Here is a 56,105-nt window from a genome sequence, read left to right as displayed (position 1 = left end):
GATCAGCTTGTGATAGACGATGCGCGAGGAGCGGTTCTCGAGCTTGCCCATGCGCTCGTCGATCAGCGAGATCAGGTCAACCAGGCGGTAGGGCACCGGCGTATCAACGGTGTAGCCGACCTGCTTGGGATCGATGCGCTTCAACCCGATGCGGTCGGCGTTCTGGTACTGGGTGTAGACGCCCTTGGCGATCGGAATGACCTCGGCGAGGATGTCGAGCTCCTCGGGCACGCCGGGGCGGCCCGCAAACAGCACGTCGACGATTTCCTCGAAGTTGAACAGCCAGAACGGCAGCTTCAGGTTTCGCGGGTTGAGCACCAGCGCGCGGTCGCCGAAGCAGCGGCCATATTCGTTGTGCACGTCGAGCAGGAAGATGCGCAGGTTCGGGCGGGACTTCAGGATCTCGTTGAGCAGGAGCGACACGCCGGTCGATTTGCCGACGCCGGTCGATCCCAGCACCGCGAAGTGCTTGGACAGCATCTCCTCGACGTCGACATAGGCGACGACGGAGCGGTCCTGCTGCAGGAAGCCGACATTGATCTGGTCCGAGCCGGTCGGCGCGTAGATCGTGCGCAGCTCCTGGCTGGTGATCAGGTCGACGGCATCGCCGATGGTCGGATAGTTGGTGACGCCGCGCTGGAATTTCGCCTTGTCGTTGGCGTTGAGGATTTCGCCGAGGAGGTCGACCGAGGCGATCGCGATATAATTGTCGGTGCTCGACAGATTTTCGCAGGAGACCTCGGTGATCATGGCGACGATGACCGAGCTGGCGCAGCGGATGCTGACGAAACGGCCGACGGTCGCCCGAACCTCCGAGATCGGCAGCCGGCTTTCCGCCAACAGCCCGACCCGGGCGAGCGATCCGCGAACCGAAATCACGCGTCCAAAGGATGTCACGATAGATGAACCTGGCAAGCACGAGGGATTTCTCCCGACTATGCGGGCCGTCACTGGACAAACGGTTAAACGGCAGGCGCGGGCGCTTCGTTAAATCCACGACAATTCGGCCGAGACGTTTGTTCCCAATGCAGATTTGTGCGCGGAATCAGCGGGAAAATGCTGCATTTCCAGGCTGGGGCGACCCGACGGCGATTAAGGAAGATTTTACCATCCGGGCACTCGGCCCGTGGCCCAACGGAACAAAGCCGGCTACCCCGGCCGGTTCCCTGGGGGCGTTCTATTTGTTGACGGGACCTAATCATTTGTACATTAGTACAAATGAGCCGGCGGCCCTCAGGGCTGCCTCGCGCTTTGCCGCTGCGCCCGATTGCGCGATCCGATCAAGCGGATTGCACGTCTTGCCTTGGAGGAAACCATGCAGCCCGAACCGATTTTCGATCTCGCTCATCTCGGTCACATGGAACTCTTGACGCCCAAGCCCGACGAGAGCCTGAAGTTCTTCGTCGACGTCATGGGCATGACGGTCAGCGGACGACAAGGCGAGTCGGTCTACCTGCGCGGCTGGGACGATTATGAGCGCTATTCGCTGAAGCTCACGGCGTCGAAGACGTCGGGCATGGGCCACATGGCGCTGCGCGCGCGCAGCCAGCAGGCGCTCGAGCGCCGCGTTGCTGCGCTCAAGGGTTCAGGTTTCGACATCGGCTGGATCGACGGCGACATGGGGCAGGGGCCGACGTTCCGCTGCCGCGATCCCGACGGCCACATCGTCGAGCTCTACTACGAGACCGAATGGTACCAGGCTCCGCCCGAACTCAAGCCGGCGCTGAAGAACCAGGCACAGCGTTTTCCGGCGCGCGGCGTCAACGTCCGCCGTCTCGATCATCTCAACTGCCTCGCCGTCGACATCAAGGCGAACCGCGAGTTCTTCGAGAACTATCTCGGCTGCCGGCTCACCGAGCAGATCGTGCTCAATGACGGGCGCGAGGCTGCGATGTGGCTGACGATGTCGAACAAGAGCTACGATTTCGCCTATTCACTCGACCATTCCGGCGTGCCCGGCCGCTTCCACCACGTCACCTACGCGCTCGACAGCCGCGAGGAGATATTGCGCGCCGCGGACATCTTCCTCGACAACGGCATCTACATCGAGACCGGCCCGCACAAGCACGCGATCCAGCAGACCTTCTTCCTCTATGTCTATGAGCCCGGCGGCAATCGCGTCGAAGTCGCCAATGCGGGCGCGCGCCTGATCCTCGCGCCCGACTGGAAGCCGATCGTGTGGACGGAGGAGGAGCGCAAGAAGGGCCAGGCGTGGGGCCTGAAGACGATCGAGTCCTTCCATACCCACGGCACGCCGCCGGTGGAGGTCAAGAAGCACGCTTAGTTCAGTGGATGGACGATCGCACGCGCGCGATCGTCTCCTTCACGCCGGTCCACGCCGGCTTGTCCGGCGCGAACTGCTGGCGCAGAAATGTGACGAGTTCCTCGACCTGCGCGTCGCTCATGCTGTTCTTGAAGGCGGGCATGTAGCCGAGATCGCCTGATGCGGGCTCGGCGATGCCGTGCAGGATGACCTGCACGAGATTGTCCGATGTCGTGCTGTGCAGATTGCTGTTGAGCGCGAGCGAGGGCCGGCTGCCGAACAGCGGCAGGCCGCCGACCTCGTGGCAGACGGCGCAGGCGCCCTGATAAAGCCGCGCGCCGGTGGACGCGGCGACGGTGACCTGTGTCGCGCTCTCGAGCTTGGCGGCGAGCGCATCCGGCGTCTGACCATTGGTTGGGGTGTCGTTGAACGAGTCGAGATAGACGGCCATCGCCCGGATGTCCTGGTCGGGCAGGGCGGCAAGATCCCTCACGATCGGCGCCATCGGGCCGGCGGCCACGCCGTGATAGCGCGACTGGCCGGTGCGCAAATAAGTGTAGAGCTCGGCTTTGCTCCACGGGATCGGGGCATGCGAGAGCGATGTCAGCGACGGCGCTTCCCAACCCTCGGCAAAGCCGCCGGCGAGATAGGCCTCGCGCTGCTCGGCGCCGAGGGCATTGCGCGGCGAATGGCAGGCGCTGCAATGGCCGAGGCCTTCGACGAGATAGGCGCCGCGATTCCACAGCTCGGATTTTGCCGGATCGGGCTTGAACTCGCGCGTCTGATGGAACAGTGCGTTCCATCCCGCCAGCAGCGCCCGGAGGTTGAACGGGAAGGCGAGCGTGTTCGCAGGCTGCGTCGCGCGGACCGCGGGCTGCGCCATCAGGTACGCATAGAGCGCCTGAAGGTCGGCGTCGCTCGTCTTCGAAAAGTGCGTGTAGGGGAAGGCGGGGTAGAGCTGGCGCCCGTCGCGATGAAGCCCGTCGCGCATCGCGCGCTCGAAGGCGGGATAGGACCAGGCGCCGATGCCGGTCTCGACATCGGGCGTGATGTTGGTGCTGTAGATCGTGCCGAACGGCGTTTCCAGCGCGCGGCCGCCGGCATTCAGCACACCGCCGATCGTGGTGTGGCACTCCGCGCAATTGCCGAGCGCCGCCAGCTGCTGGCCGCGGGCGATCGTTGCCGCCGAATAGACCGAGGCATCGGGCCGGGCGATCGGCCCGATCGCGCGCCCGGGCAGCAGAGCCGCGCCGATGCCGATCGCAGCGGTGCAGACTGCCGCAATCGTTGCGAAGATGCCTGAGCGCTTGGCGAACGGATTTTGCCAGATGCGCGATGGAGGCGCGGCAGCAGGGGCCGCCAAGGCTTGCGGCGCGGCCGCCGCATCGCCGTGCAATCCCCTCAGGATGCGCTCCGGCGTGAACGGCGGCTCGCGAAAGCGCACGCCGGTGGCATCGAAGATCGCATTCGCAATCGCCGCGGCGCTCGGCACGGACGCGGACTCGCCGACGCCGAGCGGCGGCTGGTCCGGCCGCGGCAGCATCAAGACGTCGATCTTCGGCACGTCGGGAAAGGGGATGATCGGATAGGCGCCCCATTCGCGCGCCGCCACCGCGCCGCGCTCGAACGAGACCTCTTCCATCAGCGCGCGGCTGGTGGACTGGATGACGTTGCCCTGGATCTGGTGGCGCACGCCGTCCGGATTGATCATCAATCCGGAGTCCTGGCCGGCGACCACGCGGGTGACGCTGACATCGCCGGTGGTCTTGTTCACCGCGACGTCGGCGATCCAGGCGGACCACGCCGCGCCATAGCCGGGAAACTTGCTGTGGACATAGAGTGCGTAGGCAAAGCCGCGCCCGTGCACGACCTCGCCATCCTTGTCCTGCCGCACCGGCCGTGGCGTCCAGCCGGCGCGCTCGGCGACCGCATGGACGAGATCGACGGCGCGCTGGTCCTTCAAATAGCGCAGGCGATATTCGATCGGGTCGACGCCGGCCTCGGTCGCGAGCTCGTCGATATAGGATTCATGCGCAAAGGTGTTCGGCAGCGCCGAGACGCCGCGAAACCAGGAGGCGCGCACGATCGGCGGCATGTCGTGGGCGACGACGCGCATGTGGTCGTAGTCGTAGGGCGGGATCGCGGTGCGGTCGCCCATTTGCAGCACGGCCGGCTCGGGCGAGATCCGCCCCGTGAGCAGCAGCGCCAAAGTCGGCGCGGCATTCGAAGGATAGCGCGTGGCGAGGTCGTAACCGGCGACGCCGCCATCGGCGTTCAGCCCGCCATTGACGTCGATGAGCTGTGCGGTGCCCTTGGGTTCCCAGGCGTGCTCCTGCTCGCGCGAGAGCTGCACGCGCACGGGCCGGCCGACGGCGCGCGACAGCAGCAGCGCGTCCGCCGTGACATCGTCGGCGCAGTTGCGGCCGTAGCAGCCGGCCGCTTCAAGCCGGATCACCTCGATCTCGCTCTCGGGCCGCTCGATCAGCAGCGCGAGGTCGCTGCGCAGCAGATGCGGATTTTGCGTGCCCGACCAGACCCGGATATTGCCATGCTGGAAGTCGGCGACCGCGCAGGACGGACCGATCGAGGCATGCATCTGGTAGGGCCAGACATAAGTGCGCTGGATCGGCTTCGCTGCGCCCGCAATCGCCGCGTTGACGTCGCCCTTGTCGATCAGCGTGCGCGGCGTCGACGGATTGGCGCGTAGCGCCGTTTCGACATCTGCGAGATCTGGCAGGGTGGGCGTCGGCTTCCAGCTCACCTCGAGCTGCGCGGCAGCTCGAATCGCATTCTCCTCGCGCTCGGCGACCAGGCCGACGAAGTCACCAATATGCACGACGGCGACGAGACCGGGGATGTCTCGGACCGAGGATTCGTCGACCGCGATCAGGCTGGTGCCGACGAACGGGCCGGCGTCGACGCCGGCATAGGGCGGACGCACCACGCGCCCGTGCAGCATGCCGGGCACGCGGATGTCGTGCACGAAGGTCAGCTCGCCCGTGGCCTTGGCCGGCAGATCGACGCGGGGAACGGATTGACCGACGATGGCATAGTCGCCGACCGGTTTGACGTCTACGTCGTCCGCGAGCTCGAGACTGATCGTCTCGCCGCCGATCAGCTCGCCATAGCTGACGCTGCGGTTGTGCCCGCGCACGAGGCCGTCTTCGACGCTCAGCTCGGCGGCCGGCAGCTCCAGCCGCTCGGCTGCACGCGCAATCAGAAAATGCCGCGCCTGTGCCGCGGCCTTGCGCAAAGGCACCGCGGTGATCTGGATGGTTTCGCTCGCGATCGTCGCGCCCTGGTTCGGCACCACCGCGGTATCGCCGAGCACGACGACGACGCGCGCAAAGGACACGTCGAGCTCCTCGGCGACGATCTGGCCGAGTGCGGTGCGGATGCCGGTGCCGAGATCGACATGACCATTATAGGCCGAGACCGAACCGTCCGCGGTGATGCGGACGAAGGTCTCAGATGTGCACTCGTCCACCGTGCGGACGACGATGAGCGAGCCGGAATGTCGCTCAGCTCCGTTCGAGACAGGGGAGGCCATCAATCAGCGGCCTCAGTGAGCTGGCCCGATGCGCGCATCACCGCCCGCAGGATTTCGACATGCGTGCCGCAGCGGCAGAGATTGTAGCGCAGCGCCGCCAGCGCTTCCTGCTCGGTGGGCCGCGGATTGATCGCGAGCAGCGCCTTGGTGGTCATGATCATGCCGTTGAGGCAATAGCCGCACTGCGACGCCTGCTCGTCGATGAAGGCCTGCTGCACGGGATCGGGTCGATCGCGCGTACCGAGCCCTTCGAGCGTCACGATGTCGCGCCCTACACAGCCGCTGATCGGGATGACGCAGGAGCGCGCGGCGCTGCCGTCGATCAGGACAGTACAGGTGCCGCATTCGCCGAGCCCGCAACCATATTTCGGACCGTTGAGCGCGAGATCGTTGCGCAGCACGTAGAGCAACGGCGTCTCTCGCGCCGCAGCGATGTCGTGGATCCTGCCGTTGACGGTGAGGCGGATCGGTGTCTGCGTCATCCTCGTTCCCAAGCCTTGCGACCACGCGACGGCAAAAATTCTACGTCGCGACGATACCGTTTGTACACAAACGTGCAAGCGGCGCATGCCGCAGTGCAGCGTGACTGCCCGCTTTGTGGACAGGGGCAGGAGGCAAATGAGCTTTTATTCGGCAGCGTCGCCTTTTCGCTCACCCCGCCGCTTGACAGCTCTCGAAGGCGCGCGCAACATCGTTCGTATACGAATGATAACCCGTCGTGATCCGCTGGCTTTGACATGGTGACTGAAACGACGAGCGCCGTCTCCGACAAGATCCGCTGCGATGCCTGTCCGGTGATGTGCTACATCAAGCCGGGCGCGGCGGGAGCCTGCGACCGCTATGCCAATCAGGACGGCAAGCTGGTCCGCGTCGATCCGCACATCATCCTCGAACGCACGGTCTCGCAGGGCGGCAAGCTGGTGCCGTTCAGCCGCACGGAAGATTGGGACGGCAAGATCGTCCACGAGCCCTCGACCTTCGTGACTGCGATCGGCGCCGGCACCACGTATCCCGACTACAAGCCGGCGCCGTTCATCGTCTCCGCCGAGGTCGACGGCGTCGACATGGTGACCGTGGTCACCGAGGGCATCTTCTCCTACTGCGGCATCAAGGTGAAGATCGACACCGATCGCTATCTCGGGCCCGAGACTGCGACCGTCCGCGCGCAGGGCGAAGCGGTCGGTCATGTCACCACCAGCGAATACGGCTCACAGATGCTTTCGCTCGGCGGTGTGCATCATCTGACCGGCGGCTCCAAGAAAGAGGGCCGCGTCACCTGCGACACGCTGATGGACCTCGCCAATTGCAAGGCGGTCGAACTTACCATCGACGGCGGCGCGAGCGTGGTGGTGCAGGCCGGCCAGCCGCCGATCGTCAACGGCGTCAGGGAAGAACGGATGCGCGTCGGCTGCGGCTCGGCGACGATCGGCATGTTCGCAAAGCAGTGGCACGGCAAGGTCGATGAAGTCGTGGTCGTCGACGATCACATCACCGGCGTGCTGAGCGAGCACCAGGCCGGCAAGCTGCTCGACATCGCCGATACCGGCATCAAGATGAAAGGTCGCCGCTCGACGCCCGGCCGGTATTTCCAGGTCGCCGATCCCGGCACGGGCTGGGGCGGCACCAACATCTCCGATCCCTTGGCGATTCTTGGTGCCTTCGATGCGAAGGAAGCCAAGCCCGGTCTGAGCATGCTGATGGTCTCCACGACGGGCGAGCACTCATCTTATTATGTGCTCGACGAGACCTTGAAGCCGGTCGAAACGGAAATGCCGGCCGATCTGAAGTTTTCGGTCGAGCGCATCCAGGAAAATTGCGAGCCGGCGCTGTGCACGGTGCTGTTCATGGCCGGTGCCGGCGGCTCGCTGCGTGCGGGCGTGACCGATAATCCGGTGCGGCTGACGCGCTCGGTGAAGGACGCGCTGACGCGCGTCACCAGCGGCGGTGCGCCGGTCTATGTCTGGCCGGGCGGCGGCATCACCTACATGGTCGATGTGACCCAGATGCCCGCCGGCGCGTTCGGCTACGTGCCGACGCCGGCGCTGGTCGCGCCGATCGAGTTCACCATGAGACTATCTGACTATGCTGCGCTCGGCGGACACATGGATTACGTGAAGCCGCTGTCCGAGGTGCAGAATGGTGACGATGTCCGCCAATTGCCGTGGCAGAATCCCATCCCGGGAAGGCGCGCATGAGGCTCCCGCAAATTGCATTGCTGTCTGATGGCCGGCGGCTGCATTTGCAGGATGGACCGATTGATCTGATCGTGGAGGCGAGGGGAGGGGCGAGTGCGGTGCGCGCGGCCTATGAAGCGGCGGCGCGGCGGTTCACTGGCCTGCTCGACGAGCTCTGCGCCGAACTGACGGAATTGCGCATGGCGGCCGATCCGGCGCGAACCTCGCTGAAAGGCGTCGTCGCACGTCGCATGCATGCCGCCGTCGCGCCCCATGCGGCCGATTGCTTCATCACGCCGATGGCTGCGGTCGCAGGCAGCGTAGCGGAAGAAATCCTGGGCGCGATGCTGAGCGCTGCGTCGCTCGATCGTGCCTACGTCAATAACGGCGGCGATATCGCGTTGCATCTGGGCGAGGGAGAGCATTTTTCGATCGGCCTGATGGACCGGCCCGACGGCGATGGCGCGATGCGGACGATGACGATTGATGCGGACGATCCCGCGCGAGGGATCGCGACCAGCGGTCGCCATGGCCGCAGCTTTTCGCTTGGCGTCGCCGATGCCGTGACGGTGCTGGCTGCCACGGCGTCGAAGGCCGATGCGGCCGCGACTGTCATCGCCAATGCGGTGGATTTGCCGGGTCATCCCGCCATCACCCGGCAACCCGCCAATGAGCTTCAGCCAGACAGCGATCTCGGCGCACGCCTCGTCACCCGCGATGTCGGTCGATTGTCGCAGGCCGAGATTGCGACGGCGCTCGAATCTGGCGCGGAATGTGCACGGCAATTGTTCGATCGCGGATTGATCGAGGGGGCTGTGCTGCGGCTTTGTGGTGATATGCTTGTCATCGGAACCAGGGATGTAGAACAGCAACGATCGCGCCCGCTGGTGCTGGAGAACGCGGTCCATGCCTCAACAGGGACGTGAAACATGAGCGCGATCATCCGCAAGATCGTCACCGTGGTCGAAGAGACCCAGATGGAGATGGGCCGGCAGGTGTCGCCGCCGACCCGCCGCGCCGCGGCGATTGCCGTGATCGAAAATCCATTCGCCGGAAAATATGTCGAGGATCTCTCGCCGCTGATCGCGATCGGCGAGGAACTCGGCGACCTCCTGTCCAAGCGCGCGGTCGCGGCGCTCGGCATCGATGGTTCCAAGGCGCAGAGCTATGGCAAGGCGGCCGCCGTCGGCGAGAACGGCGAGCTGGAACACGCAGCCGCAATCCTTCACCCGAAGATGGGCGCTCCAGTGCGGAAAGTGCTGAGCAAGGGCGCTGCTCTGATTCCGTCCTCGAAGAAGCGCAGCGGTCCGGGCACGACGCTCGACATTCCCCTCGGCCACAAGGATGCGGCCTTCGTACGCAGCCATTTCGATGGGATGGAAGTGCAGATCAACGACGCGCCGCGGGCCAACGAGATCATGGTCGCAGTGGCCGTCACCGACAGCGGCCGTCCGCTGCCTCGCGTCGGCGGGCTGACGGTTGCGGAGATCAAGGGCGAAGACGGCCTGCGTTAGAGCGTGATCCGAGAGAGTGGGAGCCGGTTTTTCGATCGGGTCATGCTCAATAAATAGAGTTTAACAGTGGAGGTTGGGATGCGAGCTAAGAATTTCTTTGTTGGCGCGGCGTTCGGGCTGCTGGCAAGTGGCATGGCCAGCTCGGCGATGGCGCAGGCCGAGATCAAGATCGGCGAGATCAACAGCTATTCGCTGCTGCCGGCCTTCACCGAACCCTACCGCAAGGGCTGGCAGCTCGCGGTGGAAGAGATCAACGCGGGCGGCGGCATCAACGGCAAGAAGCTCGTCGTCATCTCCAAGGACGACGGCGGCAAGCCGGCGGACGCGCAGACCGCGGCCAACGAACTCGTCTCGAGCGAGGGCGTTGCAATGCTCACCGGCACGTTCCTGTCCAACATCGGCCTTGCGGTCAGCGACTTCGCCAATCAGAAGAAGGTGTTCTTCCTCGCGGCCGAGCCGCTGACGGACGCCGTCACCTGGTCGAAGGGCAACAAGTACACCTTCCGCCTGCGCCCCTCCAACTACATGCAGGCGGCGATGCTGGTGGAAGCAGCCAGCAAACTGCCGGCCAAGCGCTGGGCGACGATCGCGCCGAACTATGAATACGGCCAGTCGGCGGTTGCGGTGTTCAAGAAGCTGATGTCGGAGAAGCGTCCCGACATCCAGTGGGTCGACGAGCAGTGGCCGCCGCAGGGCAAGATCGACGCGGGCCCGGTGGTGCAGGCGGTGGCGCAAGCCAATCCGGAAGCAATCCTCAACGTCACCTTCGGCGCCGATCTCGTGAAGCTCGTGCGTGAAGGCAACACGCGTGGCCTGTTCAAGGGCCGCGAGGTCGTCTCCTTCCTGACAGGCGAGCCCGAATATCTCGATCCGCTCAAGGACGAGACGCCGGAGGGTTGGATCGTCACCGGCTATCCCTGGTACTCGATCAAGACACCGGAGCATGATGCGTTCCTGAAGGCCTACCAGGCCAAGTACAACGACTATCCGCGGCTCGGCTCGATCGTCGGCTACCAGACCATGAAGTCGGCGGCGGCTATCCTTGCCAAGGCGGGCTCGACCGATCCGGAGAAGCTGATCACGGCAGCAGAAGGCCTGTCGGTCGGCTCGCCCTTCGGCGAGATCACCTTCCGCAAGATCGACCACCAGTCGACCCTTGGTGCCTATGTCGGCAAGACCTCGGTCAAGGACGGCAAGGGCATCATGGTGGACTCGTCCTACAAGAAGGGCTCGGACTATCTGCCGAGCGACGCCGAAGTCGAGAAGCTGCGGCCGAAGGATTGATTCTGCCGCGCTCGCCGCTGCCGTAGGGCGGGTTAGCCGATTGCATTCGCCGTAGCTTCCACAAGCGAAGGCGGAAGGCGTAACCCACCACCTTCGGTGCCGCGCGAGAAGAGGTGGTTTACGCCTAGCGAACTGCGCGATTCGCGCAGTCGCAAGGCTAACCCACCCTACGAAAGCCTACGAAGCTCTCGCTCCCCGCGCTGGGAGCGCACCGAAACCTAACCCGGACCGCCGATGGCCTTTTATGTCGTACAGTTTCTGACCGGTCTCGCCAGCGCAGCGTCGCTGTTCCTGGTGGCCTCGGGCCTGTCGATCATCTTCGGCGTGACGCGGATCGTGAATTTCGCGCACGGCGCCTTCTACATGATCGGCGCCTACATCGCCTTCACGCTGACGGACCGCTTCGCCGGCGCGTTCGGCTTCTGGGGCGGAATCGTCGCTGCTGCGCTCACGGTGGCGCTGATCGGCGTCCTGGTCGAGATGGTGCTGCTCCGGCGCATCTATCACGCGCCCGAGTTGTTCCAGCTGCTGGCGACCTTCGGCCTGACGCTGATGGTCGAGGACCTCGTCGTCCTGATCTGGGGCCCCGATGATCTCCTCGGCCGCCGCGCGCCGGGCTTCAAGGGTGCGGTCGATTTCTTCGGCCAGAACATCCCGAGCTATGACCTGTTCCTGATCGTGCTGGGGCCGGTCGTGCTCGGTATTCTCTGGCTGCTATTCCAGCGCACGCGCTGGGGCGTGCTGGTGCGTGCGGCGACGCAGGACCGCGACATGGTTTCGGCGCTCGGCGTCAATCAGAAATGGCTGTTCACCAGCGTGTTTGCAGTCGGCGTGTTCCTCGCCGCGCTCGGCGGCGCGCTCCAGATCCCGCGCGATGCCGTGCATCACGCCATGGATTTGCGCATCATCGTCGAGGTTTTCGTCGTGGTCGTGATCGGCGGCCTCGGCAGCATCGTCGGCGCCTTCGTCGCGGCGGTGCTGGTCTCCGAGCTCAACGCCTTCGGCATCCTGATCTTCCCGAAAATCTCGATCATCCTCGTCTTTCTGGTGATGGCGGCGGTGTTGATCGTGCGGCCCTGGGGCCTGTTCGGAAGGCCCGAGGCGCCGGCGCGCAAGACGCCCGGTCTCACCGTCAATCCCTGGCGGCCGCTGACGTCGAATGAGCGGCTGGCCGCGCTCGCAGCGCTCGTCGTCGCGGCAATGCTGCCGCTGTTGGCCGGCAACTACGCGCTGACCGTCGGCTCGGAGATCGCGATCTTCGTGATCTTCGCCGTCAGCCTGCACTTCCTGATGTCGGTCGGCGGGCTCGCGTCCTTCGGTCACGCCGCCTATTTCGGCCTTGGCGCCTACGGCGTCGCCTTCCTCGCCAAGATGGCGGGGCTGCCGATGATCGTCTGCCTCTTGGTCGGGCCGCTGCTCGGCTGCTTAGGCGCCGCCGTGTTCGGATTCTTCGCGGTGCAGCTCTCCGGGGTTTACTTCGCGATGCTGACGCTCGCCTTCGCGCAGATCGTGTGGTCGATCGCGTTCCAGTGGGTGAGCGTGACCGGCGGTGATAACGGCATTCTAGGCATCTGGCCCGAGAAATGGGCGGCGAGCCCGTCGCACTTCTACTGGCTGGCGCTCGGCGTCGCGGCAATCGTCACGGTTGCCCTGCGGATCGCGGTGTTCTCGCCATTCGGCTACGCGCTCCGGGCCACGCGTGACTCTGCCCTGCGCAGCGAGGCGATCGGCATCAACGCCAAGCGCATCCAGTGGACCGCCTTCGTGATCGCGGGGACCACCGCCGGCATCGGCGGCGCATTGTTCGCCTATCTCAAGGGCAGCGTCTTCCCGGACAATCTCGGCATCTCGCTCTCGGTCGATGCGCTGGTCATGGTGCTGCTCGGCGGCGTCGAGACGGTATCGGGCGCGGTGGTCGGCGCAATCGTCTACAAGGCGCTCAACATCTGGCTGGTCAGCCAGACCGATCTGTCGAAGCTGGTGCTCGGCGGTTTCATCGTTCTCATCGTGGTCGTCTTCCCCAAAGGCATCGTCGGGATGCTGGAGATGCTCGCGCAGCGGCGCAGGAACGCGTCACCGCCGGGATCAGCCCTGCTTGCCAAGCCGATCGAGTCCGCCGAATGAGCGTCGCCCCCCCACTTCTCGCGGTCGAAGGCCTGACCAAGTCCTATGGCGGCATCCACGCCGTGCGCGGCGTCTCGTTCTCGCTGCGCGCCGGCGAAATTCTGGCGCTGATTGGACCCAACGGTGCAGGCAAGAGCACCTGCTTCGACATGCTCAACGGCCAGAACAAGCCGGATTCGGGGCACGTTCGTCTCAACGGTGAGGACGTCACCGGCAACAAGCCGCGCGAGATCTGGCGGCTCGGCGTTGGGCGTACCTTCCAGATCACGGCGACCTTCGCGACCATGACCGTGCGTGAGAACGTGCAGGTCGCGCTGATCTCGCATCAGAAGCAGTTGTTCAACCTCTGGGGCTCGGCGCCGCACTTCGATCGCGACGAGGCCGGCCGTTTGCTTGAGCTGGTCGGCATGGGTGGCTATGCGGACCGTCCTTGCGGCGAGCTCGCCTATGGCGACCTCAAGCGGCTCGAGCTTGCCGTGGCGCTCGCCAACCAGCCAAAGCTCCTGCTCATGGACGAGCCGACCGCCGGCATGGCGCCGCGCGAGCGCGTCGACCTGATGCGGCTCACGGCAAACATCGCGCGGGAGAAATCCATCGGCGTGCTCTTCACTGAACACGACATGGACGTGGTGTTCGAGCATGCCGACCGTATCATCGTGCTCAACCGCGGCACGCTGATCGCCGAGGGCTCGCCGGCCGAGGTGCGCGGCAATCCGCAGGTGCAGGCGGTCTATCTCGGCGAGGGCCTCGTCTACGACGCCCGCCACCGCGAGGGAACCGCGACATGAAGCTCACAGTCGAGGGGCTCAACAGCCATTACGGCCCCGCGCACATTTTGTTCGACATCGGCTTCGAGGTCGGCGAGGGCGAGGTGGTGGCGCTGCTCGGGCGCAACGGCGCCGGCAAGTCGACGACGTTCCGCTCGATCGTTGGCCTGGTGGCGCAGCGCTCCGGCCGCATCATGTTCGAGGGCAAGGACGTCACGGCGCGGCCGACGCATGAGATCGTGCGCGGCGGGCTCGGCTATGTGCCGGAAGAGCGGCGCATCTTCACCGATCTGACGGTCGAGGAGAATCTCGCGGTCGGCCGTCAGCCGAAGCGGGCGAATGCGCCATACTGGACGCGCGAAAAGCTGTTCGCGCTGTTCCCGAATTTGAGCGAGATGCGCAACCGTCCGGGCGGGCGCATGAGCGGCGGCGAGCAGCAGATGCTGACGATCGCGCGCACGCTGATGGGCAATCCGACGCTGGTGCTCTTGGACGAGCCGTCCGAAGGCCTGTCACCGAAGATCGTCGAGCAGATGGTCGATGCGATCCTGACCATGAAGAAGGAGGGCGTCAGCATCGTCGTCTCCGAGCAGAATTTGCACTTTGCGCGGCTGATTTCGGACCGCGCCTACATCATCGAGCGCGGCCGCATCTGCTTTGGCGGCACCATGGCCGAGCTCGACGCGCGTCCGGACATCCGCGACGCGCATCTGTCGTTGTGAGGGGCGGGGGCAATGGCGAGAAGCGTCGCGGTCAAGAAGAACGTCAAGCCGGCAAAATCGTCTTACGTGCTCGACGAGCAGGTGGGCTTCATCCTGCGCCAGGTCTGGCAGCGCCACAGCGCGATCTTCGCGCGCGACATCGGCACCAACCTGACGCCGACGCAATGGGCGGCGCTGTCGAAGCTCGCCGAGACCGGTCCGTGCTCGCAGAACCAGCTCGGCCGCCTCACGGCGATGGACGTCGCGACCATCAAGGGCGTGATCGACCGGCTCAGTGCGCGCGGCTTGACGGAGACGAGCCAGGATCCCGAGGACGGACGCCGGCTGGTGGTCAGCCTGACGCGCGCCGGGCAACAGCTCGCGGAGAAGGTTGCGCCGAATGCGCTCGCAATCACCCGCGAGACGCTGGCGCCGCTCGATGCCAAGGAGCGCGAGACGCTGATGGCGCTGTTGAACAAGCTGCGGTGACGCCGGTGTCGTAGGGTGGGCAAAGGCGCGTTAGCGCCGTGCCCACGACTTCCGGAGTATGGTGGCGATGGTGGGCACGCTTCGCTTTGCCCACCCTACGATACTGCGGTGAATTCTGCTCTCTCACCACCCTGAGGTGGCCGCTTCTTTAGCGGCCCTCGAAGGGCGACGGCCCGGCTGCATCTCGGCCGCCCATCCTTCGAGGCCAGCCTTGCTTTGCAAGGCGAGCGCCTCAGGATGACGGGTCTCAAGCTTACGCCGGGTCTACTTCGCCACCACTTCCGGCACTTTCCCCGCTGGCGGCGTGTTGCGGCTGCGCTGGGTCCGCACGATGCCGTCGATGATGGTCATGCCGATGCCGGGGAGGTCGCCGAGCTGCACGCTCTCGAGGATGTTCTTGCCGGGCGAATGCTGCGCCTTGTCCATGATGACGAAGTCGGCGGAGCGGCCGACCTCGATCAGGCCGCAGTCGAGCTCGCGCATCCGCGCGGTGTTGCCGGTGGCAAGGCAGAAGGCGATCTCGGCCGGCAGTTCGCCCAGCGAAGACAGCATCGAGACCATGCGCAAGATGCCGAGCGGCTGCACGCCGGAGCCGGCCGGCGCGTCGGTGCCGAGGATGACGCGGTGCAGATCGCCCATCTCGCGCGCGGTGCGCAGCGTGAACAGGGCCGAGCGCTCGTTGCCGTTGTGCACGAGCTCGAGCCCGCGCTTGCAGCCCTCGCAGATACAGCGGATCTGGTCGTCGGGCAGCGCCGTGTGGCCGCCGTTGATGTGACCGACGACGTCAGTGTCGGCCTCCAGCACCACGTCCTTGTCGATCAGGCCGGAGCCGGGGATCGAGGGGCCGCCGGTGTGAATCGTGCTCTGGATGCCGTATTTGCGTGCCCAGCCGACCATTTTCCGCGCGGTTGGGCCGTCTTTCACGCCGCCAAGGCCGACCTCGCCGAGCAGCTTCACGCCGTTGGCGGCCATCTCCTTGAAGTCCTCCTCGACCATCTCGCATTCGATGACGGGCGCGCCGGCGTGAACCTTCACGCCGCCGGGCCGCAGTGTCCAGAACGCGCGCTGCGCGAACACCGCCATGGCCTTGAGACCAACGACGTCGCGGGGACGGCCGGGCATGTGCACTTCGCCGGCCGAGATCATGGTGGTAACGCCGCCATGGAGGTAGCTGTCGATCCAGTTGATCTGGTTTTGCCGCGGCGTCCAGTCGCCGGCGACGGGGTGGACGTGGCTGTCGATCAGGCCCGGCGCGACCGTGGTGCCGTTGGCGTCGACGATGGTGGTCGCGCCCTCGATGTTGCAGTCTTTGAAGCGGCCGATCGCGGTGATCTTGCCGTTCTCGGCGACGATGGTGTCGCCATCGAGGATCGGCTTTTCCAGCGCGCCGGACAGGATCAGGCCGATATTGCGGATCACCAGCTTCGAAGGGCCGGTGGCCTGGGGTGCGTCATGCGCCATGGAAGGGCTCCTCATTCCTAACTGCAACGCTTTCGATCTTGGGCAGCCTTGACCGCGGGATCAAGCAGGATTATTCATTAGTATACGAATGATCGTGTACAAACGACGCATAGCTGCCCGCCTCGGAACCGCATGGAAGCGACAGGGAAGGTGAGATGAGCAATTTCAACCAGGAAAGCGTTTTGAGCGTCCATCACTGGACCGACACGCTGTTCAGCTTCAAGACCACCCGCAGCCCGACCTTCCGCTTCCGCAACGGCGAATTCACCATGATCGGGCTCAAGGTCGGCGAGAAGCCGCTGCTGCGGGCCTACAGCGTCGCCAGCGCCAATTACGAGGACACGCTCGAATTCTTCTCGATCAAGGTGCCGGATGGTCCACTGACCTCGCGCCTCCAGCACCTGAAGGAGGGCGATGAGATCATCGTCAGCCGCAAGGCCACCGGCACGCTGGTGATCGACAACCTGGAAGAGGGCCGCAACCTCTATTTGATCGGCACCGGCACCGGGCTCGCGCCGTTCCTCAGCGTCATCAAGGATCCCGAGACCTATGAGCGCTTCGAGAGGGTCGTGCTGCTGCACGGCTGCCGCCACGTCAGGGAGCTCGCCTATGGCGAGATGATCACCGAGAAGCTGCCGAACGACGAGCTGCTCGGCGACTACATCCGCGCCCAACTCATCTACTATCCGACCGTGACCCGCGATCCCTTCCGCAACCGCGGCCGCATCACCGACCTCATCACCTCGGGCAAGCTGTTCTCTGATATCGGCCTGCCGCCGCTGGAAGCGACGCATGACCGAGTCATGATTTGCGGCAGCCCGGCGCTGGTCGCCGACACCCGCGTGCTACTGACCGAGCGCGGCTTCGTCGAGGGCAATCACGGCGAGCCGGCCCAGTTCGTGGTCGAAAAGGCCTTCGCCGAACGCTGATTCGCGGGGGTTCTGCGCAATAAGGCCGCATTTTCGCCGCTTGGCGCCCGTTGCGGCGCCGAATCGGGGCACGATACTATGTGGGAACGAATCAGCGGAGTTCCCACATGGTTGCGGACAGCGACAGCAACATCGCCTGGCACCGGGTTCAGTTGAAGAAGAATCGCGCCGAGTTGAAGGCGCTCGAGACTGCGCGCTTCACGATGGGCGAGATCGCGACCTCGAAGCGAAGCGGGCAGACCCAGAACGAGATCACGGAACTCCAGCGCAAGATCGCGCAGTCCGAGCGCTTGATCGCCGATTACGAGAAACGCACGCGCCGCCCCCTCGCCACCGATCTGCAAAGCCTGAGCAATGGCAGCTGGAGCCATTGGGACGCCTACACCAACCAGCAGCAGCGCAAGACCGGCCCGCGCTCGACGGGACGGGGATAGTTCCGGCCCCTTGCGCCGGCAGCGCCGCGCACCATCTGGGTGAGGCGCCACCAACCAGTCCGGTGATCCCATGGCACCGCGCCTCGATTTCACCAGCGAGGCTTTCTTCCGCGATCCGCCCCAGGCGATCGCGGATTTGCGAGCGTCCGGCCCCGTGGTCGCGACGCGATTTCCTCTCGTTGGTGAGGTCTGGATCACCACGACCCACGACGCCACCGCGCAGGTGCTGAAGGACAGCACGACCTTCACGCTGCGGAAGGAGGATGGCGACGTCGCGGGTTTACGCTGGTGGATGCCGAGACTCGTCAGGACCATCGCCAACAACATGCTGACTATGGACGAGCCGGACCACACCCGGCTGCGCAGCATCGTCGACGAAGCTTTCCGCCGCCGCGCGATCGTCGCGATGGAGCCGCGCATTCGCGCCATCGCGGATGGTCTCGCTGACGAGCTGTTCGCGCAAGGAAGCCCGGCCGATCTAGTCCAGCGCTACGCGCGCATCCTGCCGATATCGGTGATCTCCGAGTTGCTCGGCCTGCCGGCGGCCGATCGCCCCCGCTTCATCGCCTGGGCCAATGCAATGACCTCGCTGACGAACATCGTCAGATTCTATCGACTGGTGTTCTCGTTCCGCAAGATGCGAGGCTATCTCGAAGAACAGTTGCAGCTCGCGCGCGTGCAGGGCGGAGAGGGCCTGATTGCCGAACTGGTCCAGGTCGAGCGCGAGCGCGGCCAGATCACGCCGGATGAAATGGTGTCCATGGTATTTCTGCTGCTTGCGGCCGGCTCCGAGACCACCATGCATCTCATCAGTGGCTCGGTTTACGAGCTTCTCAGGAATCCCGGCCTCCGCGACTGGCTGGAACAGGACTGGAGCCGCGTCGGGCTGGCGGTCGAGGAATTCCTGCGCTTCGTCTCGCCCGTGCAATTCTCCAAGCCGCGCTATGTTCGCCGGGATGTCGAGCTCGAAGGCGTGCGTCTGAAGAAGGGCGACCGCGTCATGGTCATGCTCGCGGCGGCGAACATGGATCCGGCGGTGCACGATGATCCCGAGAAACTTGATCTCGAACGCAAGCCGAACCGCCACATCTCGTTCGGTACGGGAATCCATTTCTGCCTCGGCCATCAGCTCGCGCGTATCGAGGCTGCTTGCGCGCTTGAGGCGTTGTTCGTGCGATGGCCGCGGCTTGGCCTCGCGGTCGAGCCCACGCAGGTTCATTGGCGGAAACGGCCGGGTCTCCGCGCGATCGCGAAATTGCCCGTCGTTGCCGATTCTGGCGGAAGCCGCCAGGCAGACGCCACCGCGACCAAAGTCGAGTCATTGCTCGCCGGTTGATAGCGATCCTGCGGATCGCAGGGAACCGCGATCCAGCGTTCCGCCATGCATCCGCGAAACAATCTCCGTTGTGCGGGCGTTGATCCAATGCCGACAACAGACAATGGAGCAATCCATGCCCAACGGAGGCAAGACGCATATCGGAGCGGGGACACACGGCAAGGGTGCGGGGAACGGTGCTTTTACGGACATCCCGAAAGACAAGATAGGCGACAACATGATCCTGTCGAACCGCGACAAGGCGCAGCATTCCGACATTCGCGGCTTGGACGGAAAATTCATCCAGACCGAACAATATCAGGACCATTCGGCCAACCGGCTCACCGACGACGAGGAGGCCGAAGAGTAGGCGATCGTCCTGAAGGGTTTCCTCAGGAGCCTGTCGACTTTTTCGAAGCGACGAGATCGCGCTCCCAGCCGAATACGGACCGGCCGTCGAGGTCGGGTGAGGCTGCGCGCTCCCCGGCGATGTAGGCTTCGACCGACGGCCCGCGGGCGGTCCGCTCGAGCCGTCGCGCCTGATCGTCGAGGCGCTTGATCGCCTGCATCTCCTCCTCGCGCCCGAGCTTGGCGTTCTGGATCGCGCCCTTCAGAACGCGGATGGTCTCGTCATAGACCTTGATCGGGACCGGGTAGGGGTGGCGGTCCTTGCCGCCATGGGCGAGCGAGAAGCGCGCGGGATCCGTGAAGCGGAACGGCGCGCCGTGCACGACCTCGGCGACCATCGCAAGCGAGCGCACGGTGCGCGCGCCGACGCCGGGCGTCAGCAACAGTTCGGGGAAATCGACCGGGCCGCGCTCGGCCGCCGCAGCAAGCGTGCCGTGCAGGCGCCGCGCGAACACGTCCTTCGGCCTGACATCGTGATGCGCCGGCATGATCAGATGCGGCAGCATGCCCTGCGCCGGCGCCGGTTCGGTGCCGTTGATCCGCTCGAACTCCGAGACGAGACGGTCGGGGCCGAGATCCGTCAACAGTTCGAGCTGGGCGGTGCGGGAGAGTTCGGCGCGATGGTCGGTGAGGTTGACGATCTCGCCCTGCTCGGGGCCGTCGATCGCGCTGTGCGGCGTATCGACAAAGCTCTTCAACGCCCCGGAGTGCCAGTGATAGCGCCGGGCCTGGCGCTTGTCGCCGTTCATGCCCTGCTGCACTACGGTCCACTTGCCGTCGGCTGTGACGAAGAAGCCGTGGAGATAGAGGTCGAACCCGTCCTGGACCGCCGCGCTGTCGACCTTTGCCACCAGGCGGCTGGCGCGGGTGAGCTTCGCGCCATCGAATCCGACGCGGTCGCCGAGCAGCAGCAGCTCGTCCGGCGTCTTGCGCGAATGCTGCCCGCGGCCGCCGCAGACATAGATGCCGAGCTCATCCTGGATCGGTCCGAGCCCGCGCTTCAGCGCGCCGATCACGGAAGTGGTGATGCCGGAGGAGTGCCAGTCCATCCCCATCACGGCGCCGAACGACTGGAACCAGAACGGATGCGAGAGCCGCTGCAGGAATGCATCGCGCCCGTAATGGTGCACGATCGCCTGCGTAACGACCGCGCCGAGCGAGGCCATGCGGGTCGCAAGCCACGGCGGAACCCGTCCGCTGTGCAAGGGAAGATCGGCGCTGCCGGTACGTCGAGTCATGATTGCTTCAAAGTAGCGCAGTTCGGCGACGGTTGCACCGAGGGAATACTGCATTGCACAGGGCGGGGGAGCGAAGCCGGCGGGAACGCGTTGAGCGCAAGTGCGAATGGCAATGCGGGGACAGGGATGAATCGGCAGGTTTTGATGGCTGACATCGAGAAGATGCTTGGCTGGGTACCCTCATGGATCATCGGTCTCGGACTGATCGTCGGTGCGACCCTGCTGGCCCTGTCTGCCTATCGGGTCGCGGTGTGGCTCCTCAACCGCACGTTCGGGGTCCGCTTCCCACTCATGCACGTGTTCGTCGAGCGTACGGCCGGGCCAGCCCGCATGGCGCTGTGTCTTGCCGCAGTGGCGCTGGTCCTGCCGCTCGCACCGCTCGACGATTCGATCCGCACGCCGCTGGCGCGCATGTTTGTCGTCGCCTTCATTGCCCTGATCGGATGGATCTCGATCAGGGTCGTCGACATGAGCGCGGCGCGCTATCTCCAGAATTTTCGCGATGTTACCGAGAACTTCATCGCCCGCAAGCACGTCACGCAAGTTCGCGTGTTCAAGCGCGTGACCGATACGATCATCATTATCATCACGGTGTCCACCGCTCTGATGACGTTCGACTCTGTGAAACAGTACGGTGTCAGCCTGTTCGCCTCCGCCGGCGCCGCCGGCATCATCGTTGGTCTTGCCGCACGACCATTGCTCAGCAATTTGATCGCCGGCGTGCAGATCGCGATCACCCAGCCGATCCGGATCGAGGATGCCGTGATCATCGAGAACGAGTGGGGTTGGGTCGAGGACATCGCCTCGACCTATGTCGTGATCCGGCTCTGGGACTGGCGCCGTATGGTGGTGCCGCTGTCCTACTTCATCGAAAAGCCATTCCAGAACTGGACGCGCGACACCGCGTCCCTGATCGGCGTGATCGCGCTGCATGTCGATTACCGCGCCGACGTGACGCGCATCCGGCGCTGGCTCGAGGAGGCGGTGAAGGGCTCCAGGCTATGGGATGGCGCGGTGGTCAATCTTCAGGTGATCGATGCAGATTCGCGCACCATCGAGCTGCGGGCGCTCGTCAGCGCCAGAAACGCGCCGCAATCCTGGGACCTGCGCTGCGAGATGAGGGAGAAGCTCATCGCCTTCATTCGCGACGAGATGCCGGAAGCCCTGCCGCGCGAGCGTGCGATCCTGATCCCGTCGGGCGGTGACGACAATGAATTCCTGCGCCCCGCCGTTGCGCCGGAGGAGGAGATGCGGGCGCACGCGCACAATTGAATGCGGCGGGCCTCGGCCCGACTAGGCGGCTGGCGCGACGGCCGCGCCGGCTTGTCCGCTGCGGCGCGATCGCGGTTTGCGCAGTTTTCGCCGCGCCCAGATCACGAGGCCGGTCGACAGCAGCGTCAGAAGCGCGATCGAGATCACGACGTTCAAGGGCGACGCGATCATGGCCGACCAGTTTCCCTCATGGATCAGGCGAGGCCAGTTGCGGGGAAGCGCCGTGACACCGGCCGGCCCGATCGCATAGGCGCGCAGCTCGCCGTCCTCATAGATGCGCGCCATCATGCGTCCGCCGCGCGCGCCGATGGAAATCACATGCGACAGTTCGTGAGAGGCGGCGACCATGCGAACGGCGTCGGGCAGGGTGACTGTACGTCCGCCGCCCGCGGGAGCAGGCCCGACCTGAAAGGTCAGGCCGAACGCCATGCACAGGCCGGTCAGCGGGCTCAAGAGGATCAGTGGCAGCGTGAACCATGCCGTTCCCTTGTGCCATCCGGAAAGCGTGTTGCGCAGGCGTGGCAGTCCCATGAGGATGCCGAGCAGCATGATTGCGACCATGGCGATCGTCGATGTGGTCACCAGCCAGGCCTGACCCAACAGGCGCTCATGCGTGAAGCGCGCCCACAGGAAGATATCGGAGAGCGATGATCCGGTGGTCGCCGGTTGGCCGGTCGCGAGGTCGATCACCGAGGCGCCGGCGCCTTGCAGCGTCACCCGCTGCGCGCCCGCGTTGATCGAAAGGCCGCGCGCCTTGCCGTCAGGATCGTGCCGCTGCACCAGTTCGACGAGGCGCGCAGCCTCGATTGCCGAACCGCCGACGCTGCTGGCTTGTACCATCGGCTCAAAGGACAGGATCAGGCCGGTGGCGATGATCGTGAGCAGGGGAAGGGCAAAGACCAGCGTGATCCAGCGATGGAGTGTCAACATTGCGGGCTTGCTCATTCGTCGTCTCCGGCATGCTGTTGCTCGCGCAGCACGGTGGAAAAGACAAATGACGCTTTGTCCATGTCGATGCGTTGATCTGCAGCAATCGGCATCAAAGTTCAGCGCGATCGCCGCGCACCAGGTGCATCGCGCGAGTGCAACTCATTCGCGCCTGGCCTTGCTCGCGCCGCGTAACCCGGCCTGTTGCTGGATTGTGTCCAGCGCGCCGGATGACTGCTCCTCTGCGACGAAGCGGTTGAGCACGGGAAGCGCATCCTCGCGTCCCCTGGGGATCGCGATCGCCATGTGCTCCAGGCCCCAATTGCCGTCGAGAATCCGCGCGCCCGGCATCTGGTCGGACATCTCGAACAGCGTCGGCTTGTTGGTGGCGTAGAGATCGATCTCGCCGCGGCCGAACATCGCAATCGCGACCTTGACGCTTTCGGCAGGGACGATGGTTGCGTTGCTGAATTTCGCAGGCAGCGTTCGCTCGGAGGTCGAGCCCTTGGTGACGCCGATCTTCACGCCGGGCCGGTCGATATCCTCGACCTTGCCGATCGGCGAGTTCGCTGGAACGAGATAGCCGAGCTCGATCGCCAGCACGGGCTGGCTGAAGCTGACCTCCTTGGCGCGGGCCGGCGTGGCGTTGGTCACGGTGAAGTCGACCTGGCCGTCATGGATCGCGCTGACGATGTCGGCCACACGCTGAAACCTGACGTAATCGACGGCAACGCCGAGCCGCTTTGCCAGCTCGCCGCCGAGATCGTAGCTCAGGCCGTGCGGCTTTCCGCTGGCATCAGTCACCATCGAGGTCGGGCTGCCCGGATAGATGCCGACGCGCAACGTGCCGCTCGGCGCCAGGATTTTTGCTTCCTCATCGGCCCTGGCGGTCGCGCCGAACAGCCCGACAAATGCGAGTGCGAGGAGGACTGCGCCTGCAAGGCGCCGCGGATGAGATAAGGTCATTGTGTGAAGAGCTCGGCTCATTGCGCGCGGATGTCGGCGGCCTTCAGCACCGGCTCCCACTTGGTCGCTTCAGTGTGCATGTAGGCGTCAAAATCCTTGGCGGAGGAGCCGACCGGGGCGGCGCCGATCTTGCCGAGTGTCGACAGCACGCTTGGATCCTGCAGCGCCGCCTTCAAATCGGCCTCCAGCTTCGCCACGATCTCCGGCGGCATTTTTGCCGGGCCAAGAACACCCCACCAGACCGACACGTCGTAGCCGGGGACACCGGACTCAGCGACGGTCGGTACGTCCGGCAGCGCCTTGGAGCGCTCCGCCGAGGTCACTGCGAGCGCGCGCACCGGACCGCCTTCGAGCTGGCCGATGGCTTCCGCGAGCGGATTGATGCTGAGCGGAATCTCGCCGGCGATCACTGCGGTCAGCGCCGGCGCGCCGCCCTTGTAGGGGATCGCGACGATCTTGGTGCCGGACATGTATTTCAGGAGCTCGCCGGCGAGGTGCGCCGAGGTGCCGTTGCCGGACATGCCGTAGGAGAGCTTGTCCGGCTCTTTCCTGGCGGCGGCGAGGAGATCGCCGAGCGTCTTGTACGGGCTGTCCTTCGCCACCACGATCGCAAGCGGCGAGGACGCCACTTCGGTGATCGCGGTGAAGTCCTTGAACGTGTCGTAGGGCACGCTCGGATAGATGAACTGGTTGAGCGGATGGCCGCTCGCGACCAGGATCAGCGTGTATCCGTCAGGGGCGGCTTGCGTCAGCGCCTGCGAGGCGACGATGCCGCCGGCGCCGGGACGGTTGTCGATCACGGGCTGCTGGCCCCAGGTCTTCGCGAGCGCCTGGCCGAGCGTGCGTGCGAGCACGTCGACCGCGCCGCCGGCCGCGTAGGGCACGAGGATGTGGACCGGCTTGCTCGGATAATTCTCCGCCTGCGCGCTGACGCTTCCCAGCAGCAGCCCGGCACCGAGCAGCAGACCGCCGATCTTCTTGTTCAAACCCAGCATTTTCCCAGCACTCCGTAAGGGCATTCGCTTCCCCGCGGCGGTCTTTCCGAGCCGCCCCGGACGTTGCCCATGGTTTTTGTTGACGAGACCTGATCTTTTGTACGATAGTACAAATCACATGGTACGCAAGCCCACCAGCAAGGAAACGGCCCGCAAGCCGAACATGCGCGAGGCGATCCTCGCGGCGGCCGAGGAGCTGTTCGCCACCAACGGCTTCAACGCCGTGTCGGTGCGCGACATCGCGCAGGCCGCCGGGGCCAATCCCGGCAGCGTGACCTATCATTTCAAGACCAAGGACGGCCTGCTGCTGGAGATCTACCGGCGTCATTGCGGGCCGATGAATCTGCGCCGTTCCGAGCTGCTCGCGGCCGCCAAGCGCGTGCGCGATCTCCAGGACCGGCTGGAAGCGATCGTGCGGGCCTATGTCGTGCCGGCCTTCACCTCGGGTAGCGACCTTGCCGGGGGCGGGGCGCGTTTCACGCGGCTGCGTGCCGTGATGTCGGCAGAAGGCAACGAGGTCGCGCGGCGGATCATCGCGCAGACCTTCGACGACACCAGCCACGCCTTCATCGACGCGATCCACGAAAGCCTGCCGCACATACCGCGCACCGAGATCGTCTGGCGCAGCCACTTCCTGCTCGGCGCACTCTATTACTCGCTGGTGACGCCGGAGCGCGTCTCGCGCCTGTCGCGCGGCGAGGCAGACGGCAGCGATGCCGCCAGTGCCATCGAGCAGCTCGTGCAGGCCACAGTCGCCGCGTTCCAGGCGCCGGCGCTCGATCAGACGGCGCCCGCGCGACGGCGCACGGTCGCAAGCAGCAAGACTTGAAAGAAACCGTCGAGCGGAGGCGCGGGTAGCGTTTCCGCTCGCAAGCGGACGACTTGAGTGGGTGTTGATGACATGAACAGGCGGGAGTGCTTGCAGCTATTGTCCGGCATCGCCAGACAGCAGAAGCTGCTGGTCGACAATCCGGCGCGGCTGTTCAAATTCACCTGATGATGACGATGAAGTACACGCCGACCATTCCGCCGCCCGATCCGAACACGCGCTCGCCGAAGTTCAAGCTGCCAAAGCTGTCCTGCGACGCGCATTGCCACATCTTCGGGCCCGGGGCGAAATACCCCTATGCGCCGGACCGTTCCTACACACCGCCCGATGCGCCGCTCGAGGATTTCCGGGCGCTGCATGCCAAGCTTGGCGTGGAGCGCGCCGTCATCGTCAATGCCAGCGTTCACGGCACCGACAACACGGTCGCGCTCGATGCCATCGCACAGAGCAACGGCGCCTATCGCGCCGTGGCCAATATCGACGACACCATTACCGAGCGGGGCCTGCGCGATCTGCACGAGGGGGGCTTCCGCGGCTGCCGCTTCAATTTCGTCCGCCATCTCGGCGGCGTTCCCGACAAGCGGGTGTTCGACCGCGTCATCGCGATGGTCGCGCCGCTCGGCTGGCACATCGACCTGCATTTCGATGCAATCGATCTGCCCGAATATGCGGACATGCTGGCCAAGCTGCCGCTGAGCTACGCCGTCGACCACATGGGCCGGGTGAAGGCTTCCGACGGGCTCGACCAGCTTCCGTTCAAGATCCTGATCGAGCTGATGCAGCATGACGAGAAATGCTGGGTCAAGATCTGCGGTTCGGAGCGGGTGTCCTCAGCCGGACCGCCCTTTACGGATGCCGTGCCCTTCGCGCGCAAAATCGTCGAGACGGCGGTGGATCGCGTCATCTGGGGCACCGACTGGCCGCATCCGAACGTCAAGGTGATGCCAAATGACGGCGACCTCGTCGACCTGATCCCGCTGTTCGCGCCGGAGGCAGAATTCCAGGAGAAGATCCTGGTCGGTAATCCGGCGCGCCTGTTCGGGTTCGACGCATGACGGCGCTCGCGATCGACAAGCCGCGTGGCCGCGCCTGGTGGAAGGAGCTCTGGATCCAGGTGCTCATCGCCATGGCGGCCGACGGAGAGGAACCCGTGGCCGCCGCGGCTTGCGGACTTGCTCCCTGCATGAAGCCGGCAACCTATGATGCTTACGAATGAAAGAGGGGAGTTCGTCCCATGAAAACAGGTCTCGTGATCACCGCCCATCCGGGCGACTTCGTCTGGCGTGCCGGCGGCGCCATCGCGCTGCATGCGAAGAAGGGTTTTCGTATGAAGATCGTCTGCATGTCCTTTGGCGAGCGCGGCGAAAGCCAGTTCGCCTGGAAGGAGAAGGGCGCGACGCTGGAGTCGGTGAAGGCCGGCCGCAAGGACGAGGCGGAGCGGGCGGCTAAGCTGCTCGGCGCCGAGATCGAGTTCTTCGACTGCGGCGACTATCCGCTGAAGCTGACCGAGGCGCATTTCGACCGCATGGTCGACATCTACCGCGAGCTCAATCCGAGCTTCGTGCTGACGCACGCGCTGGAAGACCCCTACAATTTCGATCATCCGAACGCGGCGCATTTCGCCCAGGAGACCCGCGTCGTGGCGCAGGCGATGGGCCACAAGCCCGGCGCGCAGTACAAATATTCCGCGCCCCCCGTGTTCCTGTTCGAGCCGCACCAGCCGGAGATGTGCAACTTCAAGCCGAACCTGATCCTCAAGATCGATGAGGTCTGGAAGGAGAAGTACGAGGCGTTCCAGGTGCTCGCTGCGCAAAAGCATCTCTGGGGCTATTACGAGCGTGTCGCGCTCAACCGCGGCATCCAGGGCAGCCGCAACACCGGCGTGCCCATGACTTATGGCGAGGCCTATCAGCGTCTGTTCCCGACGGTCGAGGAGGTCCTGGCATGAAGCCGGTCGTCGTTCGCAACATCAAGCGCGCCGATCCCGCCGGGATGGCGGAATACGGCGTCTCGACCGTGCACGAGGCCTATGGCCGCGTCGGCCTCATGAAGCCGTACTTGCGGCCGGTCTGGCCGGGCGCGGCGATTGCCGGTCCCGCCGTCACCGTGCTGGCGCAGCCCGGCGACAACTGGATGATTCATGTCGCGGTCGAGCAGTGCAGGAAGGGCGACATTCTCGTTGTCGGTTGCACCACGGACAATACCGACGGCATGTTCGGTGAGCTGCTCGCGACCTCGCTCCAGGCCCGCGGCGTGCAGGGGCTGATCATCGATGCCGGCTGCCGCGACGTCAAAGCGCTGCACGAGATGAAGTTTCCGGTGTGGTCGCGCGCGGTCTCCGCCAAGGGAACCGTCAAGGCGACGCTCGGCTCGGTCAACGTCCCCGTGGTCTGTGCCGGGGTCAACGTCGATCCTGGAGACATCATCGTGGCCGATGACGACGGCGTGGTGGTGGTGCCGAAGCGCTACGCCGCTGAAGTCGCCGAGAAGGCGAAGAAGCGCAACGCGGACGAGGGCGGCAAACGCACGCGCCTTGCCTCGGGCGAGCTCGGGCTCGACATGTACAACATGCGCGAGGCGCTGGCCAAAGCCGGGCTTGTCTATGTCGACAATCCCGAGGACGTCTGAGCGGCGAAGCAAGAGAAGCGGAGTGATCGGATGGATCGTCTCAAGCTGCGGGTCGTGCTCGGCAGTCACCCCCATGTCCAGGCGGTGAAGAGCGGTGAGCTCCGCTCCGACCGCTTTGATCTCGACTTCATCGAGTACACGCCGACCAACACGGCATTCAAGCCGATGGTGCGGGAGCAGGCGTTCGACGTCTGCGAGATGGCGATCGTGACCTATCTGATGGCGAAAGCGCATGGCAAGCCGCTGGTGCTGCTCCCGGCAACCATGCTCGCGCGCTTCCAGCATTCGTATGCGCTGTACAATCCCGAGCGCGGAACGCTCGGGCCTTCCGATCTCGAAGGCAAGCGCGTCGGCATCCGCTCGTTCACGACGACGACGGGCGCCTGGATCAGGGGCATTCTCGCCAACGACTACGGCGTCAATCTCGACAATATCCGCTGGGTGACGTTCGAGGATCCGCACGTCGCCGAATATGTCGACACGACCGAGCGCGCGCCGAAGGACAAGAAGATCCAGCAGATGCTGCTCGATGGCGAGCTCGACGCCGTTCTCGGCGAGACCTCGAACGATCCGCGGCTGAAGCCGCTATTCCCTGATCCGGCCGCGGAAGCCGCGAAATGGTACGCCCGGCGCGGCGTCGTTCCGGTCAATCATCTCGTGGTCGTGACCGAGCGGCTCGCGAAATCGCACGCGGACGTCGTTGCGGGAGTCTATGATCTTCTCAAGCAGAACAAGACGCAGATGGGCGCGGCCGCGACGCCCGACCTCCTGCCGTTCGGCGTCGAGGCCAATCGCAAGCCGCTGGAGCTGATCATCGACTACGCGTTTCAGCAGGCGCTGATCCCGCGACGTTTCAGCGTCGACGAGCTGTTTGACGAGACCACCAGAAGGTTGAACTGATGTTGGATCCGAGGCGTTGGCAGATAGGGCTCGTGGGCTACGGCGAGGTCGGCAGGATTTTGGCCGAGGATTTGCGCCAGCAGGACATCAGGGTCGCCGCCCATGACATCAAGCTCGGAGGCGAGCAGGGCGCGCCGCTGAAGGAGCATGCGGCGAAATTCGGCGTCGCGCTCGCAGGCTCCCATGCCGAGCTGACCGCCAAATCCGACTTCATCGTCTCCGCGGTCACCGCCAGCCAGGCGGTGCCGGTGGCGAAAGCCTGTGCGGCATCGGTCAACCAGGGCACCTGGTTCCTCGATTTCAACTCGGCTTCGCCCGGTGCCAAGCAGCGTGCCGCCGCGCTGATCGATGCGGCCGGCGGGCGCTATGTCGAAGGCGCTGTGATGACCTCGGTGCCGCCTTATCGTATCAAGGTGCCGCTTCTGCTCGGCGGCCCCGGCGCGAAGGAGCTGGAGCCGCTGCTGAACGCGATCGGCTTTGCGGCCAAGGTCGCCAGCGACAACCTCGGCGTTTCATCGGCTGTCAAGATGTGCCGCAGCATCATGATCAAGGGCCTCGAGGCCATGGTCATCGAGAGTTTTACGACCGCGCGCGCCTATGGCGTCGAGGATTCGGTTCTGGCGTCGCTGACCGAAACCTTTCCCGGCATCAATTGGGAGAAGCAGGGCGCCTATTTCTTCCAGCGCGTGATCGAGCACGGCCGCCGCCGTGCAGAAGAGGTCCGCGAAGTTGCCGAGACCGTGCGCGAGGCGGGGCTGACGCCATGGTCGGCGCAGGGCACCGCCGAGCGGCAGGCATGGGTCGCCGATCTCGCCGATGAGGGTTTGTTCGGCACGAAGGGGACGAAGGAGTTCGCCCGCAGCGCCGATTGGCGCACCGAGGCGGACCGCATCCTGGCGAGGATCAATCGAAAGACGAGCCGTTAGCTCAGCACCTTGCCGCCGCGATGGCCCGTGACTTCGTCGCGCGCGAGACCGTCACTTGCGCTTCTCGACAATCTTGCCATTCGATGCGACGAGCTTGCCGTCCTTGTAGACTGAGCGCGCCGCCGGGCAAGCGACGACCGCTTCGGGCACATGCTCCGCATTCAACGTCACGAAATCGGCCTTTGCGCCGACCTTAAGGCCGTAACCCTCGAGCCGAAGCGCCTTCGCGCCGGCCTCGGTGACGACATCGAAAGCGACACGCAGCTCTTCGTCGACCTTGAAGCCCGAGCGGTAGCCGATGGTCGTCGCACGGCGCAGCATGTCACCGTCGCCATAAGGCCACCAGGAGTCGCGAATGTTGTCGTTGCCGCTGAAGACGGTCACGCCGGCATTGCGTAAGGTGAGGACCGGCGGGAAGGGGCGGGCGCCGGGCGCGTTGGTCATGATGGCGACGCCGGAGCGGGCGAGGATGTCGGCGATACCTTTGAAATGATCGAGCGTGATGTCGCCGAGCCCGTAAGCGTGGCTGATCGCGACACGGCCTTCCATGCCGAGCGCGCGCGTGCGCGCCGCGATCTGCTCGATCTCGAAAGCTCCGAGCGTGCCGGCGTCGTGCAGATGAATATCGACATCGACGCCGTGCCTGCCGGCCACGCCGAAGACGACGTCGAGATGCTTCTCGACTTCGCGATCGAAGCTCGCGGGATCGAGCCCGCCGACGACGTTGGCGCCGAGCCTGATGGCCTCGTCCAGCAATTGCGGCGTGCCGGGGCTCGCCAGAATGCCGCTCTGCGGGAAGGCGACGAGCTGGATGTCGATCAGGCCCCTGTATTCCTCCCGCACGCGCAGGATCGTCTCGAGCGATTTCAGGCCGACCGAACCGTCGACCATGACATGGCTGCGCATCTGCGTGGAGCCATGTCCGATGCAGAGATCGAGCTGGTTGCGCGCGCGAACATCCATCGGAGCGGCCTCGGCCATGTTCTGGGCCTGGAAGGCGACGCGCTCGCGCACGTCGAAGCCGTTGGTGCATGGTTTGTGCGGCCGCCAGGCGTCGCCATAGAAGCTGGTGTCGAGATGGATATGACCCTCGACAAAGCCGGGAACGACGAGGGCGTTGCCGAGGTCGATCGTCTCTGTCGCGGCGGGGTGTTCGTCGGCGGTCGTGATTGCGGCGAAGCGGCCGTCCTTGACCGCGATGTGGTGTGTGGAACCGCCGTCGAAGCGGGCATTCAGGAAGATCGTGTCGAAGGTCATCCCGCTCATCCTCTTTGTCTTGTCTTGGCTGTATAGTTGCGCAGCTCTGGTTGCTGCACAATACGCGCAAAAAATCAGGCGCGCGCGCCGCACGGCCGTGAGGGGTGAAAGAGTGCCGGCCGTTGCCGCTCAAACGTCTTCCGACCGTTCTTGAAGCCCATCACGATGTCCGGAAGCTCGGCGATGGCGAAGCGGCTGTCCTGCGTGTCGAGCACGACGAGGTCGGCAGGGTTCCCGACCTTGATGCCGTAGTCCGTCAGGTTCATCAGGCGCGCCGGTAGCTCGGTGACGAGATCGAGGCAGGTGTCGAAATCGGCGACGGAGGCATGTGCGACATTGGCGTAGAAATTCGCCATCCGCAGCAGCGAGGCATCGCCGAACGGCGTGAAGGGATTGAGCACATTGTTGGTTGCGACCGAGCACACGACGCCGTCGGCCGCGAGCTTGTGGGCGAGCGTCAGTCCGCGCGGGGCATTGTGGGTGGCTTCGCGTCCCATCAGATAGAGATCGGTGGCGGGCAGCACGGTGACGGCGATGCCGGCTCTTGCCAATTGTGACGTGACGGATTTCAGGCGCTCCGGCGGCAGCGCCGAGAGCTTTGTGGCGTGGCCGATGGCTACGCGGCCTCCATAGTTGCGCCGCTCGGTCAGCCGGCAGACTTCATCGAGGTGCGACCAGGACGGATCGAGATCGAAATCGAGATGAAGATCGACGTCGACATCGAACGCCTGCGCGAGATCGAAGATGCGTTCGAGATGCGCGTGCGGGTCGGTGTCCGTATAGGGGCAGCCGCCGATGACCCCGCCGCCGTCGCGCAGCGCCTGGACCAGCAGCTCCTCGCCGCCGGGATCGTTGGTCAGGCCTTCCTGCGGAAAGACGCAGAGAGAGAGATCGAGCGCCCAGGCATAGTCGCGCTTGAGCGCCTTCACGGCCTCGAAACTGCGCAAGGAGATGCGCGGGTCGATCTCGACATGCGTACGCATGCGCGTCGTGCCATGAACGATCGCCCGTTCGATCACCCGGGCGCCGCGCGCATAGACGTCCTCCACGGTGAAGTCGCGCTTCATCGCCGATACGGCGCGGATGGCATCGCCGAGGCTGCCGTGATCGTGGTCGCAGCGGCCCAGCAGGCAGGCCTTGTCGAGATGAATGTGGGTGTCGACGAAGCCGGGCAGGGCCACTCGGCCGCCGATATCGATTTCGATGGCCTCGCAGAAAAGTGTGGGCTCGATCGCGGCAATCCGCCCGCCCTTCACGCCGATATCTACGGGTGTGGCGGATGATCGCAATAGCGCGTTACGGAAGATCAGGTCGTAGGCGGTCTGGGTGGTCATGGCGTCGGATTCAGGTGAGCTAGCCTAGCGAAAGCTGCGGGTAGAGGCAGCACTAAATTGTGGGCAGTCGCGCCACTGCGGAAGCGATTTACGCGCGAATTGCTGCCGCCGCGCGCTGAGCGGGAGCCGGCATATATACTGCTAGTTGATTCTGAGGCGCGCGCAGGCCTCGTTCGCCATAATCCATAGAAAAGCGCGATATCTGGTAGACGCAGCCTGGTCTGGCGATTGTTCCGCTGCTGGGCTATCACCTGCGCGACTGCGCTTCGCTATGGAGGCGCAGGTGATGATCCCTTAGGAGCACCCGATGCGTCTACCGACCGTTCTCTTGGCCGTCACCTGTCTTGCGAGTGCCGCCTCGGCCGAAGATCTCTCGGGGACGCTCCAGAAGGTCAAGGAGACGAAGAAGATCACGCTGGGCTATCAGGAGGCTTCCGTTCCCTTCAGCTATCTGGACGGAGATCAGAAGCCGGTCGGCTTCGCCATGGATATCTGCCTCAAGATCGTGGATGCCGTGAAGAAAAACCTTCGCATGCCCGACATCGCCGTGGACTACCTTGCGGTGACGTCGTCGAATCGCATTCCGCTGATGGTCAACGGCACCCTCGATCTGCACTGCTCGGCGACGACCAACAATGCCGATCGCCAGAAGCAGGTCGCCTTCACCAATACGCATTTCCTCAGCGCAACGCGGTTCGCCGCCAAGAAGGCCGCAAAGATCAACACGATCGACGACCTCAAGGGCAAGGCGGTCACGGCGGTGGCGGGATCGGTCAATCTGACGCAACTCGCCAAGGTCAACACCGAGCGTAATCTCGGCATCAAAGTGATGCCGGCCCAGGACCAGGCAGAGGCCTTCCTGTTGCTGGAGACCGACCGTGCACAGGCCTACGCGCTGGACGACGTGCAGCTTGCAGTCGCCGTCGCGCGATCGAAGGAGCCGTCGCTGTTCATGATCAGCGAGGAGACCTTCTCGAAGCCCGAGCCCTACGGGATCATGCTGCGGCGGGAGGATGCGCCGTTCAAGGCGCTCGCCGACCGCGCGACCGCGGAACTCTATGCGAGCCCGGAGATCGAGGTGCTCTACAAGAAGTGGCTGCAATCGCCGACGCCGCCGAACGGCCTCAACTACAATGTCCCGATGTCGGCGGCTCTGCGCAATGCCTTCAAGAAGCCGAGCTCGAGCTTCGACCCGGAGGTCTACGTGGTGAACTAAAGGCGAGGGCGCTAGCGCGTCCGCGGGGTGTCGAGCAGCTGCCCCGCCAGCGCCGCGCCGATGGCCGCGATCACAGCCATCACCAGCGCCCAGGCGACGAACAGCCGATGGCCGATCAGCGCGCCGCTGACGAGCGGGGCGCTGATGTTCGCGCCGGACATCAGCGATTGATTGAGGCCCATGATCATGCCCTGGCGGTTGATCGCGGTACTGCGCGACAGCTCAGCCGTCAGCGTGCTGCGGGCGAACATGGTGCCGACGATGATCAGCGTCAGCTCGATCGCGAGCAGGCCGATGCTGCTCCCGGCCGCAAGGCCGGCAAATCCCAGCCCCATGCAGGCGAACGCCGCCACGACGATGCTCCGGTCGGACGCGAGCAGGTTCGCGCGGGTGATCAGAAGGCCCTGGACGATCATGTTGATGAAGCCGGCATAGGCGAACATCCAGCCGAGCTCGCGTGCGCCGAAAGGATGTCCGTCCCAGGAAAACCGTGCCGACAGGAACAGCCCGATCTGCGACAGGAACATCGAGTTGACGAAGAAGAACACGATGAGCAGGCCGAGCAGCCGCCAGGCGTAGCGCATGCCGAGCATGGAGCGGGTCAGCGTCGGCTCGGGGACACGGTGCTGGTAGAGCGGCTCGGCCGCCGGATGGTCGGGCGGGAGCAGGGCGATCGTTGCAAGGATGCTGATCAACGAGAGCGCGGCCGCGGCCCACACCGGCGCGGTTTCGCCGTAGCGGACAAGAAGGCTCGACAGCGCTGGGCCGACCAGCAGTCCCGTTCCGATCGCGCCGCTGGTCATGCCGAGCGCCTGCTTGCGCGTTGCGGGCGCGCTGTGCTCTGCGGCATAGGCGTGCGCGACCGAGATGTTGCCTGACGTCAGGCCGTCGATGATGCGCGCCAAAAACACCAGCGTCAGGTTGCCGGCGAGCGCAAGCAGCACGAATCCGACGAACGTCCCGATCTGGCTGACGACTAGGACTTGTCGGCGGCCATAGCGATCCGAGAGCATGCCGACTATGGGGCCGGCGATGAGCTGACAGACGGCATAGGCCGAGATCAGCGCGCCAAGGAGGAATGGCGTGGCGCCGAGCCGCTGCGAATAGAACGGCAGCAGCGGCAGGATGATGCCCATTCCGGTGGCATCCACGGCCACGACGACGAAGGTCGGCACCAGCGTCAGCGCGCTTTCGCCTGCTACCGTCTCCCGTGCCTCTGCCGCGGAACCCGGGCTCATATCGCGCTGTCCTCGTTCGCTTTCTCGTGATCGCCTGGCCTATGCCCGACTATATAGTTGCAAGCTAATAGTTCGTGTCATATCTAATTTGCATGGCTCCGTCGCAGGCCCATATCCATGCCGAGATCGGCCGGCTCATTACGCGGCTCGGCCGTATCTGGCGCCGCGAATCCGATCAGGCGCTGTCCGAGCACGGACTGTCCTATGCCACCGCGATTCCGCTTTTGGTGTTGTCGCGTCAGGGCGAAAACGTGCGCCAGGGCGTGCTCGCCGATGAATTGGGGATCGAGGGGCCGTCGCTGGTCCGGCTGATCGACCTGCTCGAGGCCGAGGGCCTGGTGGAACGCCGCGAGGATCCGACCGACCGGCGTGCCAAAACGCTACATCTCACGAAAGCGGGCGAGGCCAAGGTCGAGGAGACCAACCGGGTGCTGCGCCGGGTGCGGGCAAGCCTGCTCAAGGATATCGGGCCCGAGGAACTTGCGATAACCTTCGAGACGCTCCAGCGCATCGAACAGCGGGCCAGTCGCCTGCATGACGCGAAGTTTCTTCCAGAGGCGAAGTAGCCATGCGCGCGGAAGAGCCGTTCCTGGTCCGCAACGCGGACCTCATTTTCGCTTTGAAGACGTTTTGCGCGTCGATGCTCGCGCTCGTCATCGCGCTGGCGATGGACCTGCCGCGGCCGTATTGGGCGATGGCGACCGTCTACATCACCTCGCAGCCGCTGGCGGGCGCGACCAGCTCGAAAGCCTTTTTTCGCGTGATGGGCACGCTGATCGGAGCGACGATGACGGTGGCGCTGGTGCCCAACCTCATCAACGCGCCGGAACTGCTGTGCCTCGCGATCGCGCTCTGGGTCGGGCTCTGCCTTTATCTGTCGCTGCTCGACGGCACGCCGCGCAGCTACGTCTTCATGCTGGCCGGATATACCGTCGCGCTGATCGGCTTTCCCTCCGTGTCCGAGCCCGGCAACATCTTCGACACGGCGGTGGCGAGGCTCGAGGAAATCTCGCTCGGCATCATCTGCGCGAGCCTCGTCTCTACCGTCATATTCCCCCGCAGCGTCGCGCCTGCGGTGGCGGGTCGCGTCGATAGCTGGCTGTTGGATGCGCGTCGCCTCAGCCAGGTCGTGCTGCTGCGGGAAGGCACCAGCGAAACGCGTCGCGCCAAGCGCGTCAAGCTTGCGACCGACATCGTCGAGATCGATACGCTTTCCACCCATCTCGCCTATGACCGGCTGACCGACAGCAACGCCGTGCGGGGTCTCGGCGAGATCCGGCTGCGCATGCTGATGCTGCTGCCGGTGATCGCCTCGCTGGAGGACCGGCTGGCCGCGCTCGGCGAGGAAGCCTTGCGTCGGCATCCCGAGCTGAAGCAGCTTCTTGGGGACCTCGCGCAATGGATCACCAGCGACGTCGGCGCACGGCAGCCGGCTGACCGGATCAGCGCGCAGATCGCCGAGCGGCAGGCTGTCCTCGATGACAGCGCATCCTGGGAGCGGATCATCACCACCAGCCTGTTGTCGCGGCTGCGGGAGCTCGTCGATCTCTCGCGCGACTGCCGTACGCTGAGCGAGGCGATTGCCGATAGCCGCAACATATCGACGCTCGATCTGGCCTTTCATTCCGAGGCCGGCGCAGCACCCGTGCGCCACCGGGATCGCGGCCTTGCTCTTTGGTCCGCGGCCGGCGCGGCCATCGCCATCCTGATCTGCTGCGCGTTCTGGATCGGGACCGGTTGGCCGGACGGGGCGTCGGCGCCGATGATGGCGGCGGTGGCCTGTTCGTTCTTCGCCGCGCAGGACGAACCCGCACGCTTCATCCGCAGCTTTGGCCTGTGGTCGCTGGTCGCGATCGTGGTCGTCGCGGTCTACCTGTTCGCGCTGGTGCCCGCGATCTCCCACATCGAGGTCCTGGTCATCGCGCTGGCGCCGACCTTCCTGCTCTACGGCCTCTTGATTGCACGACCGGCGACGGCTGGAACTGGCATGGCGCTCGCGGCCAATACGGCGACACTGCTCGCGCTGCAGTCGACCTACAGCGCGGATTTTGCGTCTTACGCCAATTCCGCGGTCGCTTTCTTCGTCGGCGTCGTCATCGCCGAACTCGTGACCCGGATCGCGCGCGGCGTGGGCGCGGAGTGGATCGCCAATCGCCTGGTGCTGTCGAGCTGGAAGACGCTTGCGGTTGCCGCCGAACGTCGCGGCAAGCGCGACCGCGCGGAGTTTGCGGGCCTGATGTTGCACCGGCTCGGGCTGCTGGTGCAGCGCATCGCCTTCCTTTCCGAGAGCGATCGCCGCGATGCCGACAGCCTGGCCCAGCTCCGCATCGGGATCAACATCATCGACCTCCGTCGCGCCCGCTATGGGCTTGCGGCATCGACCATTCACGTCATCGACGACATGCTCGACCAGCTCGCCACGGCCTGCCGCAGCTATTCGGGTGGCGGCATGCCGTCGGAGCTGCTGACGAGCGTCGATCGGGCGCTGGCCCGGGCCGTCAAGGACCCCAATGACAAGCCGCGCGAAGACGCCCTGATCGGCCTCGTCGGCATCCGGCGCGGCCTGTTTCCGGATGCGCCGGCCTATCGGCCGCGCTCAGGGGAGAGTGTTGCAGCATGAGATATCAGATCGACATCTACGGTGTGCTCGTGCCGGCGCTGCTCCTGTGGATCATCGTCGCCTATGTGCTGAGCGCCTTGCTTCGCCGGCTGATGCAGCGCTTCGACCTCTACCGGCTGGTCTGGCACCGCGCGCTGTTCGATTTCGCGCTGTTCGTCTGTCTCTTGGGCGGCGTCGTCTATCTCTCGGAGTTTTTGCCATGAAAGCGAATCTTGGCTGGCTCGGCCGCCTTGCGCTGACCATTATTGTCGTCGTCGCGGCGCTTTTCGTCGGCGGCGAGCTTTGGGTCTACTACATGGACTCGCCGTGGACGCGTGATGGCCGCGTTCGCGCCGACGTGGTCCAGGTCGCGCCCGACGTGTCCGGCTTCGTCACGGAGGTGCTGGTCAAGGACAACCAGAAGGTCCATCGCGGCGACGTCCTGTTCCGGATCGATCGCGAACGTTTCGCGCTGGCGCTGCGGCAGGCCGACGCCGCTGTCGCAGGTCACGAGGCGACCCTCGATCAGGCCAACTCAGACCTGAAGCGCTACAGCGCGCTGACGACCGATGCGGTGTCACAGCAGAAGCAGGAGCAGGTTCTGGCCACTCAGCTCCAGGCCAAGGCGGCCTTTGATCAGGCCGTCGCCGATCGCGCGGTGGCCCAGCTCAATCTCGACCGCAGCGAGGTCCGCGCCTCCGTCAACGGCGTGATCACCAACATGGATTTGCGCCCCGGCGCTTACGTCACGGCCGGCAAGGGCGTGATGGCGCTGGTCGACACCGACACGCTGCATGTCGAGGGCTATTTCGAAGAGACAAAGCTCGCGCGCATCCGCGTCGGCGACAAGGTGCAGGTACGCCTAATGGGCGAGAAGGTCACGCTCACCGGTCACGTCGAGAGCATCGCGGCCGGCATCGAGGACCGCGACCGCGCCGAGGGCGCGAGCCTGCTCGCGAACGTCAACCCGACGTTCAGCTGGGTGCGCCTCGCCCAGCGCGTTCCCGTGCGCATCGCGCTGGACAATGTCCCCGACAACATGTCGCTCGTCGCCGGCCGCTCGGCGACGGTGGAGGTATTGGACTAACGCAACGATTGCACGGCAGCGCGTTTGGGTTGGGGAAAAACTGGCAACAAACGTTTCAATGCCAAATGGCAAGGCTAATCCTGACGCACGTGTGTGAGTCGGGGGAGCTCTATTGAGCGTTTTGCTTTTATTCCTCGCGGCCTGCGTGGTTGGCGCGTTGCTCCTTTTGGCATTCTGCCGATAGGGCCGACAGCGGATGCACTTGTTGCCGCGAAGCATCAGCGAGCCGCTGAATTGCGGTTCCAGACCGATGGTTTTTGACTGTGCATGGATGAGCGCGTTCACTCCCGGCGTTGGAGGCGGACGTGAGTTGGGTGTTTGTGTTTCTCATTGCCGCGAGCGCAATGGTTTTGATCGCTCATGCGATCGACGCAATGCGTTCCTGATACTCGCCGTGGTCCGTTCTCGTCGGTAGTCGGATAAGTGACGAGAATGTTCCAGGGCTCGCGCGTGTCAATTTCAGGAACTCGGCTCTGCAGGCCGAGGTTGTCACAGCAGGAGGAATGCGATCATGCTTATGTTTTATCTGCCGTTCATCATCTTTGGAGCGATGCTCGACGCAATGTCGAAGCAGAGTGTGTCAGCAACGTTCGACGAGCCGCCAAGCTTCGATTAGCCCCCAGGCCGATGCGTTGGCTTCGGTGTTTGCCGACGAGCCAACGCCGGTTCAGGCATTCGAATATTTCTTCAGCTCCAGCCGCGCGATCTGGTTTCGGTGGACCTCGTCCGGCCCGTCCGCGAGGCGGAGCAGGCGGGCCGTAGCGTAGGCCTGCGTCAGGCCAAAATCGTTCGACGTGCCGCCGCCGCCATGGGCCTGGATCGCCCAGTCGATGATCTGGCAGGCCATGTTGGGCACGGCGACCTTGATCATCGCGATCTCGGCCTTCGCCACCTTGTTGCCGACCGTGTCCATCGCGTAGGCGGCGTTCAGCGTCAGCAGCCGCGCCTGCTCGATCATGATGCGGGCCTCGGCGATCCGCTCCTGAGTCACGGTCTGTTCGGAGACCGGCTTGCCGAAGGCGACGCGGCTGCGCACGCGGCGGCACATCTTCTCCAGCGTGCGTTCGGCAAGGCCGATCAGCCGCATGCAGTGGTGGATGCGGCCCGGGCCGAGGCGGCCCTGCGCGATCTCAAAGCCGCGGCCTTCGCCGAGCAGCATGTTCTCCTTCGGCACGCGCACATTGGTGAAGACGACCTCCGAGGCTCGGTCGGGCACGCCGTAGAAGCCGAACACGGGCAGGGGACGTTTCACCTCGATGCCCGGCGTATCCATCGGTGCCAGGATCATGGACTGCTGCTTGTGGCGGTCCGGATTGTCCGGATCGGTCTTGCCCATGAAGATGCAGATCTTGCAGCGCGGGTCGGTCGCATTGGTCGTGTACCATTTGCGGCCGTTGATGACGTAGTGGTCGCCGTCGCGCACGATCGAGCTCTCGATGTTGGTCGCGTCCGACGAGGCGACCGCTGGCTCGGTCATGGCGAAGCAGGAGCGGATTTCACCAGCGAGGAGCGGCTTCAGCCAGCGCTCCTTGTCCTTCTCCGTGCCGTAGCGCTCCAGCACCTCCATGTTGCCGGTATCCGGCGCCGAGCAGTTGAACACCTCGGGCGCGAGATGCGAGCGGCCCATCACCTCGCAGAGCGGGGCATATTCGAGATTGGTGAGTCCAGCGCCATGATGGGAGTCTGGCAGGAACAGGTTCCAGAGGCCCTCGGCGCGTGCGAGCGGCTTGAGCTCCTCGACGACGGGATAGACCTTCCAGGGCCCGAGTTCCTCTGCCTCGCGATAGAACCGCTCCTCGTTCGGATAGATGTGCCGGTCCATGAAGCTCTCGAGCTTGCGCTTGAGCTCGACGACCTTTGGCGACATCGGGTAGAGCATCTTTCGTCTCCTTGACGATGAGCGGCGGTTTAGCCGATTTCGAGATAGTCCGGATCAGGCAGCTTTGGGAACGGCACCGTCGGCAGCGTCTGGTACCAGAACGCGACCGAGGCGATGTCGTCCTGCAATGGAAGATATTTGGGCTCCTTGGTGCCGGGCAGCCAGCCCAGCGCCTGGATGGTCACGCGCAGGTCGGAGCGGAAGCGGATCGGATCCGGGATGTGCCAGCGGTACATGCCGAAGCGCTGCTGCGACTTGTAGACGCCGTCGGGGCGGATCACCTGCGGCAGGCCGGCATAGGGCGTGGTGAATTCCTGGTAGCGCGATTGCTGCGCGGGGCCTTGGCCGGAATGGGCGACATAGGGATCGAAATTATAGGCCCCGCAAAAGTAGTCCTCCGTGCCGGTGCCGCAGATCGTCGGAAATTCGCCGTCGTCATCGATGAAGAACTTGATCTCGCCTTCGCCCCACCAGCCGTTGTTGTGAACGCCCCAGGCCATGTAGGTGCCGACATAGTGGCCTGCCCCCGCCACGCCGTCGAGGATGGTGTAGACCTCCCTGTACCGCAGCGGATTGGTGCGGCGGAACTGCGCGTGGAAATAGGCGCAGTCTTCGGGCACGTCGGTCAGCGTGTAGTTGATCTGGTAGTAGACGGTGAGCGGCTCCTCGCTGCGGTTCTCCAGCGTGAAGCGCGCGCGCTTGCGGAACGGCATTTCCCAATAGCAGTTGAAGGCGCGCCCGGGATTGACGCAGACCGCGAGCGAGGACACCTGCGCGAACTCTTCCCATCCGCAGGCGAAGAAGTCGCCAGCCGGGCATTCGACGCTCGGCTGCTCCTGGTCGTCCCAGTAGATCCGCAGGATCGAATGGCGCAGGCGCCCACGCGCCAGCGTCATCCAGACCTGCTGGATCGCGCCCTGGCCCGAGATGTCCGCAAGCGTGAAAGTCGTGCCCGGTTCGATGACGACATAGGGCGAGACCTTCCACCCCTGACCGAGGTCGCGCGCCTGGCGCGCCGCGGGGCCGTCGACGGACATGCCGCCCTTGCCCCTCTCGCCTGTAAAATTCTCGGGGCTAATCGAGCGCGTCAGCGCATTCGACAGCCGCGACAGATTGCCGAGATGCATGCCCAATCCGGAAAACGCCACGGTATCCTCGATCCAGCGTTAGCGATGCCCCGATATATCGCCGGCGAATCTACCAAAAGGTGAAGACGATCGCGGACAGAGACGGCCCGCGACGCGATCGTGCGGCGGCCTATCCGACGCGGTACTCCCTGTACTGCTCGCGCAACGCCGACTTCAGCACCTTGCCGGTGCCGGTCATCGGAAACTGGTCCATGAATTCGACGGCGTCCGGCATCCACCAGCTCGCGACCCTCGGGCGCATATGGTCGAGCAGCGTCTTGTCGTCGAGCGTCGAGCCTTGCTTGCGAACGACGAGGAGCAGGGGGCGCTCCTGCCACTTCTCGTGAGCGATCGCGACCACGGCGGCTTGCAGCACCTCGGGATGAGAGAGCGCGATGTCCTCGAGCTGGATCGAGGAGATCCATTCGCCGCCGGACTTGATCACGTCCTTGGAGCGGTCGGTCAGCGTGACGTGGCCCTGGGCATCGATCACGGCCATGTCGCCGGTGACCAGCCAGCCGTCGCGGTCGAGGCCTTCGTCGAGCTTCATGTAGCCTGAGGCGACCCACGGCCCACGAGCACGCAAATGCCCGACCGTCTTGCCGTCGCGCGGCAGCTCGTTGCCGCCGTCATCGACGATGCGCAAGCTCGTGCCGAAGCAGGCGCGGCCCGACACCATGCGCCGGTCGAACTTCTCTTTGTCGCTGAGATGCTCCGAGCCCGGCCGCAAGCCAGGCATCGAGCAGCCCAGGGCCTCGGTCATGCCCCAGGCCTGGATGTAATCGACATCGTACTCGCGCTTGAGCTTCTCGACCATCGCGCGCGGCGGCGCCGAGCCCGACGACAGCGTTGCACGCAAGTTCGTGAACCTGTTGCCGGTGCGCCCCAGCCAGTCGAGCAGGATCAGCCAGAAGCTCGGCACGCCCGCCGACAGCGTCACCTTCTCGCCCTCGAGCAGTTCATAGAGCTTGTCTGGCTCGTAGTTGCGGCCGGGCAGCACCAGCTTCGAGCCGGTGTAGGGCGCGGTGAACGGCATGTTCCAGCCATTGCCGTGGAAGAGGGGCGCCATCGGCATCATTACCTCGCGCACGCCTTCGATATGTCCCGGCAGGAAGTCGAAATTGCAGCAGGTCATGGTCTGCAGGATCGCGGCGCGGTGCGAATAGATCACGCCCTTGGGATTGCCCGTCGTACCCGAGGTGTAGCAGATGGTGGAGGCGGATTTTTCGTCGAACAGCGGCCAGGCGAAGCCGGCGTCGTTCTCCTTCTCCAGCACTTCCTCGTAGCAATGCACGTTCGCAAGCTTTGTTTCCGGCATGCGCTCGCGCGAGGTCATCACGACATAGGCTTCGATCGTGTTGAGCTGCGGCGCGATCGCCTCGACGATCGGCAGCGTGGCGCGGTCGATGAACAGCAGCCGGTCTTCGGCATGGTTGATGATGTAGATGAGCTGCTCGGGAAACAGTCGCGGATTGACGGTATGCAGCACGTAGCCCATGCCGGGCGCGGCGTAGAACATCTCGAAATGACGGTGGGTATTCCAGGCGAGCGTGCCGACGCGGTCGCCGGGATTCATGCCAAGCCGCTTCAAGGCCAACGCCATGCGCTTGATGCGCGGATGGGCGTCCGCATAGGTGTAGCGATGGATGTCGCCCTCGATCTCGCGCGCGACGATCTCCGCTTCGCCGTGATAGTCGGCCGCATACTGGATCAAGCCGCTGATCAGGAGCGGCATGTCCATCATCAATCCCTGCATCATCTCCTCCAGATCGCCACGTCGTTACGCGGCGCGCTTGTAGATTTCCGTGCAAGCTAGCGGAACGTCGCGCCGCCTTCACGCAAAAAACGAGCGATGTGATTGCGTGCGTCACTTTTTCAGGGCTAATTGATGCGAGCTGCCGGCGAAGCAGCGTTCGCCCGTGGAGGACAGGGATGTCAGCGGAAAAACACAAGACCGGCGCAGCCGGCACATCTACGATCGACATCGCAACCTTGCGTGCGCGCTATCGGGACGAGCGCGACCTTCGCCTGCGCGCTGAAGGCAAGGCGCAATATGTCGAGGTGACCGGCGGCTTTGCCCGCTATCTCGACGATCCCTGGGCCGATGCGGAATTTAAGCGCGAGGCCGTCAGCGAAGAGACCGAAGTGGTCATCGTCGGCGGTGGCTTCGGCGGTCTCTTGTGCGGTGCGCGCCTGCGCGAAGCCGGCATTGATGATTTCCGGATCGTGGAAAAGGCCGCCGACTTCGGCGGCACCTGGTACTGGAATCGCTATCCGGGTGCGGCCTGTGATACCGAGAGCTACATCTATCTGCCGCTCTTGGAAGAGACCGGCTACATGCCCGTGCGCAAATATGCGCGCGCGCCCGAGATCTACGAACATTCGCGCCGCATCGGCCGCCACTTCGGCCTCTACGAGCGCGCGCTGTTTCAGACCATCATCTCGCGGATGGAATGGCGGGAAGACGACGCACGCTGGCTGGTCGAGACCGATCGCGGCGATCGCATCCGCGCGCGCTTCGTCATTCTCGCCGGCGGCCCGCTGAGCCGGCCGAAGCTGCCGGGGATTCCCGGCATCGAGACCTTCAAGGGCCACAGCTTCCACACCAGCCGCTGGGATTATGCCTACACCGGCGGCAACGCCGAGGGCGGTCTCTCCAACCTTGCCGACAAGCGCGTCGGCATCATCGGAACGGGCGCCACCGCGGTGCAGTGCGTGCCGCATCTCGGCCGTTCCGCGAAGGAGCTCTACGTCTTCCAGCGCACGCCGTCAGCAATCGGCGTGCGCGACGATCGGCCGACGGACGAGGTCTGGGCGAAGAGCCTGACGCCGGGCTGGCAGCGCGAGCGCATGGACAATTTCACGGCGGTGATCTCCGGCGAGCCGTTCGAACAGGATCTGGTGCAGGACGGCTGGACCGGCCTGCTCGGCGAGATTCTGCTAGCGCCGCGCCGCCAGCCGCAGCCGGTGACCTCGATGGAGGAGGCGCTGAAGGTGATCGAACAGGCCGACTACCGCAAGATGGAGGAGATCCGCGTCCGCGTCGATCGGGTGGTGAAGGACGAGGCGACGGCGGCGGCGCTAAAGCCCTGGTACAAGGCGTTCTGCAAGCGGCCGTGCTTTCACGACGAATATCTCGACACGTTCAACCGTCCCAACGTGCATCTCGTGGACACCAAAGGCAGGGGCGTCGAACGCATCACCGAAAATGCCGTCATCGTCGACGGCAAGGCCCATGAGCTCGACTGCCTGATCTATGCCAGCGGCTTCGAGGTCGGCACCGACTACGCCCGCCGCATGGGTTTTGAGGTCCATGGCCGCGGCGGCATGAGCCTGAGCGATCGCTGGCGCGACGGCGTCAAGACGCTGCACGGCTTCTACAGCCGCGGCTTTCCCAACTGCTTCCTGATCGTCACGGTGCAGGCCGGCCAGAGCGCCAACTTCCCGCACATCATCGACGAGCAGTCGCAGCACATTGCCTATGTGATCGCAGAGGCGCGCAAGCGCAAAGCCCGCACGCTGGAGCCGACACTCGAGGCGGAAAACGCCTGGGTCGACGAAGTTGTCAAGGCAGCGGTCGGGCGCCAGACCTATCTCGCCGAATGCACGCCCGGCTATTACAACAATGAAGGCGTGTTCGATCCGATCGCGGCGAGAAACAGCCAATATTGGCGCGGGCCGGTGGCGTTCCTGCGGCTGCTGGAACGGTGGCGGAAGGAGGGCCGGCTGGACGGATTGGAGTTGACCCATGAGGCGGCAGCGGCCGGCAGCTCTCCGGCCCTGGCTTGATCGGCATGACCCCAACACTCAGCGGCGCGACACGGCTCTACGTCATCGTCGGCGATCCCATTGCGCAGGTGCGCTCGCCCGCGGGCGTGACGGCCGCCTTCGCCGCGCGTGGCCATGATGGCATCCTCGCGCCCGTTCAGGTCGCGCCCCACGATCTGCCAGATTTCCTCTCGGTTGCGGTGCGGTTGAAGAACCTCGACGGCATCGTCGTGACCATTCCGCACAAATTCGCCTGTTACCAGGCCTGCGCCAGCGCGACGGAGCGTGCACATTTCCTGCGCACGGTGAACCTGATGCGCCGGCGCGCCGATGGCGCCTGGCATGGCGACATGGTGGATGGCCTCGGCTTCGTCGGCGCCGCGCGGGCGAAGGGGATCGATCCCAGGGGCATGCGCGCGCTGCTGGTCGGCGCCGGTGGCGCCGGATCGGCCATCGCGCTGGCACTGGTCGAGGCGGGTGTCAGCGAGATCGCCGTTCACGACAGCGCGGCCGAGCGCCGCGACGCGCTGATCGACCAGCTCAACCGGCTTGGCAGGGCGCCCGCCCGGCTCGGGAGCATGGATCCCGCCAGCTTCGACTTTGTCGCCAATGCGACGCCGGCAGGGATGAAAGAGGGCGACCCGCTGCCGGTCGATGTCACGCGGCTCGTGCCAACAGCCTATTGCGGTTGCGTAATCACCAAGCCTGAGGTCTCGCCGTTCATTGCGGCGGCCCGCAAGATCGGCTGCATCACCGCGACCGGCGCCGACATGTACCGGCAGCACCAGGGCATTATGGTGGATTTCCTGCTCGGCCACGACGGTGACGGAAATTAGGAGATTGGCGGGGTGTCAAGGGCCTGACCGGCGCTGATTACGTTCGCCGGGGCTTGAGCAGGGGCTATTGACGTAGGATCATGCGCCCGCGCGAGCCGGTCGCGCATAGCTAGAGAGAGGAAGGCGGAATGACCAAGGGCAGGACAGTTGCGACGGCGATGATCGGCGCTACCGCGCTGCTTCTCTCTTTGATGCAAGCGGCCGATGCCGCGCAATGCGGCAGCTCGCCGGCCGGCTTCGACGCCTGGAAGCGTGAGTTCAGCGAGGAAGCCCGAGCCAAGGGCATCGGACAGACCGCCATCTCGGCGCTGATGCAGGCCCATTACGCCAGCGCCACCATTGCGGCGGACCGCGGCCAGCGCAGCTTTTCGCTGTCGCTCGACCAGTTTCTCGCCAAGCGCGGAGCCACCACCATTGTGGCGCGGGGCCGATCGCTGAAGCAGTCGCAGGCCGCACTGTTCGCCTCGATCCAGCAGCGCTACGGCGTGCCACCGGGGCCGCTGATCGCGATCTGGGGCATGGAGACCGGTTTCGGCAGCCAGCGCGGCAACCAGAACATGCTGTCGTCGATCGCAACGCTTGCCTATGATTGCCGCCGCCCCGAATTCTTCACCGACCAGCTCTATGCGGCGCTGAAGCTGATCGACCGCGGCGCGCTGTCGGGCGCGACCCGTGGCTCCATGCACGGCGAGGTCGGCCAGACCCAGTTCATGCCCAAGAACATCCTGGCCTATGGCACCGGCAATCTCGACGTCGCTGCCAACGCTCTGAACTCGACCGCGAATTTCCTCAAGGCCCATGGTTGGCGCGCAGGCGCCGGCTACCAGCCGGGAGAACCGAATTTCGCCGCCATCGAGGCCTGGAATGCCGCGGGCGTCTATCAGAAGGCGATCGCGTTGATGGGACGGCAGATCGATGAGGGAGGCGGAGCGTCGGCAGCCCGCTGAGGCGCTTCACGAGGAAGTGCCTGGGTCGCGCGTGAGAAAGTTGCTGTCGCAGAAGGAACCGACGGTGTAAGCTTTGCTTTGATCGGGGACAGGGGCTGGCACGAGGAGAGCTCAACATGGCAACCCAGATCGTGATGGATCATACCGGCGATACGCGCCACGAGTTTGATCCCGAGAATGCGGAAGCGGTGGCGCGGGCCGAACGACGCTTTCGCGAGCTGACCGGCTTGGGCTTCACTGCCGCCGTGAGAACGGCGCCCGGTGAAGTGTCCCGTATCCGGTCATTCGACCCGACCGCGCACGAAACGCTGTTCTATCCCCGCCTCGTCGGCGGCTGATCCGAACAGCTCATGATCGCGGTGTTCAGGCTCGGCGCGCCGGCGCGGGCGCGCCTGCATGCGCTGCGGGAGCTGTACCGGCGCTTCTTCGGAGAGAACACGCCGGACGCCCGCGGACGCCGGCTGCTGTCCGAATGGCTGACGCCGGCGCAGCTCGCACAGTTCGAGCAGCACCGGTATTTCGATGTGGTCGGGTGCGACACCGGCAAGCGGTACCGCATTCACTACGGCACGGCCGCGAACGTCCATGAGATCAACGAAGCCGGAATTGCGACGATGGGATGGTGCTTCGTCCCGTCAGGCTTCTTGGTGCCCGGCGACGTGATGCTGGCGCAGAAGATCGCCCTCGAGACGAACGAACGGGGAGCTTTGGCCCTCGCCAACCGATTTCCGCCGGCGACGCATTCAGAGCACTTCTACCGGCGGCCGTTCTAGTTTGTGACCGGCTGGAGCGTGATCCGGACAAGAGTGTAGAAGATCATGCTCAAACAACAACCTTAAGCGCGATGACGATTCATCCTCATCTCATCGCGCTTCAGGCGTGCCTCAGTAGTGCGACGTCCGATAGGCGTCGAGCGCATGCGCCGCGAACACGCCGATGCTGCAAAGGGCAAGCAGCCCCGAAATCAGCTCGATCATAGCTCATCCTCCCGTAGCGGCAGGGCGACGAGATGTTGGCAGCAGGAATAATCCCGGATCAGGTCGAGGAAGAATTGCATCGTGGCCGTCCCTGTAGGCTTTTGACAACTACATAACCGGCCATCTGTTTCAGGGGTGTTTCGTCGACTTGGGAAAGGGGTTTCGTGGGGAACCCTGGGCTGGCTTGTGAGCCGTGGGCCCGCTAAATCCACAATTGGTCCATCCTTTTGGCCGCGCAGCTTCCCTCCGGCGGCCTATCCATTGCGAGGCGAAATAATGGTGCCAGTTGAATGGTTTGACGATCTCACCGTCGGAATGCGTTTCAAATCTCCGGAGATCCAGGTCACCGAAGCCGACATCAAGCGCTTTGCCGCCGAGTTCGATCCACAGCCGATGCACCTGGATCACGAGGCCGCCAAGGCGACGCTGTTCAAGGGCCTCGCTGCGTCAGGATGGCACACTGCGGCCATCGCCATGAACCTCGCCATCCAGGTCCGTCCGTTTGGCCCGCATCCATTGATCGGCGCCGGCGTCGACGGCCTGCGCTGGACGGTGCCCGTGCGGCCCAATGACCGCCTCCACCTCGAAGGCGAGGTCATGAGCCTGACGCCATCGAAATCGAAGCCGCAGGGCATCGCGCTGGTGAAATGGACCATGTTCAATCAGAACGGAGAGGAGGTTTACACCTTCACCCCGATCGCGATCGTGCCGCGGCGCGGATAGGCGCCACCGTCCGCCATTGGTTGTGTCGCATCACTGGAAGCCCTTGCGGCTCTCCCGCTGAGGTGGTCAGCTTGCCACGGGGAACAGGCTGGAGGCTCACATGAAAGGATTCCTTCTTGCTGCCGGGCTGCTCGCCGGTGTCGTGGGCGGGCCTGCGCTCGCGCAACAAAGCAAGGTGGGTGACTGGACCATCGAGAAGCGCACCCAGGACACGCATTGCAATGCGAGCCGCGGCTACAAGGACAAGGAGGACGAGAACCGCGACTACGTGATCGTGATCACCTATTCCGACAAGGCCATCGTCATCGTGATGATTTACGACGGCTGGGAATGGGACAAGGTCGGCGAGATACTGCGAGCGGATTTCAGCACGGATGACGCCGACATCATGAAGAAGGCGAAGTGGGAGGTCATGGACAAGACCACCGTGCGCGGCATCTTCGAATTCGATCAATCGATCATGGACCGGCTGTCGAAGGCCAAGCGCCTGGCGCTCGATTTCGAGGATGATGACGACGACAGTATCGAGATGCAGGTTCCCCGCGCCGGCGAAGCGCTCGCCGCGCTGAAGTTCTGCGAGGAGAACAGGAAGTAAAGACACGAGGCAGGTGGCCGGGGCCGCGGGTTCAGGCATCAGGCCCGTGCGAGCGGGCGCGGACCTTGGGCACACAGCCCGCTTGCAGTTCGCATTTCTCCTAGTCTTTGGCGAAAACGTCCAAGCCGCTTCCCTTGGTTGACGTTACCCAAGGACGATGTTCGAGATTCCAGCGTTTGGCTGCATCGATCCCTCAGCGCTGAAGGCGACAGTTTCCCGGCCGGTCTTCGTCGGCTCGCTCCGAAGCGGGAGCGTTCGCATTTTTCATCGGGGCAACCCGCAGATTGCGTCCGTCGACCAATGACCATCCCGGAGGCCAATCGGTTCTCGTCGCTGGTCGGCGGGATCTATGATGCAGCAGCCGATCCTTCGCTGCGCGCCGCAGTGCTGGAGCGGATTGCAAATTTCGTCGGCGGATCGGCCGCAACCATTCTGTCGAGGGATGCGGCCAGGCTCTCGATCGAGATCCACCAGCACTTTGGAACGGACGCTCACTTCCGGCAGCTCTATCGTGACAGGTATGTGGAGCTCGATCCTCTGCTCGATTTTCATCTCGACCTCGCCAGCGAACAGGCGATCAGCGTGGCGGATGTGATGCCCCATGCCGACTTCCTCGCGACGAGCTTCCATCGGGAGTGGGTGGAGCCGCAGAGTGCCGTGGACCTCGCGACGATCACGCTCGAGAGATCGGGCGCGCGCACGACGATCTTGCAGGTAATGCGTCATCAGTCCCGCGGTCTCGTCGACGATGCGATGCGCGAGCGGATGCGGCTCGTGGCTCCGCACATCCAGCGGTCGCGCATCATGGGGCGGCACATGAGAGCCCGCTCCCACACGGTCACCGATCTTGCCGATGTCCTCGACGGACTGACGACGGCAATATGCCTGCTCGACGCAGAGGGGAGGCTCATGCACGCCAACGCGGCATGCCGGCAGCTATTTGCTGACGCCAATCTGTTTGCGATGGTCGGCGACCGGATCGTGGCCCGTACCAGCCAGGCGGACAAGATCGTCCGCGGCCTGTTCGAGGCCGTCGATGGTGTTGCGAGCTCGGCCGGCCGTCGTCAGATCGAGCCGGTGAGATCGGTCGATGGCTCCCACTATCTGATCCACGCCCTCCGGTTGAAGCGCGAACGCGGCCGGCCGGAGCAGCTGCCGGATTCCGCAGCCGCCGTGCTCTTCGTGCAAAGAGCGTCCCTGACGCCGACGATCGCCGTCGATGCGATCGCTGAGGCTTTCAGGCTGACGCCATCCGAGCTGCGTGTTTTGACGGCCATCGTCGAGATCGGCGGCGTCCCCGATATCGCGGCCAAGCTCGGTATCGCCGAGACCACGGTGAAGACGCATCTCGGTCGCCTCTTTGAAAAGACGGGCGCCGGTAGGCAGGCCGATCTCGTGAAGATCGCCGCCGGATTTACCGCGCCCTTCGCGCGAAGCGCGGACAATAACACCGGCACCGTGTGAGTTATTTCGCCACCGGGCCCTAAATCCATTGTGATGAGCAGGGCGGTCGGGTCCTCCGAACGTAGGACGCCTTTCGCCTGATACTTTCGTATATCGCGCCTCCTGAAGGGCAGTGCGCGCCAAAAAACAAAACCGCCAGGACTCAATAGCGCGTGGCTGCTCGTCGATTGGAGGGATTGGAGTGAGCGGCAAGGACGATTTTTCCATTTTCTACGTTTCAACGAACGAGGTTCCCGAAAGCGAGCGCGTCCCATTGCTGCGCGAATTCTATTGCCGGGGCCTGGCCAAGGCCGAAGTCGACGCCAATGAAGGGGAGCCGTTCGCGGCGAACTTCACAGCCCTTGCGCTGCCGGAAGCCCAGTTGATGACCGGCGGGCTGTTTGGAGCGCGGATCATCCGTACGAAGCAACAGGTCATTGATGGCAATGACAGCCTGGCCCTGGTCGTGAATCGATCCGGCATCATCGGAATATCCGCGCGAGGACATGATCTGCGGCTTCATCCCGGAGACGCAGTGTTGACGAGTGCGGAGGATGTAGCGACTTTGGAGCGATTTGCACCGGGGGGCTGCTTTTCGCTGCGCGTGCCGCGGCGTGCGCTGGCGACAAAGATCGTGGACATCGACGATGCGGTGATGCGCGTCATGGCGGCCGACACGACCGGACTTCGGCTGCTTGTCGACTACGCCATAGCTCTTATGCGGGGGGAGTCGCTTGCGACGCCTGCGTTGCGCCAGCTTGGCGTCGCGCATCTGCATGATCTTCTGGCGCTTGTCCTCGGCGCGACGGGCGAGGTTCGGGAGCTGGCAGGACGGCAAGGCGTCAAGGCCGCGCGGCTGCGGAGGACGAAGCACTTCATCGCCGACAATTGCGGGCAGCCGGATCTGTCGGTTACGACCGTCGCCCAGGAGCTCGGCGTGACGCCGCGCTATCTCCAGCGCTTGTTCGAGGCGGACGGCAAGACTTTTTCTTCCTTTCTGATCGAGCAGCGCCTCAAGCGCGCCCATCGCATGCTGCGGAAGCCGGAATTTGCCGAACGTCCGGTGAGCTCGATCGCCTACGACGTCGGATTCGGTGACTTGTCCTATTTCAACCGCTGTTTCCGGCGGGCCTTTGGCGCCACGCCAAGCGATGTCCGGAGTGGCATGGCGGAGTGATCGGCCCCCGCGGACTTTCAGTGAACTGTTGATTGCAACCAAGAGGAAGGGATTTGGAAATGATCCTTGATCGTGGAGTCGTGGCCGTTGCACGGCCGTTGAGCGGGAGTTTTGCTCTCTCTATCCTTTATGCAACTGCGGCAATCGCCGCTATCCCAGACGAGATCAGGGTGCCCGGCGAGATACCGGGCATCGCGCTCCATGCAGAGGGCGCGCAGATCTATGAATGCCAGCCCGACGCCGCGAACCAGCTTGTTTGGCAGGCGCGCGAGCCGGCCGCGACGCTCATGGACGGCGACAATTCGGTCGGCCGCCATTACGCGGCACTGCATTGGGAATCGGTCGACGCCGGCACGCTGGTGTGGGAGCACAAGGACGGCAGCTCCGTGAAGGCGAAGGTCGTCGCCCGCGTCGCGGGTCGGACCGCTGACGATATGCCGTGGCTGAAATTCACCGTCGTCACCCAGACCGGCAACGGCCTGTTCTATGGCGTCACCCACGTGCAGCGCATCAACACGGAGGGCGGCATGGTCAAAGGTCCCTGCGACCAGGCCGGCATCTTTCGCAGCGTGCCGTATTCGGCCGACTACGTGTTCTGGCGCGCGGAATAGGTCATGACCGGGCGTCGGATTGCTGCGCCCGCTGGAGTTTTGGAATGCGTCGTTTCTTTTTCGATCTTCTGGTCGGCAATGTCGTGATGATCGACCCGGGCGGCATGGTGTTCGAACGGGTCGAAGCGACCTTTTCGGCAGCCGACGACATGGCCAGGCATCTGTTCGTCTGGCGTGACGATTTGCGCGACCGCGATGCCTGCATCCGCGTGAGGGATGCCGGCGGACGCGAAGTTTATCGCGCCGCGGTCTGGGCGGAGCATGCGGACAAGCAGGGCTGGGATCTGGCCTAAGCCGCGTGCGCGGTGTCGCATCTCTGCACCAGTCCCGAGTGAACAGCCTTCGGTTCGTTCTAAGCCGAGACGCGGTCGTTTCCGTCCAAGTCGGATGACTAGCCTCCTTCTACCTTGGCGTTCAGCGATTCAGTTGTCGCAACAGCCGGCCTCCTCCGATCGGAGGAGGTCGGTCGCAACATGCCTGTGCGCCCATAAGGGCCAACGGCGTCGACCGTGGAATGAAAATGAAACGAAGGCTTCTTTCGACCGTCAACCGCGGCCTGCTGCGGATTCCCGCGTCCGCGTTCCTGCTGGCGCCATGGATCATGGTTGAACCCGCGGGGGCCGCGTGCACGCCGCCGTCGCCGGTCAATGATGCGGTCGTGACCTGTACCGGAACAACGACCAATGCGAACGGCACGATCGGTTATGGATCGGCAACCGATACCGGCAACACCTTCAACCTGGTGTCCGGCGCGACCGTGTTCGGCACGACCTCCGGCATCACGCTCAATCAGGGACGATCACCAACGGCGGCTTTATCGTGGCGGGCACCGGGGCCTCGAACGGCGCGACCGGAATTGCCGCCATGGGGGACCTGAACCTGACGAACAATCCCACCGGAACTGCTGGCGTGATCGGCATTCGGGTGTTCGGTAGCAACGCCATCGCCGTCAGCAGCCTCGGTACGATCAACGTGGAAAATGAGTCGGATATCCTGGCGACCGCTGCGGGCGGGTTCGCGATCAAGGGCAGTGCGGTCAATCTGACGGCCAACAGCGGCCAGATCCTCGGGGTGCGCTACGGAGTCTATGCGTCGAGCGATGCCACAATCACCAACGGGACAGGCTCGATCCTTGCCGACGGAAACAACGGCACCGCCGTCTTTGCCGGCGGCAACCTTGTCATCAAAAATTCCGGCACGATCGCCGCAAGCGCCGATGGCAGTTCCGCAATTCGCACCAGCAATGTGACGGTTGCGAGCAACACCGGCAGAATCGAAGGTAACGCGATCGGCATCTTCGCCTTTACGGCTACGATCAACAACAACGGTGGCGGCGTGATCGACGCGGGGGCCGACAATGGCATCGCCATTTCCGGCAGGGACTCGGCGACGGTCGCCAACACAGGCACGATCAGCGGGGAGGCGACCGGAAGCTGGGCCATTGAAGCGAGGACCGTTGTCGTGTCCTCGAATTCAGGCACGATCTCAGGCGGATCGGCGGCCGTGATCGGCGATAGCGTAACCGTCGCGAATAGCGCTGGCGGCACGATCTCGGTGTTCGACGCCAGCGCCTCCGCCATCAACGCGCTGGTCGCGAATGTCTCAAACGCTGGACAGATCGTTGCAACGGGCGCCGACAGCTTTGGGATCGTTGCGGAAACGGTGAATGTAACGGCCAACACGGGCACGATCTCGGGCGACGCCAGTGCGATCCGATCGCCGACAGGTTCGGTCACGGTCAACAACAACGGCGGCACGATCTTATCCACGAACGCCAGTTCTACAGCGATTTTTGCCGAAACAAACGCGACCGTCGTCAATGCCGGTACGATCAAAGGGGGCGCGGGCAGTGGAACAGGAATCCGCGCCAACGGCGCGGCGGCGATCGAGAATGCGTCCGGCGGACTCATCTCCGGTGCGACCGGTCTGCAGGTGTTGGGCGGAGCCAATATCACCAACGGCGGCACGATCACCGGCACCGGCGGGACCGCGATCAAGCTGTCCAGCAATGCCGATACTTTGACGCTCTTGCCGGGCTCGAAGATCAACGGCGTGGTCGATTTCGGCTTCGGCAATGACGTCGTCAACGTCAACCTGGCGCCGACCACCAGGGTCTCGTCCTTGACGACCGTCGAGTTGCCGACCTTCATCAACTTCAATGGCACCATCAATACCATCACGTCGGGTGGCGGCTTCAACGGTCCCTCGGTCGTCTCCGGCACCACGCTCGCAACACTCGATCCCACCGCGCTGGCGCAGACCGATCGCACGCTGATGGATTTCACCGGCGGGGTGTCCTCGCTGGTGCAGGGCCGCCTGAACGGCACTGGCGCAGCCGGCAGCAACATGATGGCGATGGCCTATGCGCCGGAGACGGCGCAAGCCGGTCCCTTTACCAAGGCACCACGTAGCCTCTGGACCGATCCGGCGCCGATCACGGTCTGGGCCAACAGCTTTGGCGGCCAGCGTATCCAGGACGAGACCGCCGCGACCCTGCGCGCGACTTCCACGGCCTGGGCCGGGGCGATCGGCATCGACCGCAAGGTGCAGCCGAACTGGCTGGTCGGCGCCTTCCTCGGCGGCGGGCAGGGCGGCCTCTCGGTCGATCTCAACTCGCAATCGGTCGACACCAACTACGTGTTTGCCGGGGCCTATGGTCGCTTCGAATGGGTCTCGCAGTTCTTCGACTTCACGATCCAGGGCGGCAACGCCGACAACAAGTCGCGCCGCCTGGTGCTCAACAACGCCGCGGTGGGCGGCATGGAGACCGCGACCGCCAACTACAGTGGCTGGTACGTCAGCCCGGAGATCGCCTATGGCTACAAGCTCGAAATCGGCAACGGCTATCTGCTCACGCCGACCGCGCGGCTGCGCTACGTCGCGGGCCGGTTCGACGGCTACAGCGAGACCGGCTCGGCGCAGGGGCTCTCGGTCGGCGGCCGCACGCTGCAGGACTTTGAAGAGCGCGGCGAGGTCGATCTCTCGCGGGTGACGAGCCTTGGCGGCGGCGAGCTCAAGGCCAACATCCATGGGGGCGTGATCGCGCTCCAGCGCGTCGGCGACACCACCATCAACGCGGTGCTGATTGGGCAGAACCTGGCCTTCGTGACGCCGGGCAGCCGCAGCGCCGTCGGTGCGGTGGCCGGCTTCGGCTTCGACTACCGCACCAGCCGGAACGTGTCGGTGTTCGGAGCGGT

53 protein-coding genes (1 of these 53 running past the window's edge) are annotated in these 56,105 nt (G+C 64.6%); 39 read left to right on the top strand and 14 right to left on the bottom strand.

Going from position 1 to position 56,105, the window contains the following annotated elements; all coding sequences use genetic code 11:
- Positions 1-897, bottom strand: the 5' portion of a protein-coding gene (locus AXW67_RS32225) for an ATP-binding protein (RefSeq protein ID WP_161491313.1). The gene continues 843 nt to the left of window position 1, outside the view; the window shows 897 of its 1,740 coding nt (coding positions 1-897); its start codon is at positions 895-897; its stop codon lies beyond the left edge, outside the window.
- A 418-nt stretch (positions 898-1,315) separates the two neighbouring features.
- Here AXW67_RS32225 and AXW67_RS32220 point away from each other — a divergent pair, with 418 nt between their 5' ends.
- Positions 1,316-2,284: a catechol 2,3-dioxygenase gene (locus tag AXW67_RS32220; RefSeq protein WP_063681171.1), complete on the top strand. Its 969-nt coding sequence runs from the start codon at positions 1,316-1,318 to the stop codon at positions 2,282-2,284.
- 1 nt (position 2,285) lies between these two features.
- Here AXW67_RS32220 and AXW67_RS32215 read toward each other — a convergent pair whose 3' ends face one another.
- Together AXW67_RS32215 and AXW67_RS32210 are read right to left on the bottom strand one after the other, a co-directional pair.
- Positions 2,286-5,813, bottom strand: coding sequence for a molybdopterin cofactor-binding domain-containing protein (locus AXW67_RS32215; RefSeq protein WP_063681163.1), 3,528 nt, complete (start codon positions 5,811-5,813; stop codon positions 2,286-2,288).
- A complete protein-coding gene (locus AXW67_RS32210; protein WP_063681162.1) occupies positions 5,813-6,295 on the bottom strand; it encodes a (2Fe-2S)-binding protein in 483 nt (160 codons plus the stop codon). Before AXW67_RS32210 ends, AXW67_RS32215 begins: the two co-directional genes overlap by 1 nt.
- A gap of 255 nt (positions 6,296-6,550) precedes the next feature.
- On the opposite strand from AXW67_RS32210, the gene AXW67_RS32205 reads away from it, so the two are divergent.
- The 8 genes from AXW67_RS32205 to AXW67_RS32170 all read left to right on the top strand — a co-directional run bounded on the left by AXW67_RS32205 (position 6,551) and on the right by AXW67_RS32170 (position 14,866).
- A complete protein-coding gene (locus AXW67_RS32205; RefSeq protein WP_145928015.1) occupies positions 6,551-8,008 on the top strand; it encodes a 6-hydroxynicotinate reductase in 1,458 nt (485 codons plus the stop codon).
- A complete protein-coding gene (locus tag AXW67_RS32200) occupies positions 8,005-8,913 on the top strand; it encodes a UPF0280 family protein (protein ID WP_063681161.1) in 909 nt (302 codons plus the stop codon). Before AXW67_RS32205 ends, AXW67_RS32200 begins: the two co-directional genes overlap by 4 nt.
- 3 nt (positions 8,914-8,916) lie before the next feature.
- Positions 8,917-9,501: an amino acid synthesis family protein gene (locus tag AXW67_RS32195; RefSeq protein WP_063681160.1), complete on the top strand. Its 585-nt coding sequence runs from the start codon at positions 8,917-8,919 to the stop codon at positions 9,499-9,501.
- 78 nt (positions 9,502-9,579) lie between these two features.
- Entirely contained in the window at positions 9,580-10,785 is a 1,206-nt protein-coding gene (locus tag AXW67_RS32190; protein WP_027551675.1) for an ABC transporter substrate-binding protein, read from the top strand.
- 234 nt (positions 10,786-11,019) lie between these two features.
- Complete coding sequence (locus tag AXW67_RS32185; RefSeq protein ID WP_063681159.1) at positions 11,020-12,909, top strand: ABC transporter permease; 1,890 nt, start codon at positions 11,020-11,022, stop codon at positions 12,907-12,909.
- Positions 12,906-13,697 (top strand): ABC transporter ATP-binding protein, encoded by a 792-nt coding sequence (locus AXW67_RS32180; RefSeq protein ID WP_063681158.1) that lies wholly within the window; start codon positions 12,906-12,908, stop codon positions 13,695-13,697. The genes AXW67_RS32185 and AXW67_RS32180 overlap by 4 nt, the downstream gene beginning before the upstream one ends.
- A complete protein-coding gene (locus AXW67_RS32175; protein WP_063681157.1) occupies positions 13,694-14,398 on the top strand; it encodes an ABC transporter ATP-binding protein in 705 nt (234 codons plus the stop codon). The genes AXW67_RS32180 and AXW67_RS32175 overlap by 4 nt, the downstream gene beginning before the upstream one ends.
- Positions 14,399-14,410: 12 nt before the next feature.
- Positions 14,411-14,866: a MarR family winged helix-turn-helix transcriptional regulator gene (locus AXW67_RS32170; RefSeq protein ID WP_027551671.1), complete on the top strand. Its 456-nt coding sequence runs from the start codon at positions 14,411-14,413 to the stop codon at positions 14,864-14,866.
- Between the two features lie 264 nt (positions 14,867-15,130).
- Here the strand turns inward: AXW67_RS32170 and AXW67_RS32165 are convergent, their stop codons facing one another.
- Positions 15,131-16,327 (bottom strand): amidohydrolase family protein, encoded by a 1,197-nt coding sequence (locus AXW67_RS32165; protein WP_063681156.1) that lies wholly within the window; start codon positions 16,325-16,327, stop codon positions 15,131-15,133.
- Positions 16,328-16,482: 155 nt separating this feature from the next.
- Here AXW67_RS32165 and AXW67_RS32160 point away from each other — a divergent pair, with 155 nt between their 5' ends.
- The 4 genes from AXW67_RS32160 (at position 16,483) to AXW67_RS32145 (ending at position 19,375) form a co-directional block, all read left to right on the top strand.
- A complete protein-coding gene (locus AXW67_RS32160) occupies positions 16,483-17,256 on the top strand; it encodes a ferredoxin--NADP reductase (RefSeq protein WP_063681155.1) in 774 nt (257 codons plus the stop codon).
- A gap of 107 nt (positions 17,257-17,363) precedes the next feature.
- Positions 17,364-17,690: a hypothetical protein gene (locus AXW67_RS32155; protein ID WP_063681154.1), complete on the top strand. Its 327-nt coding sequence runs from the start codon at positions 17,364-17,366 to the stop codon at positions 17,688-17,690.
- A gap of 70 nt (positions 17,691-17,760) precedes the next feature.
- A complete protein-coding gene (locus AXW67_RS32150) occupies positions 17,761-19,026 on the top strand; it encodes a cytochrome P450 (RefSeq protein ID WP_063681153.1) in 1,266 nt (421 codons plus the stop codon).
- Positions 19,027-19,141: 115 nt separating this feature from the next.
- A complete protein-coding gene (locus tag AXW67_RS32145) occupies positions 19,142-19,375 on the top strand; it encodes a hypothetical protein (RefSeq protein ID WP_027551666.1) in 234 nt (77 codons plus the stop codon).
- A 22-nt stretch (positions 19,376-19,397) separates the two neighbouring features.
- Here AXW67_RS32145 and AXW67_RS32140 read toward each other — a convergent pair whose 3' ends face one another.
- Positions 19,398-20,651 carry a DUF763 domain-containing protein gene (locus tag AXW67_RS32140; RefSeq protein ID WP_063681169.1) on the bottom strand — a complete coding sequence of 418 codons (1,254 nt, stop codon included), beginning with the start codon at positions 20,649-20,651 and terminating at the stop codon, positions 19,398-19,400.
- 126 nt (positions 20,652-20,777) lie between these two features.
- Here AXW67_RS32140 and AXW67_RS32135 point away from each other — a divergent pair, with 126 nt between their 5' ends.
- The gene (locus AXW67_RS32135) at positions 20,778-21,923 is read left to right on the top strand and encodes a mechanosensitive ion channel family protein (protein WP_063681152.1); all 1,146 of its coding nucleotides are present in this window, start codon (positions 20,778-20,780) and stop codon (positions 21,921-21,923) included.
- Positions 21,924-21,944: 21 nt separating this feature from the next.
- On the opposite strand, the gene AXW67_RS32130 is transcribed toward AXW67_RS32135, so the two are convergent.
- From AXW67_RS32130 to AXW67_RS32120, 3 genes are all read right to left on the bottom strand, one after another.
- The gene (locus tag AXW67_RS32130) at positions 21,945-22,868 is read right to left on the bottom strand and encodes a PepSY-associated TM helix domain-containing protein (protein WP_063681151.1); all 924 of its coding nucleotides are present in this window, start codon (positions 22,866-22,868) and stop codon (positions 21,945-21,947) included.
- Positions 22,869-23,012: 144 nt separating this feature from the next.
- Positions 23,013-23,816, bottom strand: coding sequence for an ABC transporter substrate-binding protein (locus AXW67_RS32125; RefSeq protein WP_063681150.1), 804 nt, complete (start codon positions 23,814-23,816; stop codon positions 23,013-23,015).
- Positions 23,817-23,833: 17 nt separating this feature from the next.
- A complete protein-coding gene (locus AXW67_RS32120; RefSeq protein WP_063681149.1) occupies positions 23,834-24,811 on the bottom strand; it encodes a tripartite tricarboxylate transporter substrate binding protein in 978 nt (325 codons plus the stop codon).
- Between the two features lie 118 nt (positions 24,812-24,929).
- On the opposite strand from AXW67_RS32120, the gene AXW67_RS32115 reads away from it, so the two are divergent.
- The 7 genes from AXW67_RS32115 (at position 24,930) to AXW67_RS32090 (ending at position 30,094) form a co-directional block, all read left to right on the top strand.
- Positions 24,930-25,640, top strand: a complete 711-nt coding sequence (locus AXW67_RS32115) for a TetR/AcrR family transcriptional regulator (protein ID WP_027551660.1) — start codon at positions 24,930-24,932, stop codon at positions 25,638-25,640.
- Positions 25,641-25,810: 170 nt separating this feature from the next.
- On the top strand, positions 25,811-26,695 hold the full coding sequence (locus tag AXW67_RS32110; RefSeq protein ID WP_063681168.1) for an amidohydrolase family protein: 885 nt from the start codon (positions 25,811-25,813) through the stop codon (positions 26,693-26,695).
- Positions 26,692-26,856, top strand: coding sequence for a hypothetical protein (locus AXW67_RS42905; protein ID WP_161491312.1), 165 nt, complete (start codon positions 26,692-26,694; stop codon positions 26,854-26,856). Before AXW67_RS32110 ends, AXW67_RS42905 begins: the two co-directional genes overlap by 4 nt.
- A gap of 18 nt (positions 26,857-26,874) precedes the next feature.
- Entirely contained in the window at positions 26,875-27,588 is a 714-nt protein-coding gene (locus AXW67_RS32105) for a PIG-L deacetylase family protein (RefSeq protein ID WP_063681148.1), read from the top strand.
- Positions 27,585-28,268, top strand: coding sequence for a 4-carboxy-4-hydroxy-2-oxoadipate aldolase/oxaloacetate decarboxylase (locus AXW67_RS32100; protein ID WP_063681147.1), 684 nt, complete (start codon positions 27,585-27,587; stop codon positions 28,266-28,268). The genes AXW67_RS32105 and AXW67_RS32100 overlap by 4 nt, the downstream gene beginning before the upstream one ends.
- 30 nt (positions 28,269-28,298) lie before the next feature.
- A complete protein-coding gene (locus AXW67_RS32095) occupies positions 28,299-29,168 on the top strand; it encodes a substrate-binding domain-containing protein (RefSeq protein ID WP_063681146.1) in 870 nt (289 codons plus the stop codon).
- Positions 29,168-30,094: a DUF1932 domain-containing protein gene (locus AXW67_RS32090; protein ID WP_063681145.1), complete on the top strand. Its 927-nt coding sequence runs from the start codon at positions 29,168-29,170 to the stop codon at positions 30,092-30,094. Before AXW67_RS32095 ends, AXW67_RS32090 begins: the two co-directional genes overlap by 1 nt.
- A 51-nt stretch (positions 30,095-30,145) precedes the next feature.
- Here the strand turns inward: AXW67_RS32090 and AXW67_RS32085 are convergent, their stop codons facing one another.
- Both AXW67_RS32085 and AXW67_RS32080 read right to left on the bottom strand, forming a co-directional pair.
- Complete coding sequence (locus tag AXW67_RS32085) at positions 30,146-31,351, bottom strand: amidohydrolase family protein (protein ID WP_063681144.1); 1,206 nt, start codon at positions 31,349-31,351, stop codon at positions 30,146-30,148.
- 74 nt (positions 31,352-31,425) lie between these two features.
- The gene (locus AXW67_RS32080; RefSeq protein WP_063681143.1) at positions 31,426-32,685 is read right to left on the bottom strand and encodes an amidohydrolase family protein; all 1,260 of its coding nucleotides are present in this window, start codon (positions 32,683-32,685) and stop codon (positions 31,426-31,428) included.
- Between the two features lie 307 nt (positions 32,686-32,992).
- Between AXW67_RS32080 and AXW67_RS32075 the strand changes: the two genes are divergently transcribed.
- Positions 32,993-33,901, top strand: coding sequence for an amino acid ABC transporter substrate-binding protein (locus AXW67_RS32075; protein ID WP_063681142.1), 909 nt, complete (start codon positions 32,993-32,995; stop codon positions 33,899-33,901).
- An 11-nt stretch (positions 33,902-33,912) separates the two neighbouring features.
- Here the strand turns inward: AXW67_RS32075 and AXW67_RS32070 are convergent, their stop codons facing one another.
- A complete protein-coding gene (locus AXW67_RS32070; RefSeq protein WP_063681141.1) occupies positions 33,913-35,139 on the bottom strand; it encodes an MFS transporter in 1,227 nt (408 codons plus the stop codon).
- A gap of 92 nt (positions 35,140-35,231) precedes the next feature.
- Between AXW67_RS32070 and AXW67_RS32065 the strand changes: the two genes are divergently transcribed.
- The 4 genes from AXW67_RS32065 to AXW67_RS32050 are packed head-to-tail and all read left to right on the top strand — an operon-like array spanning position 35,232 to position 38,825.
- Positions 35,232-35,705: a MarR family winged helix-turn-helix transcriptional regulator gene (locus AXW67_RS32065; RefSeq protein ID WP_027551650.1), complete on the top strand. Its 474-nt coding sequence runs from the start codon at positions 35,232-35,234 to the stop codon at positions 35,703-35,705.
- 2 nt (positions 35,706-35,707) lie between these two features.
- A complete protein-coding gene (locus AXW67_RS32060; protein WP_063681140.1) occupies positions 35,708-37,759 on the top strand; it encodes an FUSC family protein in 2,052 nt (683 codons plus the stop codon).
- Complete coding sequence (locus AXW67_RS32055) at positions 37,756-37,962, top strand: DUF1656 domain-containing protein (protein WP_063681139.1); 207 nt, start codon at positions 37,756-37,758, stop codon at positions 37,960-37,962. The genes AXW67_RS32060 and AXW67_RS32055 overlap by 4 nt, the downstream gene beginning before the upstream one ends.
- On the top strand, positions 37,959-38,825 hold the full coding sequence (locus tag AXW67_RS32050) for an efflux RND transporter periplasmic adaptor subunit (protein WP_063681138.1): 867 nt from the start codon (positions 37,959-37,961) through the stop codon (positions 38,823-38,825). Before AXW67_RS32055 ends, AXW67_RS32050 begins: the two co-directional genes overlap by 4 nt.
- Before the next feature lie 667 nt (positions 38,826-39,492).
- Here the strand turns inward: AXW67_RS32050 and AXW67_RS32045 are convergent.
- The 3 genes from AXW67_RS32045 to AXW67_RS32035 form a co-directional block, all read right to left on the bottom strand.
- A complete protein-coding gene (locus tag AXW67_RS32045; protein WP_063681137.1) occupies positions 39,493-40,704 on the bottom strand; it encodes an acyl-CoA dehydrogenase family protein in 1,212 nt (403 codons plus the stop codon).
- A 29-nt stretch (positions 40,705-40,733) separates the two neighbouring features.
- A complete protein-coding gene (locus tag AXW67_RS32040) occupies positions 40,734-41,852 on the bottom strand; it encodes a glycoside hydrolase family 172 protein (RefSeq protein ID WP_063681136.1) in 1,119 nt (372 codons plus the stop codon).
- A 109-nt stretch (positions 41,853-41,961) separates the two neighbouring features.
- Complete coding sequence (locus AXW67_RS32035) at positions 41,962-43,587, bottom strand: long-chain fatty acid--CoA ligase (protein WP_063681167.1); 1,626 nt, start codon at positions 43,585-43,587, stop codon at positions 41,962-41,964.
- Positions 43,588-43,763: 176 nt separating this feature from the next.
- Here AXW67_RS32035 and AXW67_RS32030 point away from each other — a divergent pair, with 176 nt between their 5' ends.
- The 13 genes from AXW67_RS32030 to AXW67_RS31970 form a co-directional block, all read left to right on the top strand.
- Positions 43,764-45,620: a flavin-containing monooxygenase gene (locus tag AXW67_RS32030; RefSeq protein WP_063681135.1), complete on the top strand. Its 1,857-nt coding sequence runs from the start codon at positions 43,764-43,766 to the stop codon at positions 45,618-45,620.
- A gap of 5 nt (positions 45,621-45,625) precedes the next feature.
- Positions 45,626-46,435: a shikimate dehydrogenase family protein gene (locus tag AXW67_RS32025; RefSeq protein ID WP_063681166.1), complete on the top strand. Its 810-nt coding sequence runs from the start codon at positions 45,626-45,628 to the stop codon at positions 46,433-46,435.
- 128 nt (positions 46,436-46,563) lie between these two features.
- On the top strand, positions 46,564-47,382 hold the full coding sequence (locus AXW67_RS32020) for a lytic murein transglycosylase (RefSeq protein WP_063681134.1): 819 nt from the start codon (positions 46,564-46,566) through the stop codon (positions 47,380-47,382).
- A gap of 116 nt (positions 47,383-47,498) precedes the next feature.
- On the top strand, positions 47,499-47,720 hold the full coding sequence (locus tag AXW67_RS32015; protein ID WP_027551640.1) for a hypothetical protein: 222 nt from the start codon (positions 47,499-47,501) through the stop codon (positions 47,718-47,720).
- Positions 47,721-47,732: 12 nt separating this feature from the next.
- Complete coding sequence (locus AXW67_RS32010; RefSeq protein WP_027551639.1) at positions 47,733-48,155, top strand: hypothetical protein; 423 nt, start codon at positions 47,733-47,735, stop codon at positions 48,153-48,155.
- Between the two features lie 480 nt (positions 48,156-48,635).
- Complete coding sequence (locus tag AXW67_RS32005) at positions 48,636-49,082, top strand: MaoC family dehydratase (RefSeq protein WP_063681133.1); 447 nt, start codon at positions 48,636-48,638, stop codon at positions 49,080-49,082.
- 100 nt (positions 49,083-49,182) lie between these two features.
- Positions 49,183-49,677 carry a hypothetical protein gene (locus AXW67_RS32000; protein WP_027551637.1) on the top strand — a complete coding sequence of 165 codons (495 nt, stop codon included), beginning with the start codon at positions 49,183-49,185 and terminating at the stop codon, positions 49,675-49,677.
- A 300-nt stretch (positions 49,678-49,977) separates the two neighbouring features.
- Complete coding sequence (locus AXW67_RS31995; protein ID WP_063681132.1) at positions 49,978-51,141, top strand: helix-turn-helix transcriptional regulator; 1,164 nt, start codon at positions 49,978-49,980, stop codon at positions 51,139-51,141.
- A 181-nt stretch (positions 51,142-51,322) separates the two neighbouring features.
- Positions 51,323-52,297 carry a helix-turn-helix transcriptional regulator gene (locus tag AXW67_RS31990; RefSeq protein ID WP_063681131.1) on the top strand — a complete coding sequence of 325 codons (975 nt, stop codon included), beginning with the start codon at positions 51,323-51,325 and terminating at the stop codon, positions 52,295-52,297.
- 170 nt (positions 52,298-52,467) lie between these two features.
- The gene (locus AXW67_RS31985) at positions 52,468-52,908 is read left to right on the top strand and encodes a DUF3455 domain-containing protein (RefSeq protein WP_347336769.1); all 441 of its coding nucleotides are present in this window, start codon (positions 52,468-52,470) and stop codon (positions 52,906-52,908) included.
- 44 nt (positions 52,909-52,952) lie between these two features.
- Positions 52,953-53,201, top strand: coding sequence for a DUF6894 family protein (locus AXW67_RS31980; RefSeq protein ID WP_063681130.1), 249 nt, complete (start codon positions 52,953-52,955; stop codon positions 53,199-53,201).
- 227 nt (positions 53,202-53,428) lie between these two features.
- Positions 53,429-53,785 (top strand): hypothetical protein, encoded by a 357-nt coding sequence (locus AXW67_RS31975; RefSeq protein ID WP_063681129.1) that lies wholly within the window; start codon positions 53,429-53,431, stop codon positions 53,783-53,785.
- Positions 53,773-56,105, top strand: a 2,333-nt coding sequence (locus AXW67_RS31970; RefSeq protein WP_063681128.1) for an autotransporter family protein, incomplete at its 3' end; no start/stop codon positions are given. The genes AXW67_RS31975 and AXW67_RS31970, both read left to right, overlap by 13 nt.

Origin of the sequence: Bradyrhizobium neotropicale, from assembly GCF_001641695.1 — a bacterium.
Taxonomy (GTDB): domain Bacteria; phylum Pseudomonadota; class Alphaproteobacteria; order Rhizobiales; family Xanthobacteraceae; genus Bradyrhizobium; species Bradyrhizobium neotropicale.
Note: the sequence above shows the minus strand (reverse complement) of the source record. Positions and strands in the feature narration are given on the sequence as shown.

What these genes read in the sequence shown, in the direction of transcription:
- AXW67_RS32085 (WP_063681144.1), bottom strand. Translation starts at nt 31,351, where the DNA reads ATGACCTTCGACACGATCTTCCTGAATGCCCGCTTCGACGGCGGTTCC.
- AXW67_RS32020 (WP_063681134.1), top strand. Translation starts at nt 46,564, where the DNA reads ATGACCAAGGGCAGGACAGTTGCGACGGCGATGATCGGCGCTACCGCG.
- AXW67_RS32155 (WP_063681154.1), top strand. Translation starts at nt 17,364, where the DNA reads ATGGTTGCGGACAGCGACAGCAACATCGCCTGGCACCGGGTTCAGTTG.
- AXW67_RS32210 (WP_063681162.1), bottom strand. Translation starts at nt 6,295, where the DNA reads ATGACGCAGACACCGATCCGCCTCACCGTCAACGGCAGGATCCACGAC.
- AXW67_RS31975 (WP_063681129.1), top strand. Translation starts at nt 53,429, where the DNA reads ATGAAACGAAGGCTTCTTTCGACCGTCAACCGCGGCCTGCTGCGGATT.
- AXW67_RS32150 (WP_063681153.1), top strand. Translation starts at nt 17,761, where the DNA reads ATGGCACCGCGCCTCGATTTCACCAGCGAGGCTTTCTTCCGCGATCCG.
- AXW67_RS32175 (WP_063681157.1), top strand. Translation starts at nt 13,694, where the DNA reads ATGAAGCTCACAGTCGAGGGGCTCAACAGCCATTACGGCCCCGCGCAC.
- AXW67_RS32075 (WP_063681142.1), top strand. Translation starts at nt 32,993, where the DNA reads ATGCGTCTACCGACCGTTCTCTTGGCCGTCACCTGTCTTGCGAGTGCC.
- AXW67_RS32190 (WP_027551675.1), top strand. Translation starts at nt 9,580, where the DNA reads ATGCGAGCTAAGAATTTCTTTGTTGGCGCGGCGTTCGGGCTGCTGGCA.
- AXW67_RS32090 (WP_063681145.1), top strand. Translation starts at nt 29,168, where the DNA reads ATGTTGGATCCGAGGCGTTGGCAGATAGGGCTCGTGGGCTACGGCGAG.
- AXW67_RS32180 (WP_063681158.1), top strand. Translation starts at nt 12,906, where the DNA reads ATGAGCGTCGCCCCCCCACTTCTCGCGGTCGAAGGCCTGACCAAGTCC.
- AXW67_RS32030 (WP_063681135.1), top strand. Translation starts at nt 43,764, where the DNA reads ATGTCAGCGGAAAAACACAAGACCGGCGCAGCCGGCACATCTACGATC.
- AXW67_RS32065 (WP_027551650.1), top strand. Translation starts at nt 35,232, where the DNA reads ATGGCTCCGTCGCAGGCCCATATCCATGCCGAGATCGGCCGGCTCATT.
- AXW67_RS32125 (WP_063681150.1), bottom strand. Translation starts at nt 23,816, where the DNA reads ATGACCTTATCTCATCCGCGGCGCCTTGCAGGCGCAGTCCTCCTCGCA.
- AXW67_RS32220 (WP_063681171.1), top strand. Translation starts at nt 1,316, where the DNA reads ATGCAGCCCGAACCGATTTTCGATCTCGCTCATCTCGGTCACATGGAA.
- AXW67_RS32070 (WP_063681141.1), bottom strand. Translation starts at nt 35,139, where the DNA reads ATGAGCCCGGGTTCCGCGGCAGAGGCACGGGAGACGGTAGCAGGCGAA.
- AXW67_RS32215 (WP_063681163.1), bottom strand. Translation starts at nt 5,813, where the DNA reads ATGGCCTCCCCTGTCTCGAACGGAGCTGAGCGACATTCCGGCTCGCTC.
- AXW67_RS32045 (WP_063681137.1), bottom strand. Translation starts at nt 40,704, where the DNA reads ATGCTCTACCCGATGTCGCCAAAGGTCGTCGAGCTCAAGCGCAAGCTC.
- AXW67_RS32035 (WP_063681167.1), bottom strand. Translation starts at nt 43,587, where the DNA reads ATGCAGGGATTGATGATGGACATGCCGCTCCTGATCAGCGGCTTGATC.
- AXW67_RS32005 (WP_063681133.1), top strand. Translation starts at nt 48,636, where the DNA reads ATGGTGCCAGTTGAATGGTTTGACGATCTCACCGTCGGAATGCGTTTC.
- AXW67_RS32105 (WP_063681148.1), top strand. Translation starts at nt 26,875, where the DNA reads ATGAAAACAGGTCTCGTGATCACCGCCCATCCGGGCGACTTCGTCTGG.
- AXW67_RS31995 (WP_063681132.1), top strand. Translation starts at nt 49,978, where the DNA reads ATGACCATCCCGGAGGCCAATCGGTTCTCGTCGCTGGTCGGCGGGATC.
- AXW67_RS32055 (WP_063681139.1), top strand. Translation starts at nt 37,756, where the DNA reads ATGAGATATCAGATCGACATCTACGGTGTGCTCGTGCCGGCGCTGCTC.
- AXW67_RS32000 (WP_027551637.1), top strand. Translation starts at nt 49,183, where the DNA reads ATGAAAGGATTCCTTCTTGCTGCCGGGCTGCTCGCCGGTGTCGTGGGC.
- AXW67_RS32165 (WP_063681156.1), bottom strand. Translation starts at nt 16,327, where the DNA reads ATGGCGCATGACGCACCCCAGGCCACCGGCCCTTCGAAGCTGGTGATC.
- AXW67_RS32135 (WP_063681152.1), top strand. Translation starts at nt 20,778, where the DNA reads ATGAATCGGCAGGTTTTGATGGCTGACATCGAGAAGATGCTTGGCTGG.
- AXW67_RS32145 (WP_027551666.1), top strand. Translation starts at nt 19,142, where the DNA reads ATGCCCAACGGAGGCAAGACGCATATCGGAGCGGGGACACACGGCAAG.
- AXW67_RS32080 (WP_063681143.1), bottom strand. Translation starts at nt 32,685, where the DNA reads ATGACCACCCAGACCGCCTACGACCTGATCTTCCGTAACGCGCTATTG.
- AXW67_RS32160 (WP_063681155.1), top strand. Translation starts at nt 16,483, where the DNA reads ATGAGCAATTTCAACCAGGAAAGCGTTTTGAGCGTCCATCACTGGACC.
- AXW67_RS32095 (WP_063681146.1), top strand. Translation starts at nt 28,299, where the DNA reads ATGGATCGTCTCAAGCTGCGGGTCGTGCTCGGCAGTCACCCCCATGTC.
- AXW67_RS32185 (WP_063681159.1), top strand. Translation starts at nt 11,020, where the DNA reads ATGGCCTTTTATGTCGTACAGTTTCTGACCGGTCTCGCCAGCGCAGCG.
- AXW67_RS32130 (WP_063681151.1), bottom strand. Translation starts at nt 22,868, where the DNA reads ATGAGCAAGCCCGCAATGTTGACACTCCATCGCTGGATCACGCTGGTC.
- AXW67_RS32120 (WP_063681149.1), bottom strand. Translation starts at nt 24,811, where the DNA reads ATGCTGGGTTTGAACAAGAAGATCGGCGGTCTGCTGCTCGGTGCCGGG.
- AXW67_RS32025 (WP_063681166.1), top strand. Translation starts at nt 45,626, where the DNA reads ATGACCCCAACACTCAGCGGCGCGACACGGCTCTACGTCATCGTCGGC.
- AXW67_RS32115 (WP_027551660.1), top strand. Translation starts at nt 24,930, where the DNA reads ATGGTACGCAAGCCCACCAGCAAGGAAACGGCCCGCAAGCCGAACATG.
- AXW67_RS32110 (WP_063681168.1), top strand. Translation starts at nt 25,811, where the DNA reads ATGACGATGAAGTACACGCCGACCATTCCGCCGCCCGATCCGAACACG.
- AXW67_RS32100 (WP_063681147.1), top strand. Translation starts at nt 27,585, where the DNA reads ATGAAGCCGGTCGTCGTTCGCAACATCAAGCGCGCCGATCCCGCCGGG.
- AXW67_RS32015 (WP_027551640.1), top strand. Translation starts at nt 47,499, where the DNA reads ATGGCAACCCAGATCGTGATGGATCATACCGGCGATACGCGCCACGAG.
- AXW67_RS32060 (WP_063681140.1), top strand. Translation starts at nt 35,708, where the DNA reads ATGCGCGCGGAAGAGCCGTTCCTGGTCCGCAACGCGGACCTCATTTTC.
- AXW67_RS32010 (WP_027551639.1), top strand. Translation starts at nt 47,733, where the DNA reads ATGATCGCGGTGTTCAGGCTCGGCGCGCCGGCGCGGGCGCGCCTGCAT.
- AXW67_RS32140 (WP_063681169.1), bottom strand. Translation starts at nt 20,651, where the DNA reads ATGACTCGACGTACCGGCAGCGCCGATCTTCCCTTGCACAGCGGACGG.
- AXW67_RS32195 (WP_063681160.1), top strand. Translation starts at nt 8,917, where the DNA reads ATGAGCGCGATCATCCGCAAGATCGTCACCGTGGTCGAAGAGACCCAG.
- AXW67_RS31980 (WP_063681130.1), top strand. Translation starts at nt 52,953, where the DNA reads ATGCGTCGTTTCTTTTTCGATCTTCTGGTCGGCAATGTCGTGATGATC.
- AXW67_RS32170 (WP_027551671.1), top strand. Translation starts at nt 14,411, where the DNA reads ATGGCGAGAAGCGTCGCGGTCAAGAAGAACGTCAAGCCGGCAAAATCG.
- AXW67_RS32050 (WP_063681138.1), top strand. Translation starts at nt 37,959, where the DNA reads ATGAAAGCGAATCTTGGCTGGCTCGGCCGCCTTGCGCTGACCATTATT.
- AXW67_RS32200 (WP_063681161.1), top strand. Translation starts at nt 8,005, where the DNA reads ATGAGGCTCCCGCAAATTGCATTGCTGTCTGATGGCCGGCGGCTGCAT.
- AXW67_RS32205 (WP_145928015.1), top strand. Translation starts at nt 6,551, where the DNA reads ATGGTGACTGAAACGACGAGCGCCGTCTCCGACAAGATCCGCTGCGAT.
- AXW67_RS42905 (WP_161491312.1), top strand. Translation starts at nt 26,692, where the DNA reads ATGACGGCGCTCGCGATCGACAAGCCGCGTGGCCGCGCCTGGTGGAAG.